Genomic DNA, 56,013 nt, shown 5'->3' on the forward strand with positions numbered 1-56,013 from the left:
CGTCCAGCACCATGTCTGCCAGTTTTGCCTTGGAATGGACCAGTTCAAACAGATCATCCAACTCCTTTTGAGCGGCATTGAGCGGCATTGTCTTAATCAGTCCAACTGCGCTTTGCTTTACAATCTTGGCTTTGTCAATGATTTTTTTAAGCTCTTCTGCAAAATTGGTATTTCCTTTCCTGGCTTCAGCGGCGGCAATTTGCATGGCTATAGTAAAGAAGCGAGTATCTTCTCCATTACCATAAGATTGAATTAATGCTTTTATTTGATCTGCAGCTGCCATAATTTCGAAATATTTCCAATTTTACTATTGGGTATTAACTCGACTGTTGAATACTTTGATTTTTCCAATTTACTCATTCAAACCGGGACAATACTAGTATATTTTATCGCAAAATTATCCTTAAATTATGAAAATAACTAATTCGGCCCCCTTGTCCTCTGCAAAGATATTCCTTTAAAACGCCATTTATCTGCGTAGAGTTAGTCCCTGAACAAATAGATTTACATTCTTATGATAAGGGCTGATTAGATGACAAATTGTTAATGATAGATGCTTGCTCATTTTTTTGAGATAGGCCGGCACATCTTGCATAAAATTTCGATGAACGTGTCAGCGAATAGTAAATAAGATCAGCAATTGTGTTCATCAAAAATAACTTCTCCAGACTGATTATCGTTAAGTTTCTTACATTAATATTGGGGGCTAATTAGCAGATGACAACTTCGTAGGGACACCTAGTGTATTTCATCGTTTGAGGACTAGAATGCTTGTTATGGCGCCAGCATTAGGCTCTCTATCAAGCATCCTTGCGTCGCACTCTTCATCTGTAGTGCTACTATCAACGGAGGACATTACCCGTATCGAAGCGGCTTTGAGATTAGCAGACCGAAGAGAAGATTAAGGCATATTCAAAGGTCTCACTGCGGCCTCAGTCGGCAAAAAGGGCGCCAGGTACTCGCTTGCCCCTTCCGCTTCGCTACAGGGGCTGCGCTCCGCCCTGTCACCCTTTTTGCGCTCCTTCAGCCTCCGTTCGGGTAGCTCCCGGTCTGGCTAAGGGCTGTTTCTAACATTGGTCGCTTTTATACCCGCCATCCCTTCGCTACCCATTTTGTCCGCCCCCGCCCACCACCCCCGGCCTTCATTTTTGATTTGCCGTCCGCTGGCGCTCCCGGCGAGACAGAGGTCGAAGGCGCGGCCTGCTGCGGCTCGCCCTCGCTGGGCCCTTCCGCTGCGCTCCAGGGCCTGCGCTCTGGCTGCCGCCGCAGCGGCCGGGGGTGGAAGGGCGGCGGGGCGGGGGCGACAGGAACGCTGTTTAGCGGGAGATTATAGCACTGAACGACAGAACGCTGATTAAGCGACTGAAGAACAAGCTGCGCGAACACCAGCGTCAGTTCCCTGATCGACATTGTACTATCGCGCGGCGTCCGGAAGAACAGAGGATGGGGGCAGCGATAGAATATAGGCTCGGCTGTATCACTTTGACCAGCGTAGGATCATAAGCCGGGCAGGAGTTACCCATCCTCTGTTCTTCCGGACGTTAACCGCGTTTGAAAAATCGATAAAAAATCCACTTTCCTTTAACACCTCTGTAGCAGTTCCCAGGCACGGAGTTTTCCGATCGCTGGCATAGTCGTTGACGTATTAGAACGGCGGGGCTATCTTATAATTAAGGCATAGCCTCGCATTCCATACGTCCACGACTATGGCAGTTTTAGGAAATAAATTGGTGATTATTCGTGCATTACCGAAGGGGTAACTAGAAGTAATGCTGTAGCTGTTAAGGTAGCTTGGCGGCTTTTATCTTGTATTTTTTTCTTATGGCTTTCAGGTCTTTCAATAATAAATCCGTATTGCCCCAATATTTCAGGCTCAGTTTTTCCCGGATCTTTCTCACCTCAGCCACTGCATCGTACTCTTTACTTTTTTTCATGGTCATTTGGTTTTAAAATTTCTCTGGGTGTTCTTATTTCAAGAAGCCGGTAACCCATCCGCAAATTAATGGAATTATACAACTTTATCCGGTCCAAGTTTACAATATGTTTAAAATTCCAGCTGGCTAATATATCAGCATTGTGAAGGGTTGCTAATGCAATATGCAGTGCATCATTATAGCATTTATTACTTAATGCGCCTTCAGCAATGTAAATTTTTGCCAGGGCAGAGGCTTTAACGGTAGTCTTGATATCTATTTTGAAGATCGCCGGAACTTCCTTTAGTATCGCCTTTACCTCTTTATGGGCACCGTCCAGCTCCATTCTAACAAGGTCCGATAAGATCAATTTTTTGGTTCCATTCTTAAACTCACTCCATAGCGCCATGCTATGATCTTTAAATTCTTTGTCAAAACATCCCCCGATTACAGAGGTGTCTGTATAAACGTTTATCATAAAAGGACAATGAATGTTATGTTAGGGAGGAGGGTTTCTTTATAGGTCAGCTGTTTGGTTTTGGAATTCCTGAGCCTTTGTGCAGATTAAGCCAGGGGAAACATCCAAATACTGTAGCAATAATTTCAGTTGATTTTTAATGATTACCCGGGCCACCGCAATTTCCTGTTTGGTCGCTTTCACATTTCTACCTCCAAGCGGTGGCATAACAAATTGTGAGAACTGAGAATCGGTCCAGCCCAATTCCCGCCGCAGGTATTCTTTAATATAAATTGGAAAGTTGCAGAGCCTTGTGTAGCTATCGTGCAATTCGTTTTCTGACAGCGGTGCTGGCGGGAAGCATTTGGATAAGGTAGCTTCAATTGCCAGTAGCTGACTTTTGTGAAATTTAGTCTTCATGAAAATATGGCTGGGTTAACGACCTGAATCCTGTGGGCGGAAAGATCATTGATGCCATCCGCCCGCAGGCGCCAGATGGTCAGGGTTAACAAAAAGAGAGGGGACGACTAAATGATACCGTGGTGCTTATTTACTTCGCTTTTTTTTACCGGTTACGACCTCCTGTACTATCTCCGGTTCGATCCTGTTAATAAGAAGGCGGTTTTGCTCTACATCTACGGCTATTTTATCTCCAATTTTAAAACCTGCATTCTCCACCCACAAGCCGATCAAATTAATCATAGGTACATTTTTATCTTCAATACAAGTTCTGGGCTGATAAATAGAACTTACCGTTAAGCGCCGCGTTTTGTTTTGGTTTTTCATGTTGTTTTGATTGTAATTATTGATACATAAATGTACGTATTATTACAATAACAAACAAGCATTATAGGCGTTTTTTTGTATGTTTTGTGATATTTTTTGCTCATTCACTCCTTAATATTTTACTTATCAGTACAAAATTAGTATTATTATTTTATTGCATATCATTGTAGTTTTATTACTTCTTCATAGATTAGATAGTTAAAGTTTTATTTCAAGCCATTAGAATTAACCCAATAAAAAAAGGAATATGACATTTGGACAGCGCGTGACTATAATGCGTAAGCAAAAAAACATTAATCAATCTGAGTTGGGGGCCATGATTGGCACCAGCGGAAATATTGTGAGTAAATACGAAAGAGATTTTATCACTCCATCGATTGAAGTGGCAGCCAAAATTGGGAAAGCGTTAAACGTGTCCATTGACTACCTGGTTAATGGAATATCTCCGGAGAGAGGGCCAATTTCCGAGGAGGAAGCAGGTAAGCTGCGAAACTTCGATGAATTGTTACCTGAAGATAAATTGCATGTCCTGGCTGTAATTGAAGCGTTTCTTACGAAATCAAAATTGCAATCCCTTTTAGGATAAAGAAAAGGCTCCCGCGAATAGCGAGAGCCTTTTTCACCAAACAATCCGTAAGGTAACCACACCTTTAAACCGGAGAACTATTTCAAGTGATACTAACCACCTTCCTCATCTACTGCAGCCTGACTTACTCCAGTCATCACGGTACCGGCTACAGCCAGGTAACCCGCTATTTTGGCGACAATCAGCGGTAATGCAGGAATACCGATCAAAGCCCCGCTAATTGCGGTAAGGATCAATCCTATATTACGCACCTTGCTAAAGAAGGGTGGTGTCGATGCGATAAAACGTTCAGCTAACTTCATAAAACGTTTTTTAAACGGTTAAGAAATACCGGGATCGGGCAGATCCCGGATGTGTCATTAAGGGGCAGGAGGAGGAGCTGCCGGCATCCCGGAAACCTCCACCAAAGCCAGGGCATTGTAGGCGCCATTTTTAAGGCTATACAAGGCACCGTTAATCTGTTGGTAGAACTCTATGCCCAATGAAAGAAACAGCGGTTTTGTGCTGTTGGCTGTAACATTGACGGACAAGTTCATAACCTCCGTTGGGGTAGCGTCGATGGCTATTTCAGCGCTTGCAGCATTCGCATTCACAAAAGTTTCAGCCTCGAAATCAATCTCAGCACCCGCAACCATGATTTTGAAATGCGTGGCGCCGGCAGGACTAGCCAGCATATTGATTGGGGTAAAGGCCGGGATATCAACTTTAAGGACTCCCGTAGCACGATCTATGCCTGCAGTGAAAGGCGCAAACAAAGTGCCTCCCAAATGCCCATTGATATTGAACTCAAACCCTTTCAACAGCTCTGCTTCTCCGTCGATAACATTGCGCTGTCCTCTTACATTGGTAGCATCCGCCTGGATTACCTTCAGCATTTTACTGGCAAGGCGTGCAGTCAGATAGCTATCTCCAATGTTCAAAAGCAGGGTGCGGAATGCTGTGCGCAGTAGTTTACCGGCTTTACCAGCCCGGCCAAATTCTGATCCGTTTTCACGAGTACGGACAAATGCAGGATCTGTTGCGATGCGGTTGGCATCAATCCCACCTTTTTCGCGTGCCAGATGACCAGCCTGCGATTTGTAAAAGGTGATATTGCCTATCGTACCTTTCAGCGGAATAATTCCTATTTGTTTTGCCATTTGAAAACATTTTTGGATTAACAATAGGGCTGTTTACATAGCCAAGCCCGTTAGGCTCACATCTGCGCAGAATGTAGTAGATTTGTGATTAACCACATCAAACCTAAGCCGGCATTTTAACCCAAAAAAATTTCCATTCCGATTATGCCGAATTCGCAGGGATTAATACCTAAACGCATGGTGATTTATGCCCGGGACATAGAAAATATCACCGGCCGCAGTGAGCGGACTGCCCGGCTAATGCTGCAACGCATCCGGGAAACCTTTGGGAAGAATCAGGGGCAGTTCATTAGTGTTTCTGAGTTTTGTCAGTACACCGGCCTGAAAGAAGAAGAGGTAAACCGGTTCTTGTTATATTAAAGGCCGGTTAAAGCTCAGTATGAAGTATGACAACATGATATTGCATCGTCTGACTTGATAGCCGGCGGCTAATTATAGAACAAGCTAATGATATTTAATACCGCCATCTGGGATATCAGCAGCTGTTTTATCACCAAGATCGGTGGACACAGTTTGAAGAAAAGTTATTTTTTCAAAGAATTGGGTAATACAATGAGAGGATTATAAATAATCTTTACGTGTGGAGATGTCAGCTGTGTCTATGGTCTAGTAGTACCGTTGTTGCACCATTGATAGCGAAGATAGATGCCTAGAAAACGGATACGAAAAACCTCAAACGTTGTGAAGAGGTCAACTCCTTTATATGGAATCTAGCTGGCCGTGTGAAAAGAGGTCAGCCAGACTCCATATTGACATCCAGATATGTTTTTAACAAATCGCCTGGGGGCTTGCATTATAGGATATCCCTTAGCCTTAAGTAGGATATTTTATGCAAGAAAACGGGCGTTGGTATCTTAGGAAGCAGAAGCCGTCAAAGTAGAATGAAAGATAGCCGTTCCTGTTGGCAGCTGCGGAAGATCCCAATAGTATTGACTACTCCATGATATATAAAAAGAGAGTTCAGAATCTCCAACATGGAAGATTCCTTGCATAGTTCCTGATACGTTACCACCTCCCGCTTGCGCATTTATAATGCTGTTTCGGGACTCAATGGCACCTAAACCCTGATATACGACTCCCAAATTAGAAACAGTACTACTAAGGGGTTGCTTTCCGTTATAAGTGCGGATTCCGTTACTTTCAGTGAAGGGATAGGCAACTGAGACAGATGCCAAATAAATCACATTTATGGTTCCAGACCCAAAACTGTTATAGACAGTAACGGTATTGTTTGCTTGTCCAGTAAAGGACATGTACTGCGTACCATTGGTGGCAAGGGTGGACACAGACAAATTTGAAGTACTTGTTGGGAGCAGAGAATCTACCCCGTAAACCTGTAAGCTCATGCTGTCTTTACTAGCTAGCAATTTATTGAAGAATTCATAGGCCTGTTTGTAAGTGTCAAACTTAAGTTCGTTATCGCCACATGAACTTCTGGTTAGGGATTTGGCAGTGTTAGAAGGGCTTAAATGGACCATTTCCGTTAGTTTTTCCTTGTAATAGGATTCATCCAATGGGCCGGCCGGTGTTGCAGTTTCTTTTTTGCAAGAGAAAATTAGGGTCAATAACAGACAGAGTAAAGCTGTTTGAGTGAGTGTTTTCATCAAAAATTGGGTTTAAAAAATATTGAGAGAATAAAGGCTAATTTCAGCTGTCAGGGTATATTCGGGTTGTACATTTCATCCATAGTTACATTTTCTTTCATAATGGCATCGGCTGGAATTGTAAACAAGGAATCTGGTAGTTTTACATCAGTAACTTCCTTAATGGTCAGCACAGAGAAACCACTGATTGGTTTACCATCTTTGTCCGTTCCTGGTGTTGGCAGCCATAGCAAGGTAATAAAGGGGGACGTGCTATCAGGGAAAAAGCAGGCGAGTGGGGACTGAACGGGATAATGTCTCATGCTATACTGGAAGAATGCAGTGTCTTTTCCTACAATCCCGTAACCGTAACCTGCACAAGTATCTCCATTTTTATTCTGATTGGTCTGCAGTATGCAATTATTGTTTCTTTTTGGTGATAAAAGAGCCCTGAAGAATATTTCAGATCGTTGGTCTTCGATTCGACTTTGAGATATCATCTGCTTTCCTTTCTTCTTATAAAAGGTGTATGCTGTATCATTTTGGAAATCCAGTAAGTATTCTGGTTGAACCAGTTTGGCAGTTAGAGCTGTATGAAAGGAAGAGTTATCTTGCTTTTTGGTTGTATGCTGTGTACTACTGAAAGAAAAGTCTTCTGTTTCTCTTTTCAACACCTTAGATCCTTTAATGTAATAGGTGTAATTTGTAAATAGACTTCTGGCGGTGTCGGGGGTTTCTACATTCCTTTTTAGTACAAAATAGTGAGCAATTTTTACTATACCCTCTCCAAAGTTATAGGCTTTTTGCGCAAAGCAGCTCAGATAGAGAAGCAAAAATGCACATGACAAAATATAGGACTTCATATTAGCGGGGTAGTTTATTATATCATCAAAAATATCTCTATAAATTTTAAACTTTTGATAGATATTAATCAATTCTTATAATATATTAACCGTTTCCATCAGTATCAGGTGGCTGCGGCTCAGTAGATTTAGGGATAGTTCCAAATCAGAGCGGAGTACAAAAATGACTCAATTGGCAAAGCCGGCCAGTTTACCGTGTGCTTCTTCCGCTGTAAGAACAAGGGGTCGTTGTTCCTGAGATTCATGTTATATTAAGGGCTGGTCAAGGGAATAAATGGCTGGAATGAAGAATTGTAGCCCATCAGGGTTAATTCATTTTGTGGTCTTTTAGCTTTTCTTTCGTACCTTCGCGTGGATAAAAAGTTCTTTCAAACCTGATCAAATGAAGCTATTCCGGGAGGTGACAAAAAAGGTTACACTAACTTTGTAACCCCTGAAAAGCCGCGATATATAAGGCATTGGTGTAGTCCCAAGGGGATCACAACAAAGAATACAAACAGTATCAAAGCCGCATAAATCGCACGATTTACGCGGCTTTTCTGTTTTTACCATTAAAAGCTAAATCATACAAAATGGATCTGAAAGGATACAAAAAAGGATACAGTAAATCTAAATTTAGATTTACTGTATCCTTTTTCTGAAATGCTTATCAGTAAAGAGGGTAATGGTTTGCAAACCGATGCAAAACAAACCAGGAAATACCAAAATAAAACATCGGAACTTATTGGAATCAGCCCTGCATCCTGTATTTAAGCGGAGTTCGAATCTATCCTTGTGTCTTGTCAAAGATTTACGATTTTATAAAAGGGTATTTTGCATATATATCTACATCCTCAATTTTTCTCAATGCTGGCCCCTTGCTTGTTAATATTTGTTTGCTTTCTACTATCATTTCATCTAAATCAAACCCTTGTATTGTCCTGCCTAATAGAAAAGAAATGGTATAGTCTGTCCAGTTATCACTTTTTGCAGTTGCTACTTCGGAAGCTTTTTTCATAACTTCCCAGGTTTCGTTTTCCGTTAAATAACCTACCCAGTAGCACCATTTTGCCAATGATACGGCCCTGCAAATATCCCAGGCATAAGCAGATTTTACTTGAGCAACTCTATCCAGGTCTAGTCCTAAACCTTTTGAAATATTTTTTTGAGTAATGCTTAATTCTTTTGTTGACTGAAGGAAAATAGATTCAAATTCATTACTTCTTTGCAATGATATTAAACCATTTAAAGTTTCTTTCGCCGCTGTTTCATCTGTTATTTCCCATTGTTGCTTTAATCCGCCGATATATTCATTCAAACTATTTTCTGGTTTGATTCCAAGAATTTTCTCTCCTCTATAATAAAACAAAATTCCGCCAAATGACAGTAGTCTTTTCTGTTCGTCGGTTAATGGTTTGTCTGAATGATTGGTATTGAAACTTTCTAGTTGTTTATTATTGTATTTCTTCATCCTCGCTTTTAACACAAGCATATATACAATAAATAACAAGGCTATTCCACCGATAATAAGATAAGTGTTCATTGTAATAGGGACTTTTAATATTGGTTGTTTGATTATTTTTTGAAGTCAGTAAGTTATAGGTCAGGAGCATAATTGCTACAGAAAACAGTGTACGTAAAGGCTTCCATCTGATCCAAAAATAATAAAATTAATTAATATTTAAACTCTTTTTAAAGATTAATGTGATTCATGTTAGTCATGAAATATCACGTGTTAGTTGTCGCAAATAACTCTTAAAATGTCGCAATAGCCTACCTGGGTTGTGAGACGACCTAGTTACTTTTGTAAAAACTAATAAAATGAGAAAGATAAAATTACAAATGAACATTTTACTTGACAACAAATGGGACAGCGGAATGTCAGACTTTAGTATTGACAATCTCACCAATGTGGACTGCATTCTGCATGGGAGAAAAACTGGGCAAGGGTTTATTCCATATTGGACTGAAGTGGCAAACAATCCCAATGATGTTGAGCACAAACTTGGAAGACGGTTTGCAGAAATTCCAAATGCAGTTTTTTCAAATACCCTCAAGGACAGCAAGTGGGACAATACAATCATTATAAATGGCGATTTAGCAGAGGCAATAAAAGCACTGAAAAATAAAGATGGGAAAGACATTATTGTATATGGTGGTGATTCATTTGTATCGTCATTAATACAACATGATTTAATCGATGAGTATTATGTGCTTGCAAACCCTGCTGCATTAGGTAACGGACAACAAACCTTCAATCCTTTAAAAAACGAATTAGAGTTAAAACTTGTAGAGTGTAAAGCGTTTGCCTGCGGTGCAGTTTTAGTATATTACTCAAGATAGCAATAACATTAAAACAAGTATGCCAGCCGCTAACAGTGTCTTGGCAATATGGCGACGTCCCCACCTACATACGACTGAGTTCAATTTCGCAAAAAAAAATGAGGTCATTTTATTTCTTTTATATACATTATGACCCGTTGTTACGCCCCTTTAGCCGGTTTTCCAGATAACCAGGATTTCCCAAGTACAAATCCTGGGCAGCCAGTATTTTCCAGTAAATATTAGTCATAAAATATTTTTATAATGTATTTATTTCTTTTAATCAGCCAATTTCTTTAACTCTTGGATAAATTGGTTCGAGATTCGTACCACAGGGATCACTGGGAATTCTCAAAGCTCGCTCTGGTCGCGGGATTTGTTGTTTTGGTCTGTTTGCCAGTCGATCAAAGTGCGATTGCGTTATTCTTTGTTTACGGGTGCTTGGAATGTTACTTTATCTGAGCATCAACCAGTTTTCTCAACTCCGCATATTGGGCTTGCCTCCCGTCAGACTTCAGATAGAAAGCCATTAAAAATGCACAATATCCCTTGTTGTTATCGACCCATGGATAACTGCCAAAGAGGCCCGGGCTGCTGACCGTACCATTACCCATGATCCACTCACCGTAACCGTAGCCTGCACCTGTGGCTTCGGCTGGTGTGTAGGCTACTCTGACATCTGGCGTTATTCTGTTTGCCTGCATTTGGTCTATACTTTTTTCCGATAGAATCCTTTTCCCATGGAAGACACCCTTGTTTAAAATCATAGTTAAGAAGTGGATGTAATCTTCTGGTGTACTAACGGCCCCGCCTGCGGGTAAGGCTACTGCGCCATTCCCGAAATTCGTGTTTTTCATTTCCAGGGGCCCGGCGATGCGCTCGGCAAACAACGTCTCAAAACGTCTTCCGCTGATCTTTTCGAGCACTGCTCCGGCGATTTGCAGACCGGTATTGCTATAACGGAAAACTGTTCCTGGAAGTCCTTCTGTGGGAAAGGCAGCAATCTGTTCTATAACCCCGTCCATATTTTTGGCTTCCCTCATCACTTTCAGGTCTTCTTTTAAATCCGGGGAAAGGATCCCAGTCATATGCGACAGGCAATCTGCAATCGTAATACTGCCTTTCCCATGTTTAGAAAGGACGGGTATGAATTTCCCGACAGTATCGGTAAGTTGTAATTTATGCTCATCGACAAAGGTCATTATAAGGGCTGCACTCAGCCATTTGCTGCAACTGGCGATCTGCTGTTGGGTTGTTTCAGTATAATCGTTAAGATCGGGCTGTTTTCCCTGTCTTTTGGCCATTAGCCTGATCAGTGTCCGCTGTTTACCATTCATTTGATTGGTAGAATGGCTATAAACGATTTTCCCATCTTTATACACAACCAACATCAGGCGCCCACCCATTTCACCGGCATGGGAGTCGATCCATTGATCTACCTGAGAAAATGACTGTTGGGCCCAGGCTCCGCCAAATGAGAACAGAACCATCAGCAGCAATACTATCTTTTTCATCATCTTTTTTTTAACAGTTATTCGCAGTGGGCTATTCTTGGATTGTATAGCACACTGCTGCACTTAAATTTGTATTTGTCCTGGCTGTATCTGGGCACAGGAGCATCAGTAACTTCAAGAGGAGCCATATATTCGCCTTTATATCCAGGCATGGTTACCTGCTGGACTGAACCATTTCCAAGCGCTACATTTTTCCCCGTTTCGCTGTTATTGAAACTGTAATCAATCAGCGCATCGAGCAAACGATAAACGCCGTAGTAGTCATATGCGTCGTAGGCGGTACGGCTACTGGGCAGGGTATGATTCGTGACATATTTATAGCCTGCCACCGTAGAAGATTTCAGGTAATAGTAGTCCTTTTCAGTATTGGAAATATTGATATTCTTAAAGATGTCGATGGCCATTCTATGATCGTTATAAACATCTTCATCATAAACCTGGGTGATCATTTTCGTATTGGCCGGAAAGCCGGAGAGCTGGGCGGGAGTGATCTGGTAACTATACCAGGGCGCCATTGTAAACAGGAAACGCCCGTCCCGGCCCCATTCTTTTTCTGTAAAAGCTTTATAGGACAGGCCGATCGAAGCGCCCCCACCGAAGGAATGCCCCATGAAGCCAACTTTTCTGGTATCGATAATACGGGGGTAATCAGCCGCTGCCTTTGTGAAGCCGGTCCATAAAGTTGTGTAGCGGTGGTCAATACTGGTATCATTGGTTGCGTAGGGAACAAATACAACTACATAGCCCTTTTTGGCAATGAACTCGAAAAGCCCCCTGTTATATTCCTTGCTCTCGCCGCCATAAGGATGCGAATAGAAGATCGTTGGCCGCGGGGAGGAGATACCCGTTGGATAGAATATGGTCACATTGGTCCCAGGGTATTCAGTGTTGGGGAAATCAATCTCTGATACGGCGTATGTACCATCGGCGCCGTATCCTGAGGATGGACGGGAAATTGGTCCTGCAAGATCATCATCGACCGGTTCGGTTGAGGGCGCATTTGTACTTTTGGAACAGCCTGAGAAGATCAAGGCCAGCAGGCATAAACTGAATAGTATCCTTTTCATTTTTCTTTTTTATTGATGCATTAAATCTGATGTCCGGAACCCCGGCTATTACTTACCGATCCTTTCTTTTTTCTTTCAGTTGCGTCTTCATCTCCAGCTGGATGGCCTGGTATTGTTTATATTGCTCCCCGGTGAAGACCTTTTTGAGCGCTGCATCCTTTTCTTTTTGCAATGACTTGATCTGTCTGAACTTAGAAAATTTACTGTCGCCGCCTCTCAGGATCGGCTCATTCCTTATGGCATATTCCAGATTGATAGCATCAATCTGACTAACTTGCGCAGAGTCTAAATCCAGCTTATTCTTCATCATTTCTGTCTGGAACTTTGCCCTTTCCTGCGGGGTTTTACCTTGCATTGGGGAAGTATTCTGTGCCACAGCCATCAGGCTGACCAGCACAAATAACAGGGTCAGTGCCGCGGCTATGCCCTTTGTGGTGTTGCTGCTTCTCATATTTGTTGAATTTATTTTTTAGATGTTTAGCTACTGCTATTATTGTCACCGACAACCGGTTTTCAGATGCTTTTTCCATCATAGTAAATTGGAGACGGTAGTTTGGATGGTCAGCGATGAACAACAACTACGCGCCCGCGTGCTACCGGCCGTACAACGGCGACTGCTGGCCGCACAACAACAACTGGTCTTACTACCACGCGTCTTACCAGGCTTACAATAACTGGCCGCGCAGGCGCCACTACTACACGACCCACAGGCTTCCCTACAATGACATGCGCCTGGGCTTTTGCATTTACGATGCCAGCGGCGGTGAGGCAAATGATTAAAATGACCTTTTTCATAATGTCTGATTTTAAGATGATGTTTATAAGTATGACGGTGTTTTTGCAGCCTGGTTTTCATTTTTCCGGTGAAATGTCTAATAATGGGGGTGAAGTCACTATCGGGCTTTTTGAACCGGCCGGCTTAAACCAATCGATAAAACCCTGTAAGACCAGCATGAATGGATTGTGGCTTAAAAAGCCGGTCGTAAGGCCGTAAACTACTTTCTCGGTTTCCGGCTGGTAGGTGCCAAACAACCTGTCCCAGATAATTAAGACACCTCCAAAATTTTTATCGATATAAATGGGATTGCTACCATGGTGTACGCGGTGTGATGAGGGCGTATCCATTACCTTTTCAACGGAACCAAGCCTGCCGACAGCTTCGGTATGCAGCAGGAACTGGTAAGCCAGATTGAGTGAGTAGGAGATTACAATAAAATCAGGCGGCATCCCCAGCAATGCTGCCGGAATAAAAAACAAGGGGCTGACAAGTGCTGAGAACCAGTTAAGCCGGTAAGCAGCCGTCAGGTTCATACGCATCGCTGAATGATGGACCATATGAAACGCCCATAAGGGTTTCCAGAGGTGTGATGCCCGGTGGAACCAGTAATAAATAAAATCAGCCGTAATAAAGGTGAGGAGGAAGACCCAACCGCTTTGCGGCAGCCTGAACGGAGCGAGACCGGCAAAAAAAACGAGCATGCTCAACTGGTAACCGGCAAACAGGTATTTAGAGAACTGAAACCCCGCAAAAACAGCCAGATTGGAAACAGTCTCCTTTACATGATAAGCGCCTTTGTCTTTTTTCCAGCTCCAGATGATCTCAGCAGAGATAAGTCCTGCTACGACCAATAATACGTAGATCCGGTAGGGTCCGATGTCGTTTTTCATTTCCTGGTCTTTTGTTTGTAATGGCCTGATGGCTTGATACAAAATTGACTCAAAAGAAGATTTCAGACCTTGGTAAACCCGGTGAAATAGAAAAATCAGGGGATGAACTGACCTAGCTGTTCATCCATTTTTTAAATTCAGCAGACCTGGCTTTACTGACAATAATATGTTCGTTCGGCTGCGGTTTTACCTTGACCAGTAAACGCCCGTTGAAATAAAACTCGGCCTCGGTGACAGCGTTACGATTGAGGATAAACTGGCGGCTTACCCTCAGAAATAATGTTGGGTCCAGTTGTTGTTCCAACTGCTCCATGGTTGACTCTACGACGTATTGTTTGTCATCGCTGGTGCGGAGATGGACCACTTCATTTGCTGTATAGAACCAGGCTATTTTAGATGTTTCCAATGGGATCAATTTATCCCGGTAGTGTACCAGGAAGGATTTTTTATAAGACCTGGTCAGGTTGCCAAGTTGCGCCAATAGTTCAGCCAGCACCGGCCCGCCTGGTTTCTCAACAGCACCGGTCAGGTTTTTATACTTGTCCAGGGCGCTTTTGATCTCATCGGGGTCAAATGGTTTGAGAATGTAGTCGATGCCGTTGTTCTTGAAGGCAGTAATCGCGTAATCGTTGAAGGCTGTCACGAAAATAACGGGACGGGATATCGTTGTCTGTTTGAAAATATCAAACGAAAGGCCGTCGGCCAGACGGATATCCATAAAGATCAGGTCATAGAAGCCGGGATGGTCATTGAACCAGGTGACCGCACCGGACACGTCACCCAATGTTTTAACAACAGTGATGTGTTCATCTGTTTCATTTAAGATTTGGATCAGGCTGCGTGCAGTCGCTGATTCATCCTCCACGACCACTATACGGATATTTGTCATTGTTTTAAAGGGAGTTTTACGATAAAATGTGTATCTGACCGGCTGATTCCAATTTCATGGTGGATCATGATCCTGAAACGTTCATTCAGGTTGGCAAGGCCCATTCCATTGCTCGCTTCCGGTGTTGGTATTTCCCAAAGGCTGTTACTGAAAATAAGCTGACCATCCTTTACTTCAATTTGTACCCGTAATGGTCTTTCAGCTGTTGCTGCATTATGCTTGACTGCATTTTCAAGCAGGGGTTGCAACGATAGATGAGGTATTTTAACCGGCAGGTACACGTCGGCTATATTGATTGTGAGCTCAAACGCATTTTCCAGCCGCATTGAAATAAGTTTTGCAAATGATCTGAGCATTGTCAGTTCATCGGTAAGGGGGACCAGATCCGTATGGGAACCTACCAGTGCATAACGAAAAACAGCAGACATATCACGGATGTATTTTTGAGCCTGTTCAGGATTTTCACGGACTATTGCCGAAAGGCTGCTCAGGGAATTGAACAGGAAATGCGGGTTCATCTGCTCTTTTAGTAATTGTAACTCCGAGGCCAGATAAGCATTTTTCAATTGCTGATTTTCGGCTGTTATGCTCCGGGAGTTACGCATCAGCAAAATGATCTTAACGATGATGGCTGTCAATATTGCGCTCAGGCCCAGTCGAAAGAAAGAACCTGAGAACATCAGGCGGGTCAATTGGAGACCCGGGAAAAACAACCGTTGTAATACCGTGCCGGTAATCAATAAAACACAAAATACGAGGACGTTGAAAACAGCGTAGAGTAGATACTTTTCCTTTTCCCGGTAGGATGACAGCCATTTTCCCCTGCGGAGATTAACGCTGAAAAGAAGAACACAAAAAAGCAGGTTAAATGCAAACTGGAATAAAAGCTCAGAAGGATTAAAATGCCAGTACCTGGCCATGAGCCCATTTTCACGCAAAGCTAAAAGTTTTGGTGAGTTTACCATCAGGGCGATCAGCAGGGAACTGTACCAGCAAATACGGTGCTCATTTTTATTCATTGTTAAACTTACGGAAAAATTGATATTCTCAGGAGACCACAACCGTCAGTTCGATAAATCAGGGGGTGAAATGGAATATTTCAATGGTCAGTTTGACTGCATCTTTAAGTTGAAACGATGGGGACAACCGGACAACGATGGTATTATACCGGTAGTCGGTCAGAAGCCTGGTTTATTTACTTCGGGCATGTCATTTGGCTGGTTTCGTCTAAAAATAGAGAAAATCCGTAAGAAACATACAAAATTGGGCGGGCATAATTTCGCCGCTATTTCTGGAAATTGTCTCCCCATTTTTATTCTTTCGAATATGACCAAATTTTGGGCGAATATCGGCTTATAACTTTCGAATATAAAACGGATGCATGAATTGAATCATGGCTCATCTATTTTTGATGTGAAAATATTAGTGTGAAAAGTGCCGCTATTATTGGCCTGTTTAGTTATTAGAGCCGTTAAAAACCAAAATTATGTTGAAGTTTAACAAAATGAGTAAAAAGCCGCTTGATATCCTGTATGCAATACTTTGGATTGGCATTTTCGGGGCATTTGCAGTTTATGTATATTCGGGCAAGGTATTCGAGCCATATAACGGGAAGATTCATATTGTTGCCATTTTGATAGGGTGGGTGGCACAATATATTGGTTTGTTTCTTACGGCGTTACTCTTGTTTGCAATAGGAGTATACAAAGCATTCATGATTTTATTTAGTGATAAATACGAGAAGTAAAATCACGACGATACAGAAGGGACGTTGCTGGTCAATCGGCTTAATCCGGATACGGGAGATGATGCTAATCCAAACTACCTTCCTTTATAATTTTACGATGGGATAAACCCCATTGTAATAATTGTTCTGCTACAGGAACGAAGGACTTGCCATATTCAGTAATAGTATATTCTACCATAACTGGTTTTGTATTGTGTACGGTACGGCTGACAAGCTTATTCATTTCCAGATCTTTCAATTCTTTAGACAACATTTTCCCGGAAAATCATCAGTTTCCATTTCCCACCCCAGATTTCAATGCTATCTCTTAATGCCAGCATTGCTTCGTTGCACTGTTCGGGCGATACATTGGTAAATTACTCAACTTCCACTCACGATAATTCCTGTCGATAGGAGACCTTATCCATGATCAGCCATTTCCCGTCTAACTTTATCAGGTTAAACCGGTCAATGAACCGAAAGGTGGCAAAACTTAATTGCACGTGTGCCGACCCGGTATCTCCATCCCAGGTATATGAAAGGAGTTCGGGTTGGCATTCCTGTAATGTTGCCTGGGCAACCAGGTCCAGGTATTGCGGCAATGTCCACTGAACTAACTTTCCTTCTATGATGGTCCTGATGTACGCATCAGGGTGAAACGCCGCCCGGAGCCTTTCAATGTCCAGTACCGGACGTCCTTGAAGATAATTATTAAGAGTAAGCAGGATGAGCTGTTTTTCTTCTTCTATACCGATTTTGTTTGCCAGGGTTTCCATGTTTTTTGCCGCAAATTTATTTGTTTTTTCTTTAATCCTCCAAATGTATGTTCGGTACTAAGTAATCACATGCCTTTATGAAAACAGGTATTATTGTCTGTTTTGAGAAAAGAAGCAGGTATTTATACCTGTTTTTGAGAAGCCCGGGTATCAGCTCCATTTTTTGTAATTACATTACAGCATCTTTGTTATGCACTATTAACCAAATCCTATAAAAAATACTTAAAATGAAGCAGCACCTCTTTCCTCTTCTCCTATTGGTGGGGCTCGCCGTGGGATGCAAAAATCAGCCGTCCGCCGGCACAGCCAAACCGGGAACCGCCACCAAAAATGATTGCAACCAGGTCACAGACAGTGTTGGCCGTGTATTGGTGAACCTTGTAACGGCCCGTCAGCGTATTCAATCATACGACAGCCTTTGCCGTCTCCACTGGAAAGGCGCCGAGCCGATAGAAGCCTATACCATCCGTGCGGTGGACCTCCTGGCAGCCATGGGCCTGCCACCGGAACTCGCCGATTCATCTATATGCAGGTTCAAACATATCCGGGTATACCTGGGTTTTCAGGACAAGGTAGGGTTCAAGCTGTACGTTGTACCGGTGGATAATGCCTGCATGAAAGGAAAGGACCCTGCCAAGTGGAACGCGGGTACTGACGTAATACTCGACAAAGACGCAAACCCCATCCTCGCAAATATCGATTCAACGGGCATCGCTGCTTACGACAAGTACGTACTGGATCTCAACGCCCCATGTCCGAATACCTGCCCGGAGCCGGGTCCCCTTAAAGAACACCGTTGATATATGAGCTTTTCAGAAACGATCATACTGCTATCACATGTACCTATTTTATTCACAGTAACGTATGCTGCTGTGTACTATAGCAAATTGCCCCGTGAGCTGAAAGTGTTCTCATGGTTTATTTTCCTGTCGGGTATCATCCAGTTTATTTCCCTGGCTTTCTGGTTCGTCAGCAAAAACAACATGCCGTTGCTGCATATATATGTGGCGGCAGGTTTCCTTTGCCTGGCATGGTTCTATAACACATTGCTCAATGGATTCATAGATGCAGGAATAATATGGTGCATCGCCATATTATTCCTGCTCTTTACAATAATCAACACCCTGTTCATTCAGCCTATTCACACTTTCAACTCTATTGCATTAACGGTGGAGGCTATTCTCATTGTGATCCTGGCATTATTCACTTACCGGTTTTTTCTGAGTGATATTGTAAAAGAAACGAGTGGCCGGAATATCAAAAGCCTTAACTGGATCAATTCAGGATTGTTCATCTATTACTCTTCCAGCATACTGATTTTTTATTCTGGTGCTGTTATTACGGCTTTAAGCAGGAGCTTGAATTTGTACGCCTGGATATTTCATTCATTCTTTTCCATTGTCATGTACACTTGTTTTTTTATTGGCTTATGGAAGCGATCAAAGACCTGAGTTTTCTAAATGCATTGCTGCCACTGGCGGTTATTGTGTTCATCATTGGTACCGGGGTAGTGTTCCTGAACCTGCATTTCCAAAAGAATTTGTCGATGCAGAAACTCAGGCAGGAGGCATTGAAGAATATCTACCAACACGACCTGCTTCGCTCGAATATTCAGGCGCAGGAAGAAGAGCGCAAGCGTATTGCGCAGGATCTGCACGATGAACTGGGCGCGGTGATGTCTATTATGCGCATGCATCTTATGGTACTTGAACAACAAAGTGCTGATGGCACGAAGCAATTGCAGGAGTCCTTGCAGTATGTTCGTCAACTGTCGGAAACGGCGCTGGGAAGTGTGAGAAGTATCAGCCACCGCCTGATGCCGCCGCAGCTGGAATCTTTCGGGCTGAAGGCCGCGCTTGAGTCGGTAACGGAGCAGGTCAACAAGGCCGGTGAAATAAAGATCGAACTTGGTTGTGAAGCCCGCATGGACGACCTCCCCTGGCTGGTAAACCTCGGCCTGTTCCGCATCATCATGGAAATGATCAACAATACGCTTAAACACGCTGGCGCCAGATCGATAAGAATAGATCTTTTACGGCATGGTCAGGAACTGGTATGTTATTATACGGACGATGGGAGAGGACTGCCAGATGGCAATGCCGGCAAGGGGCTGGGGCTTAAGAATATTGAAGGCCGGGTGAATGCACTCGGCGGAAAACTGGAAATGGGTAACCAGGAATCAGGCGGATACTACGCCATTGTCCGATTAATATTATCTGCATAATACTTACTGTATGAAAAAAGAGATCAACATAGGATTGGTGGAAGACCAGGTTCTTTTCAGAGAAGGCATGAAAGCCATTATCAACACCTGGCAGGATATGAAGGTGATATTTGAATCTGCGGATGGTTACTCCGTGCCGGATAAATTACGCCAGGCCGCTGTTCTCCCGGACGTAATGTTGGTCGACCTCTCACTGCCGCCGGATGGCGACAAGGAATACAGCGGTCAACATGTTACCCAGGCGCTCGCAGATACCTATCCTGAAATGAAGATCCTTATCCTGTCGGTCCATGATGATGAGAATTTCATTAACCAGTTGATCCAATGCGGCGCGCATGGTTACCTGGTGAAAGACAGTGCGCCACAGGAAGTACAGGAAGCCATTATCGCCGTGCATACTAAGGGATCTTATATCAATGAACGCGCGTTGAAGGCGTTGCAGCTAAGAACGGTGAGAGCTATCAGGAGCAAACCCCAGAACCTGTCCATTACTAAAAGAGAGGAAGAGATATTGCAGCTGGTATGCAGACAATATACCGCAGAGGAGATTGCGCAGGAACTTTTTATTAGTGTAAAAACAGTTAATGGACACCGGAATAACCTGCTGCAGAAAACGAGCTCACGTAATGTTACTGGCCTGGTGTTATATGCCATCCGGAATAACATTGTATCGTTGAAATGATATTTTACGTTTATGATGGGTATTCAACCTTCATATTTGTGAAACTCAGTTACTATTAAATAATACCCATCCGGGTCCCGGAGCGAAAATTCTTTTCTTAATGAGTTTGGATTTAAGTGAATATCCTCTTCGATAACACTGCCTGTTTTTTCAACCTTAGCCCGTATAGCCTCCATATTTTTTGTCCTGAAGTAAAGTATTAACCCATTTCCCGGAGGGATGGCTGGATTAGTCATTGTAGGATGATGATGTTCTCCCCATTTGTGAAGACAGAGTACAATTTCGTCATTTTCCGATACTAAAACAGCAAACTCATTTCCACCGTGTATTCTTCTAAAATCAAATACCTGCTGATACCACACTGAGCTGGCTTCAACATCTTTTACTGCTATTATCGGGTCAATTTTTGTCATTGTTTTCTGGGTATTATCTTTTGTTAACGTATGCGTATTTCCAGCCTAAAAGTAGCGATTACCTATTGATTTCTGAATAGCGTTATTTTCTCTTGCAATGATTTTAAGATATAAATTAATCTGAAGAACTATTAGAAGGCGATAATGCTTCAGCTATAGCGGCAACAGCGACTTACTTTGCTTCTCCATAAAAAAAATATTCCTGGAAAATATCAACAGGAAAGCTGCGTTACTTATAGATATATTTATTGTAATTTTGACAATTATACAATTGAAAAACCGATGAACGCTATGAGACTATGCACTGTTGGAGGAATATTTTTATTTTTCATGGCAACAGCATGTAGAAAAGAAATGACCAATGCAACAGAAAAGGTGGCATTGAACAATCACGATACTATTTTTGTGCACCCGGGATTATTACATAAACAGTCGGATTTTGACCGCATGAAAAGTAAAGTGGGTGCAGGAGCGGAGCCCTGGCTATCAGGCTGGAATAAGCTGATCACCAATTCACACAGTGCGCTCAGTTGGCAACCCAATCCGGCGGATACAGTTTACCGGGGCAGTGACGGCATCCATCGTGAAAACTACGGTCAGCTGTATAACGATATCGCTGCGGCCTATGCTACAGCATTAAGGTGGAAGATCTCGGGAGATAAGGAATATGCCGACAAGTCGATACAAATCATGAACGCATGGTCGGCGAGACTAAAGAGAATCGGTGGTAACAACGACGCGAACCTGGCCGCGGGATTGTATGGCTATCAGTTTGCCAACGCGGCGGAAATTATGAGAACGTACGAGGGTTGGGCGCCGGCAGACTTCTCCCGGTTCCAGAAAATGATGCTGAACGTTTTTTATCCTATGAATCATGCTTTCCTGACGAGAAAGGAGAGGTGTATGAGCCATTTCTATGCAAACTGGGACCTATGTGTCATGAATTCCATCCTGGCTACCGGCGTATTGTGCGACGACCGGGACATTTATAACGAAGCGATCAGCTATTTTAAATATGGTGCAGGTAACGGTGCCATTGCAAATGCCATTTACTTTATTCACCCGGATGGTCTGGGACAGTGGCAGGAAAGCGGTCGTGATCAGGGCCACACCACTCTTGGCATAGGCTTAATGGGCACCTTTTGCGAAATGGCCTGGAATCAGGGCGACGATATGTATGGTTACGACAATAACCGCTTCTTAAAAGGTGCAGAGTATGTAGCTGCGTACAATCTAGGCGACTCCGTTGCCTTTAAACCTTATACCAATTGCGTTGGCGTGGTGCAGAATGTCATCAGCAGTGGCAGCCGGGGAAATACCCGCCCTGTTTGGGAGCTGGTGTATAATCATTATGTAAACCGTAAAGGACTGGCTGCTCCAAATTGCGCGCGGTTTGCCCAAAAAGTAAGGCCAGAGGGCGGCGGCGGAAATTACGGACCTAACAGTGGTGGGTACGATCAACTTGGTTATGGAACATTAACCTGTACACTGAAATAAGAATTTATCCGGTTAAAAGCAAAAAACTGCGCATAAATTTCTAATATTGCGCTCTCATACAAAAGCCGGAATACCCATTAGTTCGATGCCTATACAAATGAAATTATATTCAAAATCAGTAGTTGCCTTGCTGCTCCTGCTGAACATTTACTTACATGCCAATGGCAGCACTTTCCCGGATACTACAGGTGTCTTAATTATCAATAAGGAAGATGTTCTGCCGGATGGCGCCAGGAAGATTGGTAAGATAAAAGTAACCGATGGTGTTTTTAAAGTCGACTGCGGATATGAGCAAACATTGGAGCAGGCGAAAGCCCAGGCCATAAAAGCAGGGGGCAACATCATTAAGATCAGGGAGATAAAGCCTCCTGATGTGTTTAATTCCTGCTACCGCTTATCGGGAGAGGTTTATTACCATCCTGATATCGCTGGCGTAATGACCGGCCGAATAAAGGCTTTCGATTCAATGATGCGCATATTGCTTCCGGAAACCGTTACCTACGCTTTATTGTACGTATATCGCCCGGATATGGGGGCGTCCATTCCATATAATGTATTTTTGGATGATTCAATAATATGCCGCATAAGAAACAGTTCCAGGTATCTTATTAAAGTTAATAAAGCCGGTCTTGCCAGAATATCGGCACGAACAGAATCACGCGATGAGGTGTCAATAAACATCCAGCCGGGAAAAGCATACTTCGTGAAATGTACAATTGCTCCCGGTGGTTTTATTGGTCGGCCCAAACTCAGTATTATTGATGCCTATGAAGGGTTCCAGGAGTTTAATTCGGTGAAGGAAAAGCCTAAAGAGGAAAAAATAGATGCAGTATATTAGCAATCAAGGTGGCAGGTATGTTTAAGTTTTTTTAAAGCCACCTGAGGCTAATTAAGGCATCTCTGCAGATCTTATTCAATTATTCCGGGAATTACGGCTGTAGTATAAGGAGAATACACCTCCCAGCCAAGTTTTTCATATAGTGCTTTGCCCTCTATTGTGGCTACGAGTATTCCTTTCTTTATTCCACGCGCTGTTCCCAGTGTTTCCAGTGTTTTCATCACTACACTTCCAAGCCCTTTTCTCCGGTGATCCGGATGGGTTTCAATCCTGTCATATATGGCGAAACCGTCAACGAAAACCACGCGGCCAACTGCCGCCTCTGCATGTTCGGGTGTGAATATTCTAACAATAGGAACTGTTGCTTCCTTATTGATATCAAGGATGTAACCCTTTGGTAATGCTGTTCCGGGTGATGTCATTGGAGCGTTACAGGTCATCATAAAAGCGGGAGCCTGAATAACCCAACGCGGAGGTAGTAATCCGGTCACAATTTCTGGCTTGGCGCAGACTTTGAGGAAAACCCAGGGATCAACAATTGTTTCTGCCAGATATTTCAATTGGTCTGTTGGGCTGGGAAAAACATAACGCATGGCTTGCTGAGGCCAACCAACGTTTACGAAGAGTACGCCATTTTCCCGGTCTGGTGCAGGTAATCCCCGTGCGGCTGACCAGCCTTTAAGCCATGTTTCTACCATATAAGGGTTGACAGGATGATTTGTCATTAAAAATGAGTGTCTGTTGAAATAAAGGTAGTGAACTTTTGCCTTTGAGATACAGGGACCACGATACGAAGCCACTAGTCACTGAAAATTTCAGTCAGTACAATCCGCATAACCAGGTAACCGCAGACGAATCCGTAACTTAAGAAAAGCACAATAATAGCACCGGAGAATACCGCAGCAAATGCCTCGTTATTTACTACTCCGGGTACCATCATTCCTTTCGCCATTTTTTTTGACACGCTTTCAATAAAGCCCGGTATTTTTGATAACTCAACCAGCCCAGCCCCCACGATTACTTTGGTTAGCCAATCCGATATTTGTGTGAGATTAGTGTTGGCCTGTACAATTTTTTCAGCCTTTTTATTGTCCTTCATAGCCTGTTGCTGCGTATCAGCAGCAGACGGGCCGCTGGTGATAATAGTAGGTACGCCAAAAATAAAACCGGTAACTATGCCTACCATTAAAAAGGCAAATGCCCAGAGAAATGCCGGTGCAAGAAAGATTTTGCCAACCAGGTTGGCATAGAACAGCGGCAAAAGCAGGATTACAAAGGCAATAAGTAACCAGAATGTAGTCCAGAAAAACCTTTGATTCGCTCCAAGAGCAGCAATGATTTTTTGCCAGAGTGGCCGGTTCGTTTTAGGCGGGAGAGCAGGGCTTTCCATATTGGGTGCTTCCATAAGTTTTTGGGGTTTATTTGTGATATGGGATTATCTTAATAAAGATAAGAAATTGGTGCGTTTGGTAATAGTAAATTATAATCTGAAACTTATAGAAGCCCAATTCTCAGCAAGGCTAAGAACTAACATTTGCTCTTTAAAAATGACAATAAAATACAATCGATAAAGTTATAAAATACGTAATTAAAAAATATCGACGTGTTTAGCAGAAATCACTTCGTATATTTGAGCGTTGCCCGCAACCCTATTGGCCCCAGGATTCAATCATGTATCGAAATATGAAAAATAGTATTATTGATATTTTGCAGCAATGGAGGAATGAAAAGATAAAACTGAATCCTGCCGCATCTCCTGGCTTATATGGAACCACTGAGTATACCTTTGTTTCAGACTCTTTCCTGGAGTCAGTTAAGTTGATAAACGCTAATTCTGATCTGATTTATTGATGAATAGCAAGATATGAGAAAACAAGTACTTTTTATACAAGGCGGGGGCGACGGTGGTTACGAAGCAGACGCAAAGTTGGTTGCATCCCTGCAACAGGCCTTAGGAGAGGATTATCAGGTAATCTATCCCCAAATGCAAACGGATGATGCTGCTCCCGATTTTGGTTGGATAAAGCAAATAGGTGAAGCAATTGGTAACCTGAGAAACGAGGTTATTTTGGTAGCACATTCATTAGGTGCATCACTGCTGCTGAAATACCTCGCTGAAAATGAAAGCCCGGAAAGGCCAGCCGGAATTTTCCTGGTATCCACGCCATTTTGGAGTGGTAAAGCGGAATGGGTACAGGGATTGAAACTTCAGGAGGATTTCCCTGAAAATCTTCCAAAAAATAGTCGTATCTTCTTTTACCATTGCCGGGACGATGAAGAGGTCCCGTTTAACCATTTTACATCATACAGGCATAAACTCCCGGGGGCAACTTTCCGAGAAATTGAAACCGGAGGGCATCAACTCGGAAACGATCTTAACCTGGTAGCAACAGACATCAAAAATCTATAAATTCACCGGTCTATTTATGAAAATCAAAGCATTTGGAATTAAAGAGAAAGGTGGAAAAGCGGAGCCATTTTACTATGAAAGAAATGTTGGCGCCAATGAGGTGAGGGTTAAAATTATTTATTGCGCTATTGCAAGAGGGGATGTTCAATTCATAAGTGATGATTGGGGCGATACAAAATTTCCACTTGTTCCGGGACATGAAATTGTGGGAATTGTGGAAGAAACCGGCGCAAATGTAGCCGGCTTAAAAGTGGGCGATCGCGTTGGAATTGGCTATCAGCAGGAGGCTTGTTTTGACTGTGAGTTTTGCAAAGCAGGTAACGAGCAATTTTGTACGCAGCAGAAAGTAATTGGTGTGCATTGCTATGGTGGTTTGGCTGAATATATTGTGGTCGATAACAGGTTTGCATTCAAACTACCACCGGCACTGCATCAGGTAGGTTCAGTTCCTTTACTGTCGTCCGGCCTTACCGTGTATTCAGGAATTATGAAAGCACAGCTGCCAGCCAATTCCGTTGTTGGCGTTCTGGGAGCTGGTGGCCTGGGTCACCTGGCGATCCAGTTTTTAAATAAGATGGGACATCAGGTTTATGCCTTTTCTCATTCCCCCGAAAAAAAGGAGATGATTAATCAGTTGGGCGCTGAATTTGTGCTTACCTCAAACCCCAATAATCTTACAGCGATTAATAAGAAATTTGATTTTATTATCTCTACATTAAATGTACCGTATGACCTGGAGGGTTTTCTGAAAATACTCAAACCACAGGGGAAATTTTGTATAGTGGCTACACCTTTGGAGAAGCAGCCCATTAACCTTGGCTTGCTATATGATTATGCTCAACGAACTATTTACGGAAATTATGTGGGTAGTCGCAGGAACATGATAGATATGCTTGATTTTGCCGCAAAGCATAATATTGAGAGCGCAGTAGATGTTATGCCATTCTCCCAGGTGAATGAAGCAATAGAAAAGGTAAGAATAGGAAAAGGTGGGATTCGGTTAGTATTGGAAAACTAAGATGAAGATGAATTCACAGGAAAAAGTATTAAGCTGTTATAACCAGGTAGCCGGCGACTATGCAGCTGAGCGTTGGGATGAACTCTCAAAAAAGCATTTTGACCGCTTGCTGTTGAAGGAATTTGCATTTGTTAATAGAGACAAAGGACCATGCGCCGACTTTGGCTGTGGCCCAGGGCAAACGACAAGATTTCTGTACGACAATGGCATAAAAGATATCACCGGCGTTGATTTGTCGCCGGAGATGGTTAGTGCTGCCAGCGGGCTTTCTCCTCAGATCAAATTTGAAACCGGCGACTTGTTGAATATCGCTTATCCTTCAGAATCTCTCGGAAGTGCACTTGCCTTCTATGCGATAGTGCATTTCACCAATGACCAGGTAAAGAAATGTTTTGAAGAAATAAACAGGGTGTTGAAAACAGGGGGAGATTTTTTATTTTCTTTTCATGTGGGAGATGAGATCGTTCATTTTGACAAAGCTCATGACAAAGAAATTGATGTTGATTTATTCTTCTTTAAAACAGATGACATAATAGCACTACTTTATGAAACTGGTTTTAGTATAGTTGATGCCATAGAAAGACGTCCGTATGAGGAAGTGGAATACCCAAGCAGGAGGGCCTATGTCTGGGCCACAAAAAATGAAGGAAAAGCGGAGCGTGTGTGAACAAAGTTAAAACGAACAGATTTCTCATAACCTGGATTACCACCAATGAAAACATTCTTTAAGGAGATATTTGAATACAATTACTACATCAACCAAAAATTGGGAGATGCTTATCATACAAATACAGACAAAATTTCCGAAAAAGCGCAAAAACTTTATAGTCACATCCTGAATGCCCATCAGATTTGGAATAACAGAATTGAGGCCAGGCGCTCTGCTTTTGGAGTTTGGGAGGATCATGCTATTCACGAATTCAGGGATATTGATAAAGCAAACCATGAACATACCTTCTTTATAATCGACACGCTTGATCTGAACAGTACCGTCAGCTACACAAAAGGAGGAAAGACTTTTAACAAAAAGATCTGTGAATTATTGTTTCACGTTATTAATCATTCCACTTATCATAGGGGCCAAATTGCAACTGAGTTTAAACAAAACGGGCTAAACCCTTTGGCAACGGATTATATTCTCTATGAAAAAAAGTAAGGCAAACAAAAGCCGCATAGATCTTACGATTTATGCGGCTTCGTCTTTTGCATTGGTATTATCTGGCGGCCATGAGGCGGATCATGCATCCGGTATTTCAGGTTCTACCAGCTTAGCCAGCTTCTCCAAAGATTCCTGCCAACCTAAATAGCACATTTCTACAGGTATGGCAGACGGAATTCCTTCCTGCGTAATTTTTATTTCTGTGCCCGCAATCGTTTTACGAAGCCATACACTGGTGATCATTTCTCCCGGCAGGTTTGGATCGTCAAATTTATCAGTGTACTTCAAAAATTCGTTTGGTTTGATTTCCAGGTAGACGCCGCCAAATGAATGGCTATTCCCGGTGGAGAAATTCTGGAATGACATCTTAAAAGTACCACCTGTCTCTGCTTTCATCTGGTGGACGGTGCACAGAAATCCATAAGGAGGCAGCCATGAAGCGATTGCCAGGGCGTCAGTAAATGCGCGGAATACTTTTTCCGGAGATGTTTTAAGCATCCTGTGTAGTGAAACAGTGTTGTTTGCCATAAGATATATTTTGTCCCTACTCATCTGGCTTTTCGGTTCCGCCCGTTTTTAGTGTGGTAGCTGCTCCACTGTGTTGATTGATTATCTTATAACAAAGATGGAAATAAAATCAGATTTGGGCAGGGGGCGTATACGACAATACCAAGGGTTGTTTGCGACCTGGCATGGCACTCAAACATCTCCCGGAAATGTGCAATCCGGGAGTGAGCTATCCAGACAAGTAAAATGAGCCATGAAGGAAAGCTGCTATCGCATGCGAAAGCTGATCTTTGTGCCGTTAATCAATAAAATAGCAACAATGACAACAATTAAAAAGATAGCCCTGGGCAAAAACGGCCCACTCGTTTCTAAACTCGGGTTAGGCTGTATGCGCATGTCGCCCGTTTGGGGAGGCCCGAAGAATGATGAAAACGAAAGTATTGCTACCATTCAGCAGGCATTGGACAGCGGTATTAACTTTCTGAATACTGGAGACTTCTACGGCAGCGGCCACAATGAACTGCTTGTAGGCAAAGCCATCAAAGGCAGGCGGGACGATGCCTTTATAAGCGTGAAATTTGGCGCCATCTTTTATGGCAATCAAATGCTTGGATTGGACCTGCGTCCTATAGCCATCAAAAACTTCATCAATTACTCCCTGGTACGTTTAGGCATAGATACAATCGATCTTTACCAGCCGTGCAGACTCGATAACAGCGTTCCCGTGGAAGATGTGATTGGTACTGTTGCCGACCTGATCAAAGAGGGTAAAGTACGCCACCTGGGCGTTTCTGAAATAACCGCAGATCAGTTACGCAAGGTGAATAGTATCCACCCGGTAACAGCATTGGAAATAGGCTATTCACTGGCAGACCGCCAGATAGAAAGTGACCTGCTTCCTACCGCCAAAGAGCTGGGTATAGGGGTGGTAGCATTTGCCAACACCGCCGAAGGGCTACTCACCGGTGAAATGAAAGCGCCTCTTCCTGCTAATGCCTATCATCATCACTTCTCACGGTTTCAGGGAGATAACCTGGTAAAGAACCTCGAAAAAGTGGAAATATTAAAACAAATGGCAAAAGAGAAAGGGTACACACCAACACAACTGGCAATCGCCTGGGTGAATGCGCAGGGGGATCACATTATGCCATTGGTAAGCATGAGCCGGAGATCACGACTGCCGGAAAACATAGCTGCAATGGAGATTGCGTTTACTCCTGATGAAATGAATACGCTTAATACGCATTTTTCAGCGGGCGCCATACTTGGAGAAACCTACCTGCAGCGATAAGGGAATGGTGCATAAGCCCCGTCTGTTTTATATCTTTACATCATGACGAACCCAACTGAAATAATTCCCGGCGTCCTTTTTTACTCTTATTTCTCGGCCATGAGAAAGGAGAAGGTAGCATTCCTGGAGGACAATATGCTGATAATGCAGGTTTCGGGCCGTTTTACCCTGGAAACTGCCAGTCAGAAGATCTCAATGGGGCGCGGCGAAATGTTGCTGATACAAAAGTATCAATTGGGGGAAATTACCAAGATGCCTTTGGAGGGTGAGGATTATCAAACCATTGTTATCTGTCTGAAAGAAGACTTGCTCAGGAAGATCGCCCTGGAGGAGCAGATAGAGACAGACCAGAAATATACCGGTCCATCCAGCATTCTTATTCCCGGAAACGATTTTTTGCATGCCTTCTTCCAGTCTGTGCTTCCGTATGTTCGCCATCCGGAAGAAAAAGTAACCAGTGCGGTAGGCATGCTTAAAGTAAAAGAGGCGGTATACCTTCTCCTGAATACCATGCCGGGGCTCAGTAAATTATTATTCGACTTTTCGGAGCCTCATAAAATAGATCTGGAAAAATTTATGCTTGGCAATTTTCATTACAACGTTCCCGTTGAAAAATTTGCACGGCTTACGGGAAGAAGTCTTGCCGGCTTCAAACGTGATTTCCAGAAAACATTCGGGATGGCGCCCCGGCAATGGTTATTAGAAAGACGGCTGGAGGAAGCCCGGCATCTTATTGAAAAGAAGAACAAAAAGCCATCTGCCATTTACCTGGACTTAGGCTTTGAAAGCCTCTCTCATTTCTCGCATTCTTTTAAGAAGAAATTCGGTAAGACGCCCACTGAATGGGTAATTTAGAGAGGACGGATGGTGGAAGCTTTTTAGAACCTGCACAGCGTGCAGGTTTTTTTATTGCTACTGCTTTGCCAGTTTGGTTCTGAGCTGCTGGTATCGTGGGGTAAATATTTCCGGTGGCAGCTTCATCTCCAGTAACAATAATATTTCATGGTACTGCCGGGGTAAAAACACGCTGCGGGCTATCACCAACCGCCGGTCGGCGTAATAGACGGTGATTTGTAGGTCCTGTCTTCTGCCTACTTCCGCCATATCTGTTTTGGTAATGGTTTGCCAGTTTACTTCATGCGGCTTCCATCCACCTTTTAACACCAGCGCAGCATCTGAAATGATCAGTTGTAACCGGGTATAGGCAAACATTGACCAGGCGAGGAATAAAAATATAAAAGTGAGAAAGATGAACATCGGGGATGTATTGATCTGGGAAATGGAAAAACCCGCCAGTACCAGCATAAGCACACTCATAACATAACACATGATCCTGAAAAATTGAGGTACACGGAAAGTCTCCGTGGTATATATCATCCGCATAGCGATTCGTTATTAAGACCCGCGTGTAATATAATATTTTGCGCCCATTTGTTGTTTGCCGGATACAATAAGGGAGAATCGGGAACCGGCCACAATAAATAGAAACCACCGCCCCCCTGGTGGTTTACCCGCTGCAATTATTCCTCAAAATACTACGAATATGGATCGTAACCAGCCAAATATGCCTTCGGCCCCTGTGGAATTGGCCTTGCCGGCTAATTTTAAGGCAGATTTAAAAACCATAACATGAAACAGTTAGAAAAATTGGTTACCAAAAAGGTAGCATTACCGGAAACTGTAAAAGGCGGCAGAGCAATGGCTCTTGAATACTTTCTTGACGACCAGGAAAGAACCACGGAAAACTACGCTTCGTGGAACGGCCAGCATTATGTAACCGACACCCGGAATGATCCAAACAAGTAGCCCCCAAAACGTAAACCTCTAAAAATTAAAAACAATGGACAAGTTAACAAAACTGAATGCAAAGAAAGTAGAATCTCTGGAAACAATTAAAGGAGGCAGACTCGCCCTTGACGCGATAACCGATCTGTCTGATTCCGGCGAAAGCGCAGGTACCACTATTCACACGCCCACCCATTATTCAGGTCCGGATGTTTACCTGTGCGATCACAAACGTGACTAGTAATCAACCTCTCCTTCCGCCATTATTATGACCGGAAACTACAGGACTGCCGGTATTACCGGTAGTCCTTACTACCAGTAATCAACTGTACGCCATGTCCAAACAGATCCTCATATTAAGTCAATCGCACCTGGAAGGCACCACTGATCATGTTTGCCAGTGGATGAACCATTTGCGGATACCCTACCTTCGGGTGAATGGGGAGGACTTCTTCCATTTTCAAAACCTGGATGATCTGCCAGGCAACAACGAAGTAGCTGCTGTCTGGTACCGGAGAAAGATCAGCAGCTTCCCTGTAAAATACAGTCTTAAACAAACGGACTTTAATACCCAGTACACGTTGAAACGTTTCCTGGTAGATGAATTTAACGGCCTTCATTCCCTCTTGTTTTATACTATTGACCGCCATAAGTGGCTCAATGACCCCATCTCAGAAGATAACCTGAACAAATTGCACGTATTGAGCCTTGCCCGCCAATGCGGAATTAGCACCCCTTTCACAGAAGTGGTGACTACCAAAGCGGCAATTATGCATTTGCTGGATAAGGGCAAAGAACTAATCGTAAAGCCTGTCAGCGAATGCATTTTCCTTGAAGATGCGGAGGGTGGACAGTACAAGATGCTCACCAAAACCATTAACAACGCCAATCTGCATCTGGTACCTGAAAAATTCTTTCCCTCGCTGGTACAGGAAAAAATTATAAAAAAGTTTGAGATACGCACATTTTACCTGGATGGTGCGTGCTACTCTATGGCTATCTTTTCCCAGAATAACCGGAAAACAAAAGATGACTTCCGGAACTATGACAACCAGCGGCCCAACAGAACAGTTCCCTACAAACTACCGGCTGACCTGGAACGGAAGCTGGATCAGCTGATGAAATCACTGCGTTTCCGGACAGGTTCTATTGACCTGATGGTAGACATGCAGGGGAACTATCACTTCCTCGAAATTAACCCGGAAGGTCAGTTCGGCATGGTATCTTATCCCTGCAACTATTACCTGGAAAAGAAATTAGCCGAATTGCTGCATAAAAATAGCTCCCATGAAAAAGAAATTCACCAGTAAACTGAAAGAGAAGAAGGGATTACCGCTGTCGCTGTATTTCCTGGAGAAAAACAACCAGCAGCACACCAGCTCCATTCTCAAATTTGAAAAAGCCCCGAAAATAAACTCCGACGGGTTCGAGCTTTTCAATTTTTATAAAGTGATCTCCAAATTCTGATAATGGAATATTTAAATCTATACGCAAACTGCCGGCTCGTAAAAGGAGCCAGTATGTCGCTGCTCTGCGATCTGCAGATGCGCAGGTTTTATCATATCCCAAACGATACCGCCGATGTGCTCATCTTCCTGCAACAGCACTCCATCTCCGAATGCATGACCCACTACGGGGAAGATAACCGTAAAACCATTAAGGGCTACATTGATTTCATACTCAATAAAGAACTGGGTTTTACAGACAACCAGCTGTTGCCGGAACTAACTCCACTGGACCTCAGCTGGGACAGGTATTCAGATATCACCAATGTGATTATTGAGTACAATGAAGAGATCAACTACACCGGCTCCTTTTTCCGCGAACTCTTCGACCTGCATGTGCAGGGGCTGGAGATCAGGTGTTACCGTAAAACAACGCTGGATAAGATCCGTGAATTACTGGAGGTGTTCAACGGCACCACGCTGAAGTTTATTAAACTGGTGCTGGCATATGATGATACGCTGGAGCTGCAGATACTGGATAAACTGGTGAAGCAATACCCGCGGGTAAAGGCGCTGCTGATACATTCCTCACCGGCTGATAACCCGGAGAAAATATTTGAAGGTTCTGTGCCGGTGATATTTGTAAGCAGTAATATCAATTCCTGCCTGGCTTGTGGCGAAATCCGATCAAGCTATTTCATTTCCAATATGGAGCTGTTCACGGAGAGCCAGCATTATAATACCTGCCTGAACAGAAAACTGAGCATAGACCTGAACGGGTATATCAGGAATTGCCCTTCCCTGCCGGACAATTTCGGGCATGTAATGGACACATCGGTACAGGAAGTGTTAGATAATAAGGCATTTCATAAGTATGCGAAAATCCGTAAAGACGAAATCGCAGGTTGTAAAGATTGTGAATTCAGACATGTATGTACTGATTGCAGGGCATACCTGGAAAACCCGCAGGATATTTATTCCAAACCGCTTAAATGCGGGTACGATCCATATAACGGTACCTGGGAAGACTGGACTAAGAATCCACTGAAGCATGCTGCCATAGCCGGGTACGGGTTGGGAGAGATAATAAATTAATATGAAACTGAAAACATTCCCTTTTTATATGCAGCCGGACGGGAAGGATTGCGGTCCTACCTGTATCAAGATCATCAGCAAACATTACGGCAGGTTAACGGATATTCAAACCATCCGGTCGCTGGCGGAAACCACGCGGGAGGGAAGTTCTTTGCTTGGATTGTCTGCTGCTGCCGAGGGGATGGGTTTTAAGTCGCTGGCGGTAAAAATAGATTTCATTACCCTGATGGAAGAGGCGCCGTTGCCCTGTATTTGTCATTGGGGACAACAGCATTTCATTGTTGTTTACAAAATAAAAAAATCAGGACCGGATACAATCGTGTATGTTTCCGATCCTGCTTACGGGCTGATAAAATATACCAAACAGGAATTTATTGATGGCTGGGTAGGAAAAGGAAAGCAGGAACGGGATGAAGAAGGGATTGCCCTGCTGCTGGAAACCAGTCCCGCATTTTATGAAGCAGATGCAGCAACCCCGCGCAGCAGGAAGGATTTCTCCTTCCTGTTCAGCTATTTCTTCCGGTACAAAAAACTCATCGCTCAGCTGGCAATCGGTCTGCTTGCCGGGAGCCTGCTTTCCCTGATTTTTCCCTTTCTTACGCAAAGCATCGTAGACATAGGCATCCAGAACCATGATCTCAACTTTATTTACCTGGTGCTACTGGCGCAGGTGATGCTGTTTACCGGCAGAATGGGAATAGAGATCGTACGCAGCTGGATCCTGTTGCATCTCTCCAGCCGGATCAATATTTCTATTGTGTCCGACTTCTTCATAAAACTCATGAAATTGCCGATCAGCTATTTTGATACGCGTATGACCGGCGACATTATGCAGCGTATCAATGACCATCAGCGGATAGAACAATTGCTTACCAATTCCTCCCTGAGTACCCTGTTTTCCCTGGTGAACCTGGTTATTTTCAGCGTGGTACTGCTGCTGTACGACTACCGGTTATTCCTGATCTACCTGTTGGGCGCTTGTTTGTCGGTAGGATGGATTTCTTTTTTTCTTAAGAAGAGAAAGGAACTTGACTATAAACGTTTTTCGCAGGTATCGCAGGAGCAGAGCAAGGTGATTGAACTGGTGAATGGTATGCAGGAAATAAAGATGCATAATGCAGAGAAGCAAATGCGCTGGGGATGGGAGTTCATGCAGGTGAAACTGTTTAAGATCCAGATCAGGTCCCTGTCGCTGGAACAGTGGCAAACCGTAGGCTCGAATTTTATTAACCAGATGAAAGACATCTTTGTCAGTTTTCTTGCAGCAAAACTGGTACTCGATGGCAACCTTACGCTGGGAATGATGCTGGCGGTACAGTATATCATTGGCCAGCTGAATGGCCCGCTGATACAGCTGATGGACTTTGTAAAACAAACGCAGGATGCAAAAATATCGCTGGAAAGGCTGGGAGAGATCCATGATAAGGACGATGAAGAGCGCGCAGATGTACAAACAGTAGTGGATATACCAGAACAGGATATCGCGCTGGATAATGTTTCATTCCGCTATGTGGGTGCGGGCGCGCCGGTGTTTGAACACCTCAGCCTGCGTATTCCTCACCGCAAAACCACTGCTATCGTGGGAGCCAGCGGCAGCGGTAAAACAACCCTGCTGAAGCTGCTGATGAAATTCTATGAGCCCGGTGAAGGTGAAATTAAAATCGGGAACGTACAGCTGCAGCATATTTCAGCGCGGTACTGGCGAGATCAATGTGGGGTGGTGATGCAGGAAGGATATGTATTCAATGATACCATCGCAAAAAATATCGCCATAGGCATAGACGATATTAACCGGCAGCAGCTCAGGAAGGCCGTGGATGTGGCGTGTATCAGGGATTTTGTTGAAAGCCTGCCATTAAGCTACAACTCTAAGATCGGCAATGAAGGAATTGGTATCAGCGGCGGGCAGAAACAGCGGCTCTTTATTGCCAGGGCAGTATACAAATCGCCGGAGTATATATTTTTTGATGAGGCCACCAGTGCGCTGGATGCAAACACAGAAAAGGCGATCATGGGCAACCTGGAACAATTCCTGAAAGGGAAAACGGCTGTGATAATCGCCCACCGGTTGTCGACCGTGAAAAATGCAGATAAAATCATTGTACTGGATAAAGGAAAAGTAGTGGAAGAAGGAAGTCATGATGAACTGGTATCGCTCCGGAAAGAGTATTACAGGCTTGTAAAAAATCAATTGGAACTTGGAAACTAAGAAAGATATATTAGACACTATTCACCTGCATTCAGAGGGGGTGCAGGACATTCTTACGCAGCCGCCGCATTGGATGGTACGCTGGGGGAATACCACCATATTTCTCATACTCCTCCTCATTTTACTGATGAGTTGCCTGATAAAATATCCGGAGTTTGTTCCTTCCACTGTTATCATTTCATCCCGGAATCCGCCGGAGAAGCTGGAAGCCAGGATCAATACCAAAGTAGAGGAAATATTTGTGACCGATCATCAGGCTGTTTCCCGGGGCCAGATCCTTATGGTACTGCAATCCACGGCCGATTACCGGGATGTGATCCGGTTGAGGGGCATTATTGATTCGCTGGGAAATAAGGCCGTGGAGTATTTCCCCCTCGGTGAAACAGCAGGGTTCAAACTCGGAGAGATCCAGGCAGATTATAATGCCTTTGCCAGGGCATTGACAGAAGAACAGCTTTATGCCAGGCTGCAGCCTTATTCGCCGGACTATGCTGCGGCCGACAAAAGCCTCACGGAATCACGCAGCCGGATACGTACGCTGCTGCAACAAAAAAGCCTGGAGCAAACAAAGTATGAACTATCCAAAAGGGAGTTCGACAGGTACCAGGAACTTTTTAAAGAAAGGGTCGTTTCCGCGTCGGAACTGAACCAGGAAAAAATGAAATTTTTGCAGGCAGAGCAAAACCTGGAGAATATCAATATTACTATATCCCAGCTGCAGGAAGGTATACTTGGTATTGAAAAAACCAGGAGCGGGGTTACGATCAATGCGCAAAAAGACAAGATCAATTTAACCTCGCAGACGGGGCAGCTTTTCGAGCAATTGAGAAAATCACTCAACGCCTGGGAACAGAACTACCTGCTCACCTCCTCTGTGGCCGGTGTAGTGGGCTTCCAGCAGTTTCTGGGAAAGAACCAGTTTGTAAAAACGGGGGATATCCTGTTGTCCGTTATGCCGGATGATAAAGATGTGCTGATCGGTGGGTTACGGGTACCTGCCACTAATTCCGGCAAGGTGAAGGTGGGACAAAAAGTGCTGTTTAAGCTGGATAACTATCCGTACCAGGAGTTTGGTATGGTGGAAGGCCGGGTGAAGAATATTGCCAATGCACCGGATAAAGATGGTAATTATTATGTGAATGTCATTCTCCCAAACGGGCTTCAAACATCTTTTCACAAAATACTTCCCTTTGATAAAGAACTCAAAGGAAATGCGGAAATAGTTACGCAGGACCTGCGGCTGATAGAAAGATTCTTTTACCAGATGAGAAAGCTGCTGCGGTTTGAATAAACACCGGGTTATTATTCCTGGTAAAAGGTTTTAAATTTTTGCAGCTGCTTATCATATACAACCGCTAGTTTTACGTCTTCCCCGGTTGCTATAATGCCGTCAACAGCCGATGCTTCAGGCGAATCATTGTTCATGATAATCTTAGCCCCCTTTCTGAAAGCGCTTATTTTTATTTTGTCTGAATAGTTTTCAGAGAAAACCACGTACTTCTCCCCACTCATTATATTAGTGCTGATGATTAACAGGCGGCTGCTCTGCTTTTCACTGTTATCTATCACAATGGCCATATCTTCCTGGCCATCTGCATCAAAATCTCCGTAACAGGTGTCTTGTTCAGGGTGATCGGCGTCCGGCTGGTAAATGGCTGTTGTTACCTGCAGGCTGTCGTTTACCGGTATGCTGTCAGATACCAGGTAACAGGCTAAGCCTCCTGTTATTACTATAACCGCAATGAGGGGCAGGTATTTTTGCCCGGATTTACTTTTGTTTAGCGAAGTTGGGTGATTATATTCCATCATACAACAAGTATAGGCAGCATACCGGGAGATACAATCCGGTGATTGGTATTCGTTGCGTGCGGGCCTATATCTGCAATATTTTATTCCTTATCTGAAATGGAAATGGATGCAAATATCGGGTGATACGTTACGGATATGGGATGAAAGCCACAGGATCTCTACCCGGCCGGGTGGAGAAGAATTTTAATTATATATTTAGGAGATAATCATTATAAAACCAGGGAATAAAAAGAGAACAGTTTTTATCTTTATGATTTTTTGCGTCGCTAAATCTATTTCATTGATGAATGTAAGAACCGCATTGGCGGTTTTCCCGCTTCTGCCCCTGCTTTTTATGGCCTCGTGCAAGGATCGGGAAAAGCCCCGGAAAGATCAGGAAAAGACCTTTAGTGCAACACCCCGGCAAGATTATTTGTCCCTGGTTATTTCCATGGATACCTTATCGTATGACGGAATAAGAAAAGCTGTTTACAGGGAAGATAGTCTGCTCCGGCATACTCCTGACAGCAATGCTAACCCGTTCTTTCACTATTTCAGGGGAAGGCGCTACAGCATGGAAAGGCAACAGGACAGCGCAATAGCCGAGTACAAAAAAATGGTTGGCACAAAGGATGATGTGGAAGTGGAATTGCTGAAAACTTACGCCATCCTGGATAATACCACCAATAACGGCACAATGGTGGAAGGAGCATTAATGAACAGCATCCTTGCCGGCCTGCAAAAGGCGGAAAGCTCTCATAGCAGGCTAACCTACCGTTTTTACGATCTGATGGCCAAAGCCTATTACCAGAACTACAATAGAAAAGAATCGTTGGAGTATGCGGAGCGCTATTATAAGAATCATCCTTACAAATCGCACCCGGTAATCCGGCAGCGGTATTACGATATTTCTTTTATGCTGGCCTCCAGTGCGAATGATTACGACAAGATGATGTTGTACAATGTAAAGGCGCGTAACCTTGCGAAAAGCATCGGCGATAGCATGGCAATTGCGCGGTCTTACGATAACTTATCGCAGGTGTATGAGCGGCAGGGACAATATGAGAAAACCCTTGAATGTAGCAGGATCTTTATTGATTACCTGAGGAGAACCAATAACCTGCAGCCAACTGCGTATAATAATTTAGCTGTCAGCTTTCTCCGTAATAACCAGTTGGATTCAGCTATCTACTATTATAAGGAGGCTATTGCGCTTGCCAAAAAGGACAAAAATAGGAAAGAAGGCCCCAGTTACTACAAGGGACTTATTGAAGCCTATAAAAAGAAAGGCGCATACGAAGAGGCCATGAAGGCCGCGGATTACGCCTTTTCCATAGAAATAGATAATATTAAGCAGATAGAAGCAGTTAAAGTTGCCGAGATACAGGCAAAGTATGAAACAGAGAAAAAAGACCGGAACATTGCGGAGCTGAGCAGCCGGAATGCGTTGAATGAAAAGGTGATCCGCCAGCAAAGATGGACGCTGGGATTGGCATCACTGGTATTCATCGGCATACTTTTATTCTTCTATATTATACACCGGCAGTACCGGTTGAAGGAAAGAAACAAATTGCTGCAACTGGAGAACAGCCGCCTGAACATCGAACAAAAATTACTACAGGCCCAGCTGAACCCGCATTTTATATTTAACTCCATTGCCAACCTGCAAAGTCTTGTTGCGTCCGGCGATACAAAAGAATCTGTCCGTTACCTGTCGGCATTTTCGGGGCTGTTACGCAGTGTGCTGGAACAGAGCAGGAAGGATTTTATCAGCCTGGAAGAAGAAGTTACCTCTTTAAAGAATTATCTTCAGTTGCAACAGATGCGCTTTGCGGGGATTTTCGATTACGAGGTAACAGTAGCGGAGGATCTTTATCCTGAAGATATACTGATCCCTCCGATGTTGGTGCAGCCTTTTGTTGAAAATGCCATAGAGCATGGATTCAGAAATATCCAATACAAAGGCATATTAAAAGTATCATTCAGGACCGAAAACAACCAGCTGTTTATCCTGGTAGATGATAATGGTACCGGCATTACCCGTAAGGAGGAGGGGCAGCAAAAGAAAAGGTCGCTTGCCGGAATTATCCTCAAAGAAAGACTGGAGGCCCTTTTCAAGTCCGGCGGGCAGGAAGCGGATTTTGAAATTGAAAATAAAGTGAATAACGGAACGCATGGCGTTACCGTACGTATTGTAATACCGGAAATCAGAGATTAAACCAGAAAACAACCATACATGAAGCTTTATATACTTGAAGATGAAGCGCTCATATTGAAACACCTCTTACAGGTTGTTCAAAGCATTCCTTTTGTACAGGTGGTAGGAAATTCACCTGAGGTAGCCCAGGCAGCCAGGGAAATACCCGCATTGAAACCAGACATTATTTTAGCGGACATCCGGCTGAAAGACGGTGACAGCTTCCGGCTATTTCATGAAATAGGGAATGAAGGTTTCCAGGTTATATTCCTTACCGCTTATGATCAGTATGCTATACAGGCGCTCAATATGGGCGCTTTCGGATACCTGCTGAAACCAATAGACGAAGCCGCTTTAACGGACATGCTGAACAAATGTTTTCACCAGCGGAAACGGGAGCATTTTGATCAGCAACAGCTGGAAATAGCCCGGCAACATTATATGGCCCAGGGTGGAACAATCGCCAGACGCATTGCATTGAAAAGCCTTGAATATATAGAAATCGTTTCTATAGAAGATATTATGTATTGCAGAAGCGATAAGGGTTACACAACCTTTTACCTGAAGAATAAACGTGAAATACTGGTGTCAAAAGGACTGAAAGACTATGAGAGTTTACTGTTGCCCTCCGGCTTTTTGAGATGCCATCAGTCTTACCTGGTTAATTTCCACTACGTGGAAAAGTATTACCGGGAAGGTTATCTGAAAATGCAGAACAACGAGCAGGTACCCGTTTCCAGCCGGAAAAAGGAAGAAGTGCTTAATTACCTGGAGAATATCTCCTGACCGCCTGGGCAGTTATAGTGTTTTTTTTCTTAAAACCACGTTCTCATTGTCGTCATCATCTTCTTCCAGTATTAATTCCCAGTTTATTTTCTCAGCAATCTCAGTTAGCAAATTGACATACAAAACTTCATTTTCCGGGTTGGATTTCGATCCAACCACCGCAATTAAATTAACCCGTTCACTGTTAAAGTTTTCATGTCTGCCATAGCTGCCATCGTCTGAATTGACGGCAAGAACGCTGATCCATGGAAAGCCTTCTATGTTACTGAATTGCTGGTTACCGGTGCGTTTTAATTTTCCCGTATTATCCAGAATGTTAAGTACATTACTGGTTAATACGCGCTGGCTATAAGTTTCGTTACCCCGTATTTCGTAGTACCAATAAAGGTGCGACCACATGATTTGTTTATTTATAAGTTAGTTTACTTACCATTACGGCTTTGCAAAAAAACGGAATGATATTTACGAATTTATGATATAGCCCCCTAATTTATTCTTTTAGTATATTTATATCAATAGGCTTGTGTTTACAAAGATAGAAAGTACTGTACAACTAATAATGAGTGCAGGAATTCAGGGAAACTGGTTCCATTATAAATAATTATAGTTATGAAGATAAAAACTACCCTATTCATATTATCAATTGCATCTGGTGTATTATTTCAATCTTGTCATAAAAAAAGTAACCAGGGGCCGGACGATCCACCCGCAGGAAAGCCTGCAGTTACCAGGATAGAAGATGTGCTAAACGGTAAGGACCAAAGCCTGATCAATATCCTGAATAAAGTAAGAGGCAGTGTGGGTAAAAGAGGACCTGCCTCCAAAACGATATGGAGTAGAAAAAATGATTATGGTGTAGGATTGTATATCAGTGCTAATCATATCTATAATATATCTGGCTGGAGTTCCCGGAATGCGCAGTTTTTCAATTTATTCTCTGAGAACCCGGGCATTTTTGAAACCTCGCAAATTCCACCAGCGAATGGAAATATAGCATTGGGAAATACATTGATAGCCGATTTTCCCTTAATGCACTTTGATATTTCTCCCAATGCTACCAATACAACTATATTACCGTCAGAAGATTTTTATTTAGGCGTTATCGACAATCAGCGAATTGAACAGGGACCATTACCCCAATATCCCACCCTTGTTCAAACTGCCGCGCCATTGCAAATGTATGACGCTGATAACCGTACAAAAGCAATTCAAACCTGGGCTACTCCCGTTGCAGGTGAAAAGGCCATTGCAGTTGGATATCCCCAGGATAACGGTAATTATCCCAACGGAGCAGTTGCCTATGGAAAAATATTATCCGATACTGAAGCGGCGGATATTATTCAGAAATTGAAGGCTGCCGGAGATGCCGAAGGAGAGGTGCCGTATAACCCGGCTGTCGAATTTTTTGTAGAAGCGCAGGGGATAGCCGGTATGAGTGGCGGCGGAGCGTTCAATTCAGAAGGACAGTTATTGGGTATTATGGTAAGAGCGAGTGACAAGGAAAAAGCGCCTAAAATCATCCGGGTGGTAAAAGTAGTTTACATCAAATCCAGGATGGTGGAGTTTTATAATGGATTGCCGGAAACAAGCAAGAGCAAAGTAAAACCATTTATTAGTGGTGAGTTATAAGTAATATTCATATCCCTCCATTCTGAAAATGTTATCCCGGAACATGGATACTGTTGCTGTATTACCGCATCAAAGCTCAACCAGACATTTGGCTACAAAATAAGGGAATTAAGCTACAGCTGAATGCTTAACCTGCTTAGGTTTGCAGTGTATTTCGCTCCGCTGTGAATTTGCTTTGGCAATCCGGGATAAGCGAAATGGTTATCTTTTTAATTTTAATAATGGACTTTTATGAGAACCGTTTTAATAACCGGTGCTAACTTGAATGCAGCTCCGCCGCCGTTTTAGGGATTCAGGCATAACTTTTAAGATCATCTTACAAAGGTCACAAAGCGTGATACAATCCAGAAGAATGTATCACGCTTTTTGTTTCACGGATTATTGTAGTACATGACTTATAGAGAATAATACATTACTAATGCGACGCCGCTTTCAACCCAACAATAGAACCTATCAATGTTATTATAAAGAACATTCTCCAGAAATGAGCAGGTTCATTAAAAATAAGGATTCCCATCAGGGCGGTGCCTACTGCCCCGATACCTGTCCATACCGCATAGGCGGTTCCCAGGGGCAGGCTTTGGGTAGCTTTCATCAGTAAAAGCATACTGGCCACTAATGAAAACACGAAAGCGCTATACCACAAATACATGGCGGTGCCGGTTGATTCCTTTGCTTTTCCGAGGCTGGAAGTAAATGCTACTTCAAACAAGCCTGCGATAATTAAAATAATCCAGTTCATAGTGATTGATTTTAGAATAGCAAGTTCGCACGTATCAGGCACTAAAAATTTTACAAATGATAAAAATTAAGTAATCTATTTCAATCCGGACCTGATCCTGCTTAAGCTAACCTGCGTCATGCCGAGGTAAGAAGCAATGTGGCCAAGCTGTACCCGTTGCAGTATTTCAGGGTCGGTTAACATTAGTTCTTTGTAGCGTTCCAAAGCCGTTCTGCATTGTCTGAAAATAAGCCGTTCTTCAATTTTGATCAATTCCTGCTCGGCAAATTTACGTCCCCAGTTAGCGATATGGATATCTTCATTGAACAGCTTACGCAGATGCTCCGTATTTAGTTCGTACAAATCACAGGGTTCCAGCAGTTCTATGGTTTCATAGCCTTTTTCGTTCTGAACATAGTTCTTCATGGATATAACCGCGTCGCCTTCTTTTCCAAACCAGAAGGTTATATCTTCATCACCCGGATTAGCAAATGCCCGCACCATACCTTTCCGTATGAAATATATTTTGGAAGATATCCTGTTCACTTTAAATAATACGTGCGCTTTGGGGAAAGTTGTTTCGTAAATGTTTCCCTTCAGCAAAGCTTTTGATTTCTCCGGTAGCGGATATATATTGTCAATTATATTGTCGATGTTCATAATTCATTTACTTGCTTATCAAAAAAGTACTAATAAGATGTAACACCTCGTCAAAATTTGTTTCCAGTACCATATGGCTGCCATCGATAATATGCGTCTGGGCGCGGGGTAAGTCCTTCTGATAACAATAAGCTTCCTCCACGCCAAAAAATACATCATATTTTCCCCATATAATTAAAGCAGGAGGTTGGTGAACACGGAAATATTCCTGGAAGACCGGGAACATGCTGATGTTATTCCCGAAATCACAATTCAGCTCAAACTGCATATCAATATTACCGGGGCGCTTCATAAGCTCCCAATCGAGTCTCCATAATTCAGGGCTGACACTGGATAGTAGCGCTTCGGGCACCCCCGCAGTATATTGCATTTTTACGCCTTCCTCACTCAGGAAGGCAGCAACTTTTTCTTTCTTTTCAGGGGTGGGGTTTTGCCAGTAGTCTATGGTTTCATCCCATTGCGGGCCAATACCCTCATCATATGTATTGCCGTTTTGTACAATTATCCGTTCTATCTTTTCAGGGTGGTTTACGCATAGTCGCAAGCCAATAGGGCAGCCATAATCGTGAAGATAGATGGTGAACGACTTCAGGCCGATCACGTCTGTAAACTTATTAATATATGCAGATATATTACCAAATGAATATTCAAAAAGATCTTTATCCGGGAATGCGCTGAATCCAAATCCGGGGTAGTCAGGAGCCACCAGGTGAAACCTGTCTGACAGGGCTGTCATCAGATTTTTAAACATTACAGATGAGGTCGGGAACCCGTGCAAAAGCAACAGGGAAGGGTGTTTCCTGTCGCCGGCCTCCCGGTAGAAAATATCGATACCGTCAACTTTAATGGATCTGTTAAGAATCTGCCTGCTCATATTTGGAATATTTGTAGATCAGAAATGGAGCTTACTACCAAAGATAACCGATAATAGCCTCTTTAAGAATTGGCATCTGCCGCGGTATCTTTTCTCCTAAATATTATCTTTTCATGTACAGATACAAAAACTCGATTTATTTTTATATTCTTGTGTACCATACCAATCACATGACTCAGTACCGGCAACAAACTGATGCAGATTTGATAATGTTCCTGCGCGAGGACAAGGGCGATGCTTTTACTGAAATTTACGACCGCTACTGGAAGAAATTGCTGGCCATTGCATATCATCATTGCAGGGATAAAGTAATTGCAGAAGAAATAGTGCAGGAAGTTTTTATCGGCCTTTGGAACAGGCGGAAGGAGCTTTATATCGATAACGTAAATGCCTATCTCGCTACCGCAGTGAGATTATCTGTGTTTAAACAATATGTGCGGCAGAAGCGGAGGGATGAGATAAAAGAACAGGCCGCCGATCCCATCATTACCACCTGGGATGAAGAAAAGATCTACACCAGGTTCCTGCAGCAACATATTAATGGAATAGTAGAAGTTTTACCGGAGAAATGCCGCCTGGTGTTTAAACTAAGCCGGGAAGAAGGACTAAGTATACCGGAAGTAGCCCAAAGAATGGGCATTGCCGAGAAAACGGCCGAAGCGCATCTTACCAAAGCATTGAAAGTACTGAAGGTTAAGTTGAATCGCCCCTATTTATGGGTGATCATAATCGTTAAAATGTTACTTTCTTAATTTCTTCAAAAAAATTCCTCCGCTCACTAAGGGTAAAGATCAACCTCATGGTACATCTCTGTGTAACTGTAATATCCATATTATGCCGGGCAAGGTAGCGCATAAAAAATATTTCCCCCGCTAAGGGTAAAGCTGAAGTTATGGTACATATCTGCATAAGGATAAAATTTATACGTTGAAGGACAATATATATCACCTGATCGAAAAATACCTTGCCGGCACCATTACACCGGCAGAAGAGGCGCAGTTAATGGCCTGGTACCAGGATCATAATCAAACCGATGTTGAATGGCCGTCAGAAAATGCGGATGAAGAAGAACAGGTACGTTTGCGTATGCTCCTGCGTATGAATCAGCAAATCAATACCCCTGTAACCAGATCCGGCACTACCAGGCGCCTTTGGTACCTGTCTGCTGCTGCATCTGTACTGCTTATCGTGGGATTTGCCACCTATTTTTACTACACTCAGATTCACCGTTCAACCCGCCCGGCTGTTATAGCCCGGGATGTTAAAGACATTGGTCCCGGAGGAAACAAAGCGATACTGACCTTGGCTAACGGTGATAAGGTAGTGCTGGAAGAGGCCAAAAACGGGCTCATATCCCAGCAGGGCAACACCTCGGTGAATAAGACCGGCAGCGGCAGCCTGCTTTATAATAAGGAGGCCGGTAGCACCGCTGCCTCCATCGTTTACAATACCCTGAGCACGCCCTATGGCGGCCAGTACCAGATGACTTTGCAGGATGGCACCAAAGTGTGGCTCAACGCAGGTTCCTCACTGCGTTTCCCTGCATCCTTTCCCGGAAATGAAAGGAATGTAATACTTACCGGTGAGGCATATTTCGAAGTGGCTAAAGACAACGCCCGGCCATTTTTTGTAACGGTAAATGCCGGATCAGGAGCGCCTATGACCGTAAGGGTATTGGGAACGCATTTTAATATTAATGCCTATCCTGATGAACAACACAATATTGTTACGCTGCTTGAAGGCGCTGTAAAAGTAGGTTGCGGCCAGGCAAATGCCTTGCTGGCGCCTGGTAAGGAGGCAATATTAAACAGGACTTCCGGCAAAATCAATATAAAAGACGGAGATACAGAAGGTGCTGTTGCATGGAAAAACGGCTACTTCTTATTTGAAAATGAAAAAATAGAAAGCATCATGCGGCAGATCAGCCGCTGGTATGATGTAGAAGTCAGCTATCAGGGCGATGTTTCAGGAAAAGCTATTGGCGGTAGTTTATCGCGGTCAAAGAATGTTTCCGAAGTATTAAATATGCTGGAATTAACAGGTACCGTACACTTTAAAATAAACGGAAGGAGGATCACAGTTATGCCATAAAAATCATCTGCAAAAGCAGGGGCAGTAAAAAACCGGGAGCGTTCCAGCGCCCCCGGATAGTTTGAGCTTACCCTGCGAAAAACAAATTTCGAAAGCTATTGTAGTCACAGTTTCTGATTATTAAACCCAAACAATCAAATGTAATGAAATTTTACATACCTGACGTGTGCCCAAAAAAAGCCGGCGCCACGTATAAAAAATTCCTGTTGATTATGAAACTTACCTTTGTTTTAATGATCGCAGCGTTAATGGAAGTCAGCGCCTCCGGTTATGCCCAAAAGGTTACGTTATCAGCCAAACAGATCACTCTCCGGGAAGTATTCCGTCAGATCCGCAAGCAAACGGGTTATAATGTTGTGTGGAATGTTGAAATTTTAAAAGATGCACAGCCGGTAGCCTTACAGGTAACCAATGCCACTGTGGAAGAAGTACTGCGGAAAAGTTTCGCCAGTCAGCCCTATACCTATTCAATTCATGAAAACACAATCGTGGTAACGCGTAAACCCGAACTAACAGTGGTTAACATGACCATCAAAGGACGCGTTACCGATACCGAGAATCACCCGATACCCGGCGTTGCCGTAAGGCTGAAAGACTCCCAGATCGGAACTGCCACGCAAGCTGATGGTACCTATACGCTCAGTGTGCCTGATGGAGGCGGCGTGTTGTCATTCAAATACCTGGGTTACACCCCCAAAGAAGTACCGATCAATGGGCAGACTGTTATCAATGTGCAGCTCGAACAATCCACCTCACAGCTTACCGAGGTAGTAGTTGCTTATGGCAAACAAAGTTCGCGCGAAATTATAGGCTCGGTAGCAAAGCTATCTGCCACTGATATTAAAGATCAGCCAACGGGTACTTTCGCGGAAAGGTTGCAAGGCAAGCTGCCGGGCGCCCAGGTAGCGCAAACTACCGGCCGGCCAGGGCAGGGGATGGACCTGCGCGTACGCGGTGCCGCATCATTTACCTCCAGCGTGCGCCCATTGGTAGTGGTAGACGGACAGCCTATGCCGGCTAACCCCGATAACATCAACAACATTAACCCCGACGAAATCGAGTCGTTTACTATTCTGAAAGATGCCGCCTCCACCGCTTTATACGGTTCACGCGCCGCCAACGGTGTGATAATCATTACTACCAAAAGAGGGAAATCCGGCGCTACGCAAATAAATTTCAATTCCTATTACGGCACCGCCTCAATGATGCGTGAACTGATCCCGCCGGTTATGAACGCCACGCAACTGGCTACTTACATGAAAGGTTTTTATGAAGATAAGATCAAATACGAAGGCTACACCGGCGGTATACCTGCGGTATATCAGAACCCTGAACAATACGGAGAAGGTACGGACTGGTTCAGCGTGCTGACCAGGAATGCGCCTGTGCAGAACTATAGCCTGTCTATCAATGCAGGTAACGATAAGGCTGCCTACAGTATCGTGGCTGGCTATTTTGACCAGCAGGGTATCCTTGTAAATACCGGCTATAAGCGTTTTTCATTGCGCGTGAATGGTGATTTCAACCCTGGCAAGCGGGTGAAGGTGGGCTTTGGTGTTGCACCTTCTCTGCAACTGGAGCATAACAACAGGCAGGGGGACGGCTTTAACGTGGATGGCCAGCGTGCTATTTTTGCATCTGCCTCCATGATGCCTACAATGGGCTCTCCTTACAACCCGGATGGTTCGCTGGCCCTGGGTATTTCAGGGTTTACCAACCAGTTTGTATGGGCCAACCCGCTGAGGCAACTGCTCGAAGTGAAAGATGACGCTAACCGGTTACGTGTATTGGCCAATTTGTTTGCAGAAGTAAAAATTACCGATCATCTCACCTTCCGCACATCTGGTAGCGCCGACCTTGGAAACATGACCCGCAACAGGTTTATTCCATCTACTTCAATAGGCGGCTTTAACGCAATACCTATGGAAAATCCGCCGCCAGGCAATAACACTGCTTTGGGGGAATCAATAGTTAATAATGATTACTCCTGGCTGAATGAAAATACATTGAACTACCGGCGGCAATTTGGTAAAGATCATTCACTGGATTTACTGGGTGGTTTTACCGTACAGCGGTCTACAGGTTTTGCAAGCGATATGGTTGGCCGCGATTTTCCGGATAACAGCGTTTCTTATTTAAGTGCTGCTACCCGTTTTACTACCAATACTTCCAGCTTTAATGCCTGGACAATGGCATCGCTTCTGGGTCGTTTAAACTACAGCTATAAAGAACGCTACCTTTTGCAGGCTACCATCCGGAGAGACGGGTCGTCACGTTTCGGGGACAATAACAAATGGGGTACCTTCCCTTCTATTGGTGCAGGCTGGATAGTGAGTGATGAGTCCTTCCTCAAAAATGTGCCGAACCTGAGTTTACTGAAACTAAGAGCCACCTTCGGTTTAACCGGTATGAATGAGATAGGTAACTATACCACCGTACCAGGTATTAGTAATGCCAATTATACTTTTTCAGGCGGCCTGGCTCCTGGAAAAGTACAAACCAGTTTGGGTAACCCGAACCTGGCCTGGGAACGTAACCAGCAATTTGATGTAGGTTTTGATCTGGGTCTGTTTGACAACCGGATTAACTTCTCTTATGATTATTATAATAAGCTGACGACTGGATTGTTATTCGTACTACCTGTTCCGCAATCTTCGGGTTTTTCAACCGTGCAGGATAACCTGGGAGATATCAGCCAATGGGGACATGAGTTTATTGTAAGCACTAAAAACCTGGTTGGAAAACTTAAATGGAACACAGATTTTAATATCTCTTTTAACAGAAATCTTGTTAAAAGAATTGGGTTAAATAATATTTCCTTTGCCGACAACCCGACAAGGACATTATCTGAATTCACCGACTACCGGACACTTGTTGGTAAGCCTATCGGCCAGTTTTATGGATATATATTTGACGGCATCTTCAAAAATCAGGCGGAAGCCGACGCCGGACCTAAATATTATGGAACCGGCACCACTACGCTCTCCCAGGCAGGAACAGTGAGGTTTAAAGATTTAAACGGCGATGGCAAGATCACTTTCCCGGATGATCAGACTGTGATCGGAGATCCTAATCCCAAATTTATATTTGGTTTAAGCAACACCTTTCAGTACCAAAACTTCGATCTGAATATCGCTATATCAGGTACTTACGGCAACAAGCTGAAAAATGGTATGCAGGAAAGTACGTACAACCTGGACGGCGTGTTTAATGGTCCGCCGGAATTACTCGATCGCTGGCGCTCCGAGGCCAATCCGGGTAATGGAAAAGTGGCGCGTACTTTAGCTAACACCACCGGGGCTTACCGTACCGATAATACGCTGTTTGTTTATGATGCTTCCCATCTCACAATCAACAATATCACACTCGGGTATATGCTGAGAAAATTCAGGACACCTGTTATCAAAAGCTTAAGAGTGTATGCATCAGCACAAAATGTATACATCTTCACCAGTTACCCGGGCAACCCCGAAGTAAGCGCAGGTGGGCTGGCATTTGTAACGCAGCAGGGGCAGGATCTTGGTGCTTATCCACTGCAAAGAACATTTACGTTTGGCTTGAATCTCGGTCTTTAAAAATCAGTAAAAATGAAAAAGATTTCCTGTTTAATATTAGTGATACTGAGTTTGGTGGAGATATCCTGTAAGAAATTTCTCTCCGAAGTCAATCCCAACAATGTAACATTGGGCAACTACTTCAAAACCCAGAACGATTATGATCTGGCCGTGAATGGCGCCTATAGCCAGTTGCGTGGGCTTTATAATAACAGAAGCGCCTGGGTAATGGGCGAAATGCGTTCAGATAACACGCACTACGATTATAAATCATCTGACCAGGCAGTAGCCACCGTAAACCGTTATGCCGTAGCAGATTTTCTGGATGATAAATATAATAACCAGACACCTCCAAAGTGGAATTTAGGTTTTAATGCCATATCAGCAGCAAATGTGATCATAGATCATATTGATGATATTAAGTTGTCTGATGCCAATCGCAATGCAATCCTGGGCCAGGCTAAGTTTATCCGTGCCCTGGTGTATTTCGACCTGGTGCGTTTTTATGGCGGAGTACCTATCTATAAGCGTGCGCCGCTTAGCCGTGAAGAGACTTACATCCCGCGCTCTTCCGTGCAGGAAGTGTATGACCTGATCGTTGCTGATGCTACCGATGCAGCCGCCAAACTGAGCGCCACCACTTTTCCGCAAACCGGGCGCGCTACAAAGGGTGCGGCACTCACCCTGCTGGGCGACGTATATCTTACCCTGAAAAAATATGACCTCGCTGAAGGTGCTTTAAAACAGGTAACTGCAATGGGCTATGCGTTGTTTTCAAGTTATGGCGATGCATTTCAGCTGAATAATAAAAACGGTAAGGAATCTATATTTGAGATCCAGTTCAACACCGGGCTGGCCGTGCCACAGGCTAACGTAGAGGCATCTGTTTACAATTTTTTACCGCGTATGGTTAACACTACCGTGGTCACTGGCGTAAACTTTAACAGCGTTACCACGGTAGGTGGCTTTAACACGCCTACACAGGACCTGATCAGTGCATATGAATCGGGCGATCAGCGCCTCGATGCCTCCATCGCTATAGCAGAAGGCACATTCAATGCCACCGATGATTTTACAGCTACTGCGGTTAAATCAGCCGTTGATTATGTTGCGCCGGCAGGCAAAGTAGGACGGCCGTTTCCAAAAAAATACCTGCATACGCATACGATCGGTAATCAAACCAATGATAACTGGCCGGTTTACCGCTATTCAGAAGTTCTATTGCTGCTGGCGGAAAGCCTGAATCAACAGGGCAAATCAGGTGAAGCATTGCCTTATCTGAACGCAGTAAGAGAACGCGCCTTTGGGGATGCGTTGCACAATATCACCAGCACCAACCAGGCAGCATTGCAAACAGCTATTTTAAAAGAAAGAAGAGTGGAACTGGCCTTTGAAAATAAACGCTGGCTCGACCTGGTGCGGACAGGCAACGCTATCACCGTGATGAATGCCTTTGGTGTTCAACAAAAGGCGAAGTATAGTTATCTGCAGGCAGGAAGTTATAATGTTACCCAGAACCGGCTGCTGTTTCCGATACCTAATGCAGAAGTATTACTGAACGATAAACTTACTCAGAACCCAGGTTACTAACTAAAACTCACAGTCATGAAAAACATTATGATGAAGGCGGGTAAATCCTGCCTGCGATCTACCTGTGTGAATTGGAAAGCAATTGTATTCGCTTTACTCGTAGTTTCCTGTTCCCGGCGGACAGATCAGATACAAGTCGAAGATCAATCGCCGGAAAAGGTGCAACCCAAAACAGAACTGGCCACCTGTTGCTGGGTGGCGATTACCAATGAAGTTCCAAACACCATTGAGGTGTATGATCCGGCGGATGCTGCCTGGACTACGCCTAAATGGACCTGGAAACCCACCACTGCACTGTCGTACAATGCCACCAGTGAAATACCTCTCTGGACGGCGCCTACAGACATCAAGGTGAGGAACAATACAACATTTGCAGGTACCGCGCAGGTGATTACCGCCACTTCCTACAGGTTGGCCACCATAGCCCGTTACACAGGTACGGGTACTAAAGGGCAGAAGCTGTGGGTAATGGGTTTTAACGACACCACCAGCCTGCATGCAATGGAAATACTGCCTGATGGCAACTGTGTGGTTGCCAGCGCCGGGAAAACATGGCCGCAGGGATGGATCCGTATCTATTCATCATCACAGCCATCACCCAATCATGGCGTATACACACAATACTTTTACACCTCCGTTCATGCAGTACTTTGGGATGCCACGCACCAGGTGCTCTGGGCGCTGGGAAATTCGCTGAGAAAATACTCCTATAATCCTCCCGGTTCCGGCGGCACCATCACAAACCCTAAGTTGCGTTTGGATACTTCTTATGACACTTTGCCAAGCCCCTGGGGGCACGACCTTGCGGCCGATGTGAATAACCCGGACCAGTTGCTGGTTACCACCAATGGAGGTGTTCATATTTTTCATATATCCAGCGAAACCTTCAGTGACATGCCTGGAGCGGCATATGGAACCTTTACGAAAGCTATCAGCAGTCAACCCGGACAAAATACGCTTATAGAAACGCGACCCAGCACTGGCTGCCCGTTGTATCCCGCCAGGGATTGGTGTACCTCCGTGGTTAATTTTTATAATGCCAGCACCGGAGCAGCCACAGGCTCCCGTACTGTAAGCGGAGCCGCTATTTATAAAGCGAAAGCATTTGATCCAAACTATTATTGATACGATGAGAAGAATAATATGGATAGGTGCTGCTATTGCTTTGGCTATTTTTCAAGTGGCCTGTAAAAAATCAGGAACCAATACAGATCCCGGTCCCACAAATAATCCGCCAGTCGTGCAGTCCTATCCTGGACTGCAGCTGGCATTAACCAATGATGCCTCTAAGCAGATAGAGATTTATGATCCGATGATCACAGACTGGAATTCCGCGGACGCAAAAAAGTGGAGATGGTCGCCTACCACGGCACTGGGTTTCAGCGCAAATGAAATTAAGAGCTTTGGCGGCGGCACCGATTTCAAAGTGCGGAAAATGAAAATCTGGCAGGATGCCAGCTATGCAGTGATCAGCGACAACAGCATGGCGGCGTTGATTGGCTATCCATCCGGACAGCGGGTATGGTCAAAAGTGATCGGTGGCAACCTGCATTCGGCAGAACTGTTGCCCAATGGTAACATCGCCCTCGCGGCGTCTGATGCTAACTGGATCAGGGTGTATGCTTCTTCACAGGGAGCTGATAACAACACCTACGCGGAGTTTACGCTGGGCGCGGCACACGCCGTATTATGGGACCCGTTGATTAATGGATTATGGGTTACCGGCCAGGACTTATCCGGCAATACACACATCCTCACTGCACTGGCTGTTGGCGGCACTGCTGCCAACCCCGAATTAACGGAACTAAAACAGTACCGCGTTACATTGCCTTCTGCCTGGGGCCATGAAGTAAGCGCATACTATGGCAATACCAACCTGTTATGGGTCACTACCAACGGAGGGGAATATGTCTTTAATAAAACTACAAAAACCTTTTCCATGTCACCCACAAACAACCTGACCTTTGTAAAAGGCATGGGGAACCAACCCAGCGGGCAGATTGTACTGGTGCGGCCCGACGCAAATAAAAATCCGCGTCCTGCCATCAGTTGCCCGCTCAATAACTGGTCTTCCAGCACAGTTGATTTCTATACATCAGGCGGGGATTGGCAGGGATCGAGAATAGTGAACGGCGCCTGTTTCTATAAAATAAAAATAGTTTACGACAATTATCAGTAATGTACTTTAGCAAAAAGATATATACCTGTTGCCTGGTGTTACTGGGCTTTGGTGCCGGCAGAAGTGTTGCGCAGCAGGCCACACCGGCGCTGATTCCTATGCCGCGTTCTGTAAAAATGGATACGGGCAGCTTTCTCTTCAACGCCAATACACTGATCCGGACAGATGTTCCCGAAAAGCGCGTGGTTGAATATTTCACAGATCGTTTGTTCAGCACCTGGAAGTTCAGCAACAAGGTAGTAACAGGTACCACGGGCTCGCAGCCGGAACTGTTCATCACTACCACTGGTGCGGAACAACTCCCCGCAGAAGGATACCGGCTGTCGGTAACACCAAGCCGCATTACTCTCACCGGCAGAAACGCGGGCTTGTTTTATGGCATGCAAACCTTGTTGCAGTTGTTGCCCGCATCAACAAACGGAACGGCAGCCATTCCTTGTCTTACCATAGAAGACGCTCCCCGCTTCGGTTACCGCGGACTCATGCTGGATGTTTCCCGGCATTTCTTTACGGTAGAACAGATCAAAGACCTGCTGGACCTGATGGCTTACTATAAACTGAACCGTTTTCACTGGCATCTTACCGACGACCAGGGATGGCGGCTGGAAATCAAAAGTTGTCCTGAGCTAACGAAAGTGGGCGCCTGGCGTGTGCCACGCATCGAGTTCGGCGGCAATACCCTGCCACCACAACCCGGCGAAGCCGCCACCGATGGCGGATTTTACACCCAGGAGCAGGTGAAGGAAATTATCCGTTACGCTGCTGAAAGACACATCGATATACTGCCTGAAATAGACGTGCCGGGTCATTCTATGGCCGCCATAGCAACCTATCCTGAGCTGTGCGTTACGCAGAATCGTGATATCAAAGTGAACCCTGGCAGCAGCTTCGCCAAATGGTTTCCCTCGGGAGGTTTTGAAATGTATGTAGATAATTCCCTTAACCCCACGGATGAACGGGTTTACAAATTTCTTGATAAAGTGTTCGGTGAGGTAGCGGCATTATTCCCTTACCCCTACATTCATGTTGGCGGAGATGAATGTTACAAAGGCTTTTGGGAGAAAAGCCCTGTTGTGCAGCGTTTCATGAAGGAACACCACATCAATGATACCCATGAGCTGCAAACTTATTTTATTTCAAGAGTGAATAAGATTATTCAGTCGAAACACAAAAAACTGATTGCCTGGGATGAAGTAGCAGCAGGCAATGCAAAAGATAGCATCACGGTGATGAACCGGTTTGGTGAGAAGGGCGCCATTGAGCAAATAAGAAAAGGGCTGGACATCGTACTGGCGCCCAGTCGTAACGGGCTTTATTTTGATTATGCGCAGAGTGCTTCGGATCAGGAACCATCCAGCCACGGAGGCAATGAGCCGGTATGGAAAGCCTATCAGTATAACCCGGAATACCCTGCATTGTCCGGAGATGAACGTAAACACATTATGGGCGTGGAAGCCTGCATATGGACGGAAAACATCCCTGATGTTTCGAAACTCCAATATATGATGCTGCCACGTATGCTGGCGCTGGCGGAAACAGGATGGTCAGATGAAACGGCCAAAGACTATCCACATTTCGCCGGCACAGCATTACCATTACACCTGGAGCGCTTCGATAAAGCCGGTATCAACTACCGCGTGCCCACAGTTTTTAATTACACGGATTCAACAATAATAACCGGTACTTTCAGGTTTGAAGTGCAACCACCTGTACCGGGAGCCAGGATATTTTATACACTGAATAACCGTCCGCCGGGCGACTATGATCACGAATACCAGGAACCCGTAACCATTACGGTTCCCAGGGGGAAAACAATCACGCTAAAAACCATTGTTATCACTCCCGCAGGCCGCAGAAGTGTTATCACACGTACCGTACTGGATAATAACGATAAACTGAAAAAATAACCTATGCTAACAAATATCCGCCTATTCTTGTACAGTGCTTTGCTCCCCGCTGCTATATTTATTTCTTCCAATGCCAATGCACAACAGCCATTGGAACGTTTTGAAGAGGTTGCAGCGGGGTTTAAAAGCCCTGGCAGGGATTATGGCACAGTACCATTCTGGGTATGGAATACGAAAATCACCAAAAGAAATATCG

General features: G+C 44.1%; 64 protein-coding genes (2 of these 64 running past the window's edge). 35 read left to right on the forward strand and 29 right to left on the reverse strand.

Annotation, left to right across the window (positions count from 1 at the left end; all coding sequences use genetic code 11):
* The 5 genes from B5Z18_RS26560 to B5Z18_RS26575 form a co-directional block, all read right to left on the reverse strand.
* Positions 1–283: the 5' end (the start) of an AAA family ATPase gene (locus B5Z18_RS26560; RefSeq protein ID WP_079472586.1), read on the reverse strand. 698 nt of this gene lie to the left of the window's left edge; only the first 283 of its 981 coding nucleotides appear in the window; its start codon is at positions 281–283; the stop codon falls past the left edge of the window.
* 1,498 nt (positions 284–1,781) lie between these two features.
* A complete protein-coding gene (locus tag B5Z18_RS32610; RefSeq protein ID WP_159454441.1) occupies positions 1,782–1,934 on the reverse strand; it encodes a hypothetical protein in 153 nt (50 codons plus the stop codon).
* Positions 1,921–2,391, reverse strand: coding sequence for a PIN domain-containing protein (locus tag B5Z18_RS26565; protein ID WP_079472587.1), 471 nt, complete (start codon positions 2,389–2,391; stop codon positions 1,921–1,923). Before B5Z18_RS26565 ends, B5Z18_RS32610 begins: the two co-directional genes overlap by 14 nt.
* Positions 2,392–2,430: 39 nt before the next feature.
* Positions 2,431–2,790, reverse strand: a complete 360-nt coding sequence (locus B5Z18_RS26570; RefSeq protein WP_079472588.1) for a hypothetical protein — start codon at positions 2,788–2,790, stop codon at positions 2,431–2,433.
* Between the two features lie 126 nt (positions 2,791–2,916).
* Entirely contained in the window at positions 2,917–3,156 is a 240-nt protein-coding gene (locus B5Z18_RS26575) for a SymE family type I addiction module toxin (RefSeq protein WP_079472589.1), read from the reverse strand.
* A gap of 247 nt (positions 3,157–3,403) precedes the next feature.
* Here B5Z18_RS26575 and B5Z18_RS26580 point away from each other — a divergent pair, with 247 nt between their 5' ends.
* Entirely contained in the window at positions 3,404–3,742 is a 339-nt protein-coding gene (locus B5Z18_RS26580) for a helix-turn-helix domain-containing protein (RefSeq protein ID WP_079472590.1), read from the forward strand.
* A 92-nt stretch (positions 3,743–3,834) separates the two neighbouring features.
* On the opposite strand, the gene B5Z18_RS26585 is transcribed toward B5Z18_RS26580, so the two are convergent.
* Entirely contained in the window at positions 3,835–4,044 is a 210-nt protein-coding gene (locus B5Z18_RS26585) for a hypothetical protein (protein ID WP_079472591.1), read from the reverse strand.
* Between the two features lie 57 nt (positions 4,045–4,101).
* Positions 4,102–4,881, reverse strand: a complete 780-nt coding sequence (locus B5Z18_RS26590) for a hypothetical protein (protein WP_079472592.1) — start codon at positions 4,879–4,881, stop codon at positions 4,102–4,104.
* Positions 4,882–5,025: 144 nt separating this feature from the next.
* On the opposite strand from B5Z18_RS26590, the gene B5Z18_RS26595 reads away from it, so the two are divergent.
* Positions 5,026–5,241 (forward strand): hypothetical protein, encoded by a 216-nt coding sequence (locus B5Z18_RS26595; RefSeq protein ID WP_079472593.1) that lies wholly within the window; start codon positions 5,026–5,028, stop codon positions 5,239–5,241.
* Between the two features lie 494 nt (positions 5,242–5,735).
* Here B5Z18_RS26595 and B5Z18_RS26600 read toward each other — a convergent pair whose 3' ends face one another.
* The 3 genes from B5Z18_RS26600 to B5Z18_RS26610 all read right to left on the reverse strand — a co-directional run bounded on the left by B5Z18_RS26600 (position 5,736) and on the right by B5Z18_RS26610 (position 8,849).
* Entirely contained in the window at positions 5,736–6,485 is a 750-nt protein-coding gene (locus B5Z18_RS26600) for a hypothetical protein (protein WP_079472594.1), read from the reverse strand.
* A gap of 50 nt (positions 6,486–6,535) precedes the next feature.
* Entirely contained in the window at positions 6,536–7,327 is a 792-nt protein-coding gene (locus B5Z18_RS26605; protein WP_143313716.1) for a hypothetical protein, read from the reverse strand.
* Between the two features lie 790 nt (positions 7,328–8,117).
* Positions 8,118–8,849, reverse strand: a complete 732-nt coding sequence (locus B5Z18_RS26610) for a DUF1266 domain-containing protein (RefSeq protein WP_200817368.1) — start codon at positions 8,847–8,849, stop codon at positions 8,118–8,120.
* Positions 8,850–9,127: 278 nt separating this feature from the next.
* On the opposite strand from B5Z18_RS26610, the gene B5Z18_RS26615 reads away from it, so the two are divergent.
* Positions 9,128–9,649: a dihydrofolate reductase family protein gene (locus B5Z18_RS26615; RefSeq protein WP_079472597.1), complete on the forward strand. Its 522-nt coding sequence runs from the start codon at positions 9,128–9,130 to the stop codon at positions 9,647–9,649.
* Positions 9,650–10,077: 428 nt separating this feature from the next.
* Here the strand turns inward: B5Z18_RS26615 and B5Z18_RS26620 are convergent, their stop codons facing one another.
* From B5Z18_RS26620 to B5Z18_RS26650, 7 genes are all read right to left on the reverse strand, one after another.
* The gene (locus tag B5Z18_RS26620) at positions 10,078–11,142 is read right to left on the reverse strand and encodes a serine hydrolase domain-containing protein (RefSeq protein WP_200817369.1); all 1,065 of its coding nucleotides are present in this window, start codon (positions 11,140–11,142) and stop codon (positions 10,078–10,080) included.
* Between the two features lie 17 nt (positions 11,143–11,159).
* Complete coding sequence (locus B5Z18_RS26625) at positions 11,160–12,209, reverse strand: alpha/beta hydrolase family protein (RefSeq protein WP_079472599.1); 1,050 nt, start codon at positions 12,207–12,209, stop codon at positions 11,160–11,162.
* 52 nt (positions 12,210–12,261) lie between these two features.
* The gene (locus B5Z18_RS26630) at positions 12,262–12,660 is read right to left on the reverse strand and encodes a hypothetical protein (protein ID WP_079472600.1); all 399 of its coding nucleotides are present in this window, start codon (positions 12,658–12,660) and stop codon (positions 12,262–12,264) included.
* A gap of 110 nt (positions 12,661–12,770) precedes the next feature.
* Entirely contained in the window at positions 12,771–13,004 is a 234-nt protein-coding gene (locus B5Z18_RS32385) for a hypothetical protein (protein WP_143313717.1), read from the reverse strand.
* Between the two features lie 57 nt (positions 13,005–13,061).
* Positions 13,062–13,877: a sterol desaturase family protein gene (locus B5Z18_RS26640; RefSeq protein ID WP_079472602.1), complete on the reverse strand. Its 816-nt coding sequence runs from the start codon at positions 13,875–13,877 to the stop codon at positions 13,062–13,064.
* 112 nt (positions 13,878–13,989) lie between these two features.
* Positions 13,990–14,766 (reverse strand): LytR/AlgR family response regulator transcription factor, encoded by a 777-nt coding sequence (locus B5Z18_RS26645; protein ID WP_079472603.1) that lies wholly within the window; start codon positions 14,764–14,766, stop codon positions 13,990–13,992.
* A complete protein-coding gene (locus B5Z18_RS26650) occupies positions 14,763–15,686 on the reverse strand; it encodes a sensor histidine kinase (RefSeq protein ID WP_235016031.1) in 924 nt (307 codons plus the stop codon). Before B5Z18_RS26650 ends, B5Z18_RS26645 begins: the two co-directional genes overlap by 4 nt.
* Here B5Z18_RS26650 and B5Z18_RS32755 point away from each other — a divergent pair.
* Positions 15,685–16,125, forward strand: a complete 441-nt coding sequence (locus tag B5Z18_RS32755; RefSeq protein ID WP_200817371.1) for a hypothetical protein — start codon at positions 15,685–15,687, stop codon at positions 16,123–16,125. The two genes, B5Z18_RS26650 and B5Z18_RS32755, sit on opposite strands and share 2 nt — an antisense overlap.
* Positions 16,126–16,252: 127 nt before the next feature.
* Positions 16,253–16,513, forward strand: coding sequence for a hypothetical protein (locus tag B5Z18_RS26660; protein ID WP_079472606.1), 261 nt, complete (start codon positions 16,253–16,255; stop codon positions 16,511–16,513).
* A 64-nt stretch (positions 16,514–16,577) separates the two neighbouring features.
* Here the strand turns inward: B5Z18_RS26660 and B5Z18_RS32860 are convergent, their stop codons facing one another.
* Positions 16,578–16,766, reverse strand: coding sequence for a winged helix-turn-helix transcriptional regulator (locus B5Z18_RS32860; protein WP_079472607.1), 189 nt, complete (start codon positions 16,764–16,766; stop codon positions 16,578–16,580).
* 118 nt (positions 16,767–16,884) lie between these two features.
* A complete protein-coding gene (locus B5Z18_RS26670) occupies positions 16,885–17,268 on the reverse strand; it encodes a nuclear transport factor 2 family protein (protein WP_079472608.1) in 384 nt (127 codons plus the stop codon).
* Positions 17,269–17,495: 227 nt separating this feature from the next.
* Here B5Z18_RS26670 and B5Z18_RS26675 point away from each other — a divergent pair, with 227 nt between their 5' ends.
* The 4 genes from B5Z18_RS26675 to B5Z18_RS26690 are packed head-to-tail and all read left to right on the forward strand — an operon-like array spanning position 17,496 to position 20,174.
* Positions 17,496–18,068: a hypothetical protein gene (locus B5Z18_RS26675; protein WP_079472609.1), complete on the forward strand. Its 573-nt coding sequence runs from the start codon at positions 17,496–17,498 to the stop codon at positions 18,066–18,068.
* Positions 18,069–18,071: 3 nt separating this feature from the next.
* Positions 18,072–18,719, forward strand: a complete 648-nt coding sequence (locus B5Z18_RS26680) for a hypothetical protein (RefSeq protein ID WP_079472610.1) — start codon at positions 18,072–18,074, stop codon at positions 18,717–18,719.
* On the forward strand, positions 18,698–19,492 hold the full coding sequence (locus B5Z18_RS26685) for a sensor histidine kinase (RefSeq protein WP_079472611.1): 795 nt from the start codon (positions 18,698–18,700) through the stop codon (positions 19,490–19,492). The genes B5Z18_RS26680 and B5Z18_RS26685 overlap by 22 nt, the downstream gene beginning before the upstream one ends.
* Positions 19,493–19,502: 10 nt before the next feature.
* Positions 19,503–20,174: a response regulator transcription factor gene (locus tag B5Z18_RS26690; RefSeq protein ID WP_079472612.1), complete on the forward strand. Its 672-nt coding sequence runs from the start codon at positions 19,503–19,505 to the stop codon at positions 20,172–20,174.
* A 23-nt stretch (positions 20,175–20,197) separates the two neighbouring features.
* On the opposite strand, the gene B5Z18_RS26695 is transcribed toward B5Z18_RS26690, so the two are convergent.
* A complete protein-coding gene (locus tag B5Z18_RS26695; RefSeq protein ID WP_079472613.1) occupies positions 20,198–20,587 on the reverse strand; it encodes a VOC family protein in 390 nt (129 codons plus the stop codon).
* A gap of 330 nt (positions 20,588–20,917) precedes the next feature.
* On the opposite strand from B5Z18_RS26695, the gene B5Z18_RS26700 reads away from it, so the two are divergent.
* Positions 20,918–22,084: an alginate lyase family protein gene (locus B5Z18_RS26700; RefSeq protein ID WP_200817372.1), complete on the forward strand. Its 1,167-nt coding sequence runs from the start codon at positions 20,918–20,920 to the stop codon at positions 22,082–22,084.
* Positions 22,085–22,181: 97 nt separating this feature from the next.
* A complete protein-coding gene (locus tag B5Z18_RS26705; RefSeq protein ID WP_079472615.1) occupies positions 22,182–22,922 on the forward strand; it encodes a hypothetical protein in 741 nt (246 codons plus the stop codon).
* A gap of 71 nt (positions 22,923–22,993) precedes the next feature.
* Here the strand turns inward: B5Z18_RS26705 and B5Z18_RS26710 are convergent, their stop codons facing one another.
* A complete protein-coding gene (locus B5Z18_RS26710) occupies positions 22,994–23,647 on the reverse strand; it encodes a GNAT family N-acetyltransferase (protein ID WP_079472616.1) in 654 nt (217 codons plus the stop codon).
* A 74-nt stretch (positions 23,648–23,721) separates the two neighbouring features.
* Positions 23,722–24,327 carry a hypothetical protein gene (locus B5Z18_RS26715; RefSeq protein WP_079472617.1) on the reverse strand — a complete coding sequence of 202 codons (606 nt, stop codon included), beginning with the start codon at positions 24,325–24,327 and terminating at the stop codon, positions 23,722–23,724.
* Positions 24,328–24,786: 459 nt separating this feature from the next.
* Between B5Z18_RS26715 and B5Z18_RS26720 the strand changes: the two genes are divergently transcribed.
* The 4 genes from B5Z18_RS26720 to B5Z18_RS26735 are packed head-to-tail and all read left to right on the forward strand — an operon-like array spanning position 24,787 to position 27,506.
* Complete coding sequence (locus tag B5Z18_RS26720; protein ID WP_079472618.1) at positions 24,787–25,332, forward strand: alpha/beta hydrolase; 546 nt, start codon at positions 24,787–24,789, stop codon at positions 25,330–25,332.
* Positions 25,333–25,348: 16 nt separating this feature from the next.
* Positions 25,349–26,350: an NAD(P)-dependent alcohol dehydrogenase gene (locus tag B5Z18_RS26725; protein ID WP_079472619.1), complete on the forward strand. Its 1,002-nt coding sequence runs from the start codon at positions 25,349–25,351 to the stop codon at positions 26,348–26,350.
* A gap of 7 nt (positions 26,351–26,357) precedes the next feature.
* On the forward strand, positions 26,358–27,017 hold the full coding sequence (locus B5Z18_RS26730) for a class I SAM-dependent methyltransferase (protein ID WP_159454442.1): 660 nt from the start codon (positions 26,358–26,360) through the stop codon (positions 27,015–27,017).
* Positions 27,018–27,062: 45 nt separating this feature from the next.
* On the forward strand, positions 27,063–27,506 hold the full coding sequence (locus B5Z18_RS26735; protein WP_079472621.1) for a DinB family protein: 444 nt from the start codon (positions 27,063–27,065) through the stop codon (positions 27,504–27,506).
* A gap of 81 nt (positions 27,507–27,587) precedes the next feature.
* Here the strand turns inward: B5Z18_RS26735 and B5Z18_RS26740 are convergent, their stop codons facing one another.
* Positions 27,588–28,037, reverse strand: a complete 450-nt coding sequence (locus tag B5Z18_RS26740; protein ID WP_079472622.1) for an SRPBCC family protein — start codon at positions 28,035–28,037, stop codon at positions 27,588–27,590.
* Between the two features lie 298 nt (positions 28,038–28,335).
* Here B5Z18_RS26740 and B5Z18_RS26745 point away from each other — a divergent pair, with 298 nt between their 5' ends.
* Together B5Z18_RS26745 and B5Z18_RS26750 are read left to right on the forward strand one after the other, a co-directional pair.
* Positions 28,336–29,307 carry an aldo/keto reductase gene (locus tag B5Z18_RS26745; protein ID WP_079472623.1) on the forward strand — a complete coding sequence of 324 codons (972 nt, stop codon included), beginning with the start codon at positions 28,336–28,338 and terminating at the stop codon, positions 29,305–29,307.
* A 42-nt stretch (positions 29,308–29,349) separates the two neighbouring features.
* Positions 29,350–30,162: a helix-turn-helix domain-containing protein gene (locus tag B5Z18_RS26750; protein ID WP_079472624.1), complete on the forward strand. Its 813-nt coding sequence runs from the start codon at positions 29,350–29,352 to the stop codon at positions 30,160–30,162.
* A 57-nt stretch (positions 30,163–30,219) separates the two neighbouring features.
* Here the strand turns inward: B5Z18_RS26750 and B5Z18_RS26755 are convergent, their stop codons facing one another.
* Positions 30,220–30,624 (reverse strand): hypothetical protein, encoded by a 405-nt coding sequence (locus B5Z18_RS26755; RefSeq protein WP_143313719.1) that lies wholly within the window; start codon positions 30,622–30,624, stop codon positions 30,220–30,222.
* A gap of 312 nt (positions 30,625–30,936) precedes the next feature.
* Here B5Z18_RS26755 and B5Z18_RS32615 point away from each other — a divergent pair, with 312 nt between their 5' ends.
* From B5Z18_RS32615 to B5Z18_RS26785, 7 genes are all read left to right on the forward strand, one after another.
* Positions 30,937–31,113 (forward strand): hypothetical protein, encoded by a 177-nt coding sequence (locus B5Z18_RS32615; protein WP_159454443.1) that lies wholly within the window; start codon positions 30,937–30,939, stop codon positions 31,111–31,113.
* A gap of 34 nt (positions 31,114–31,147) precedes the next feature.
* The gene (locus B5Z18_RS26760) at positions 31,148–31,333 is read left to right on the forward strand and encodes a hypothetical protein (RefSeq protein WP_079472626.1); all 186 of its coding nucleotides are present in this window, start codon (positions 31,148–31,150) and stop codon (positions 31,331–31,333) included.
* A gap of 94 nt (positions 31,334–31,427) precedes the next feature.
* A complete protein-coding gene (gwsG, locus tag B5Z18_RS26765; protein ID WP_079472627.1) occupies positions 31,428–32,402 on the forward strand; it encodes a grasp-with-spasm system ATP-grasp peptide maturase in 975 nt (324 codons plus the stop codon).
* Positions 32,380–32,559, forward strand: coding sequence for a hypothetical protein (locus B5Z18_RS26770; protein WP_079472628.1), 180 nt, complete (start codon positions 32,380–32,382; stop codon positions 32,557–32,559). The genes gwsG and B5Z18_RS26770 overlap by 23 nt, the downstream gene beginning before the upstream one ends.
* A gap of 2 nt (positions 32,560–32,561) precedes the next feature.
* Positions 32,562–33,632 carry a grasp-with-spasm system SPASM domain peptide maturase gene (gene gwsS, locus B5Z18_RS26775; protein WP_079472629.1) on the forward strand — a complete coding sequence of 357 codons (1,071 nt, stop codon included), beginning with the start codon at positions 32,562–32,564 and terminating at the stop codon, positions 33,630–33,632.
* Between the two features lies 1 nt (position 33,633).
* Positions 33,634–35,841, forward strand: coding sequence for a peptidase domain-containing ABC transporter (locus B5Z18_RS26780; protein ID WP_235016033.1), 2,208 nt, complete (start codon positions 33,634–33,636; stop codon positions 35,839–35,841).
* Positions 35,831–37,132, forward strand: coding sequence for an HlyD family secretion protein (locus B5Z18_RS26785; protein WP_079472630.1), 1,302 nt, complete (start codon positions 35,831–35,833; stop codon positions 37,130–37,132). The genes B5Z18_RS26780 and B5Z18_RS26785 overlap by 11 nt, the downstream gene beginning before the upstream one ends.
* 11 nt (positions 37,133–37,143) lie before the next feature.
* On the opposite strand, the gene B5Z18_RS26790 is transcribed toward B5Z18_RS26785, so the two are convergent.
* Complete coding sequence (locus B5Z18_RS26790; protein WP_079472631.1) at positions 37,144–37,650, reverse strand: hypothetical protein; 507 nt, start codon at positions 37,648–37,650, stop codon at positions 37,144–37,146.
* 283 nt (positions 37,651–37,933) lie between these two features.
* Here B5Z18_RS26790 and B5Z18_RS26795 point away from each other — a divergent pair, with 283 nt between their 5' ends.
* Both B5Z18_RS26795 and B5Z18_RS26800 read left to right on the forward strand, forming a co-directional pair.
* On the forward strand, positions 37,934–39,847 hold the full coding sequence (locus B5Z18_RS26795) for a histidine kinase (RefSeq protein ID WP_079472632.1): 1,914 nt from the start codon (positions 37,934–37,936) through the stop codon (positions 39,845–39,847).
* A gap of 18 nt (positions 39,848–39,865) precedes the next feature.
* Positions 39,866–40,612, forward strand: a complete 747-nt coding sequence (locus B5Z18_RS26800; RefSeq protein ID WP_079472633.1) for a LytR/AlgR family response regulator transcription factor — start codon at positions 39,866–39,868, stop codon at positions 40,610–40,612.
* Between the two features lie 12 nt (positions 40,613–40,624).
* Here B5Z18_RS26800 and B5Z18_RS26805 read toward each other — a convergent pair whose 3' ends face one another.
* Positions 40,625–41,011 carry a hypothetical protein gene (locus B5Z18_RS26805; RefSeq protein ID WP_079472634.1) on the reverse strand — a complete coding sequence of 129 codons (387 nt, stop codon included), beginning with the start codon at positions 41,009–41,011 and terminating at the stop codon, positions 40,625–40,627.
* A gap of 210 nt (positions 41,012–41,221) precedes the next feature.
* On the opposite strand from B5Z18_RS26805, the gene B5Z18_RS26810 reads away from it, so the two are divergent.
* Complete coding sequence (locus tag B5Z18_RS26810; RefSeq protein ID WP_079472635.1) at positions 41,222–42,241, forward strand: serine protease family protein; 1,020 nt, start codon at positions 41,222–41,224, stop codon at positions 42,239–42,241.
* Positions 42,242–42,656: 415 nt separating this feature from the next.
* On the opposite strand, the gene B5Z18_RS26815 is transcribed toward B5Z18_RS26810, so the two are convergent.
* From B5Z18_RS26815 to B5Z18_RS26825, 3 genes are all read right to left on the reverse strand, one after another.
* A complete protein-coding gene (locus B5Z18_RS26815) occupies positions 42,657–42,983 on the reverse strand; it encodes a DMT family transporter (RefSeq protein WP_079472636.1) in 327 nt (108 codons plus the stop codon).
* Between the two features lie 75 nt (positions 42,984–43,058).
* A complete protein-coding gene (locus B5Z18_RS26820; RefSeq protein ID WP_079472637.1) occupies positions 43,059–43,622 on the reverse strand; it encodes a Crp/Fnr family transcriptional regulator in 564 nt (187 codons plus the stop codon).
* Between the two features lie 7 nt (positions 43,623–43,629).
* Positions 43,630–44,496: an alpha/beta fold hydrolase gene (locus B5Z18_RS26825; protein WP_079472638.1), complete on the reverse strand. Its 867-nt coding sequence runs from the start codon at positions 44,494–44,496 to the stop codon at positions 43,630–43,632.
* 170 nt (positions 44,497–44,666) lie between these two features.
* Between B5Z18_RS26825 and B5Z18_RS26830 the strand changes: the two genes are divergently transcribed.
* The 8 genes from B5Z18_RS26830 to B5Z18_RS26865 form a co-directional block, all read left to right on the forward strand.
* Positions 44,667–45,248: an RNA polymerase sigma-70 factor gene (locus B5Z18_RS26830; protein WP_159454444.1), complete on the forward strand. Its 582-nt coding sequence runs from the start codon at positions 44,667–44,669 to the stop codon at positions 45,246–45,248.
* Positions 45,249–45,423: 175 nt separating this feature from the next.
* Complete coding sequence (locus tag B5Z18_RS26835) at positions 45,424–46,587, forward strand: FecR family protein (protein ID WP_079472640.1); 1,164 nt, start codon at positions 45,424–45,426, stop codon at positions 46,585–46,587.
* Between the two features lie 212 nt (positions 46,588–46,799).
* The gene (locus B5Z18_RS26840; protein ID WP_159454445.1) at positions 46,800–50,162 is read left to right on the forward strand and encodes a TonB-dependent receptor; all 3,363 of its coding nucleotides are present in this window, start codon (positions 46,800–46,802) and stop codon (positions 50,160–50,162) included.
* Positions 50,163–50,174: 12 nt separating this feature from the next.
* Entirely contained in the window at positions 50,175–51,731 is a 1,557-nt protein-coding gene (locus tag B5Z18_RS26845) for a RagB/SusD family nutrient uptake outer membrane protein (protein ID WP_079472642.1), read from the forward strand.
* Positions 51,732–51,746: 15 nt separating this feature from the next.
* Entirely contained in the window at positions 51,747–52,856 is a 1,110-nt protein-coding gene (locus tag B5Z18_RS26850) for a hypothetical protein (RefSeq protein ID WP_079472643.1), read from the forward strand.
* 115 nt (positions 52,857–52,971) lie between these two features.
* Positions 52,972–53,910 (forward strand): DUF6528 family protein, encoded by a 939-nt coding sequence (locus B5Z18_RS26855; protein WP_159454446.1) that lies wholly within the window; start codon positions 52,972–52,974, stop codon positions 53,908–53,910.
* The gene (locus tag B5Z18_RS26860; RefSeq protein ID WP_079472645.1) at positions 53,910–55,817 is read left to right on the forward strand and encodes a beta-N-acetylhexosaminidase; all 1,908 of its coding nucleotides are present in this window, start codon (positions 53,910–53,912) and stop codon (positions 55,815–55,817) included. The genes B5Z18_RS26855 and B5Z18_RS26860 overlap by 1 nt, the downstream gene beginning before the upstream one ends.
* Before the next feature lie 3 nt (positions 55,818–55,820).
* Positions 55,821–56,013, forward strand: partial view of a glycosyl hydrolase gene (locus tag B5Z18_RS26865; RefSeq protein ID WP_079472646.1) — the 5' portion only. 2,930 nt of this gene lie beyond the right edge of the window; only the first 193 of its 3,123 coding nucleotides appear in the window; it begins with the start codon at positions 55,821–55,823; its stop codon lies beyond the right edge, outside the window.

Origin of the sequence: Chitinophaga ginsengisegetis, assembly GCF_900168065.1 — a bacterium.
Taxonomy (GTDB): Bacteria; Bacteroidota; Bacteroidia; order Chitinophagales; family Chitinophagaceae; genus Chitinophaga; species Chitinophaga ginsengisegetis.

Excerpts from the sequence above, each read along its gene's own strand:
- B5Z18_RS32610 (WP_159454441.1), bottom strand. The coding sequence starts at position 1,934 with ATGAAAAAAAGTAAAGAGTACGATGCAGTGGCTGAGGTGAGAAAGATC.
- B5Z18_RS26565 (WP_079472587.1), bottom strand. The coding sequence starts at position 2,391 with ATGATAAACGTTTATACAGACACCTCTGTAATCGGGGGATGTTTTGAC.
- B5Z18_RS26570 (WP_079472588.1), bottom strand. The coding sequence starts at position 2,790 with ATGAAGACTAAATTTCACAAAAGTCAGCTACTGGCAATTGAAGCTACC.
- B5Z18_RS26575 (WP_079472589.1), bottom strand. The coding sequence starts at position 3,156 with ATGAAAAACCAAAACAAAACGCGGCGCTTAACGGTAAGTTCTATTTAT.
- B5Z18_RS26580 (WP_079472590.1), top strand. The coding sequence starts at position 3,404 with ATGACATTTGGACAGCGCGTGACTATAATGCGTAAGCAAAAAAACATT.
- B5Z18_RS26585 (WP_079472591.1), bottom strand. The coding sequence starts at position 4,044 with ATGAAGTTAGCTGAACGTTTTATCGCATCGACACCACCCTTCTTTAGC.
- B5Z18_RS26590 (WP_079472592.1), bottom strand. The coding sequence starts at position 4,881 with ATGGCAAAACAAATAGGAATTATTCCGCTGAAAGGTACGATAGGCAAT.
- B5Z18_RS26595 (WP_079472593.1), top strand. The coding sequence starts at position 5,026 with ATGCCGAATTCGCAGGGATTAATACCTAAACGCATGGTGATTTATGCC.
- B5Z18_RS26600 (WP_079472594.1), bottom strand. The coding sequence starts at position 6,485 with ATGAAAACACTCACTCAAACAGCTTTACTCTGTCTGTTATTGACCCTA.
- B5Z18_RS26605 (WP_143313716.1), bottom strand. The coding sequence starts at position 7,327 with ATGAAGTCCTATATTTTGTCATGTGCATTTTTGCTTCTCTATCTGAGC.
- B5Z18_RS26610 (WP_200817368.1), bottom strand. The coding sequence starts at position 8,849 with ATGAACACTTATCTTATTATCGGTGGAATAGCCTTGTTATTTATTGTA.
- B5Z18_RS26615 (WP_079472597.1), top strand. The coding sequence starts at position 9,128 with ATGAGAAAGATAAAATTACAAATGAACATTTTACTTGACAACAAATGG.
- B5Z18_RS26620 (WP_200817369.1), bottom strand. The coding sequence starts at position 11,142 with ATGAAAAAGATAGTATTGCTGCTGATGGTTCTGTTCTCATTTGGCGGA.
- B5Z18_RS26625 (WP_079472599.1), bottom strand. The coding sequence starts at position 12,209 with ATGAAAAGGATACTATTCAGTTTATGCCTGCTGGCCTTGATCTTCTCA.
- B5Z18_RS26630 (WP_079472600.1), bottom strand. The coding sequence starts at position 12,660 with ATGAGAAGCAGCAACACCACAAAGGGCATAGCCGCGGCACTGACCCTG.
- B5Z18_RS32385 (WP_143313717.1), bottom strand. The coding sequence starts at position 13,004 with ATGAAAAAGGTCATTTTAATCATTTGCCTCACCGCCGCTGGCATCGTA.
- B5Z18_RS26640 (WP_079472602.1), bottom strand. The coding sequence starts at position 13,877 with ATGAAAAACGACATCGGACCCTACCGGATCTACGTATTATTGGTCGTA.
- B5Z18_RS26645 (WP_079472603.1), bottom strand. The coding sequence starts at position 14,766 with ATGACAAATATCCGTATAGTGGTCGTGGAGGATGAATCAGCGACTGCA.
- B5Z18_RS32755 (WP_200817371.1), top strand. The coding sequence starts at position 15,685 with ATGAGCCCATTTTCACGCAAAGCTAAAAGTTTTGGTGAGTTTACCATC.
- B5Z18_RS26650 (WP_235016031.1), bottom strand. The coding sequence starts at position 15,686 with ATGGCCAGGTACTGGCATTTTAATCCTTCTGAGCTTTTATTCCAGTTT.
- B5Z18_RS26660 (WP_079472606.1), top strand. The coding sequence starts at position 16,253 with ATGTTGAAGTTTAACAAAATGAGTAAAAAGCCGCTTGATATCCTGTAT.
- B5Z18_RS32860 (WP_079472607.1), bottom strand. The coding sequence starts at position 16,766 with ATGTTGTCTAAAGAATTGAAAGATCTGGAAATGAATAAGCTTGTCAGC.
- B5Z18_RS26670 (WP_079472608.1), bottom strand. The coding sequence starts at position 17,268 with ATGGAAACCCTGGCAAACAAAATCGGTATAGAAGAAGAAAAACAGCTC.
- B5Z18_RS26675 (WP_079472609.1), top strand. The coding sequence starts at position 17,496 with ATGAAGCAGCACCTCTTTCCTCTTCTCCTATTGGTGGGGCTCGCCGTG.
- B5Z18_RS26680 (WP_079472610.1), top strand. The coding sequence starts at position 18,072 with ATGAGCTTTTCAGAAACGATCATACTGCTATCACATGTACCTATTTTA.
- B5Z18_RS26685 (WP_079472611.1), top strand. The coding sequence starts at position 18,698 with ATGGAAGCGATCAAAGACCTGAGTTTTCTAAATGCATTGCTGCCACTG.
- B5Z18_RS26690 (WP_079472612.1), top strand. The coding sequence starts at position 19,503 with ATGAAAAAAGAGATCAACATAGGATTGGTGGAAGACCAGGTTCTTTTC.
- B5Z18_RS26695 (WP_079472613.1), bottom strand. The coding sequence starts at position 20,587 with ATGACAAAAATTGACCCGATAATAGCAGTAAAAGATGTTGAAGCCAGC.
- B5Z18_RS26700 (WP_200817372.1), top strand. The coding sequence starts at position 20,918 with ATGGCAACAGCATGTAGAAAAGAAATGACCAATGCAACAGAAAAGGTG.
- B5Z18_RS26705 (WP_079472615.1), top strand. The coding sequence starts at position 22,182 with ATGAAATTATATTCAAAATCAGTAGTTGCCTTGCTGCTCCTGCTGAAC.
- B5Z18_RS26710 (WP_079472616.1), bottom strand. The coding sequence starts at position 23,647 with ATGACAAATCATCCTGTCAACCCTTATATGGTAGAAACATGGCTTAAA.
- B5Z18_RS26715 (WP_079472617.1), bottom strand. The coding sequence starts at position 24,327 with ATGGAAGCACCCAATATGGAAAGCCCTGCTCTCCCGCCTAAAACGAAC.
- B5Z18_RS26720 (WP_079472618.1), top strand. The coding sequence starts at position 24,787 with ATGAGAAAACAAGTACTTTTTATACAAGGCGGGGGCGACGGTGGTTAC.
- B5Z18_RS26725 (WP_079472619.1), top strand. The coding sequence starts at position 25,349 with ATGAAAATCAAAGCATTTGGAATTAAAGAGAAAGGTGGAAAAGCGGAG.
- B5Z18_RS26730 (WP_159454442.1), top strand. The coding sequence starts at position 26,358 with ATGAATTCACAGGAAAAAGTATTAAGCTGTTATAACCAGGTAGCCGGC.
- B5Z18_RS26735 (WP_079472621.1), top strand. The coding sequence starts at position 27,063 with ATGAAAACATTCTTTAAGGAGATATTTGAATACAATTACTACATCAAC.
- B5Z18_RS26740 (WP_079472622.1), bottom strand. The coding sequence starts at position 28,037 with ATGGCAAACAACACTGTTTCACTACACAGGATGCTTAAAACATCTCCG.
- B5Z18_RS26745 (WP_079472623.1), top strand. The coding sequence starts at position 28,336 with ATGACAACAATTAAAAAGATAGCCCTGGGCAAAAACGGCCCACTCGTT.
- B5Z18_RS26750 (WP_079472624.1), top strand. The coding sequence starts at position 29,350 with ATGACGAACCCAACTGAAATAATTCCCGGCGTCCTTTTTTACTCTTAT.
- B5Z18_RS26755 (WP_143313719.1), bottom strand. The coding sequence starts at position 30,624 with ATGAGTGTGCTTATGCTGGTACTGGCGGGTTTTTCCATTTCCCAGATC.
- B5Z18_RS32615 (WP_159454443.1), top strand. The coding sequence starts at position 30,937 with ATGAAACAGTTAGAAAAATTGGTTACCAAAAAGGTAGCATTACCGGAA.
- B5Z18_RS26760 (WP_079472626.1), top strand. The coding sequence starts at position 31,148 with ATGGACAAGTTAACAAAACTGAATGCAAAGAAAGTAGAATCTCTGGAA.
- gwsG (WP_079472627.1), top strand. The coding sequence starts at position 31,428 with ATGTCCAAACAGATCCTCATATTAAGTCAATCGCACCTGGAAGGCACC.
- B5Z18_RS26770 (WP_079472628.1), top strand. The coding sequence starts at position 32,380 with ATGAAAAAGAAATTCACCAGTAAACTGAAAGAGAAGAAGGGATTACCG.
- gwsS (WP_079472629.1), top strand. The coding sequence starts at position 32,562 with ATGGAATATTTAAATCTATACGCAAACTGCCGGCTCGTAAAAGGAGCC.
- B5Z18_RS26780 (WP_235016033.1), top strand. The coding sequence starts at position 33,634 with ATGAAACTGAAAACATTCCCTTTTTATATGCAGCCGGACGGGAAGGAT.
- B5Z18_RS26790 (WP_079472631.1), bottom strand. The coding sequence starts at position 37,650 with ATGATGGAATATAATCACCCAACTTCGCTAAACAAAAGTAAATCCGGG.
- B5Z18_RS26795 (WP_079472632.1), top strand. The coding sequence starts at position 37,934 with ATGAATGTAAGAACCGCATTGGCGGTTTTCCCGCTTCTGCCCCTGCTT.
- B5Z18_RS26800 (WP_079472633.1), top strand. The coding sequence starts at position 39,866 with ATGAAGCTTTATATACTTGAAGATGAAGCGCTCATATTGAAACACCTC.
- B5Z18_RS26805 (WP_079472634.1), bottom strand. The coding sequence starts at position 41,011 with ATGTGGTCGCACCTTTATTGGTACTACGAAATACGGGGTAACGAAACT.
- B5Z18_RS26810 (WP_079472635.1), top strand. The coding sequence starts at position 41,222 with ATGAAGATAAAAACTACCCTATTCATATTATCAATTGCATCTGGTGTA.
- B5Z18_RS26815 (WP_079472636.1), bottom strand. The coding sequence starts at position 42,983 with ATGAACTGGATTATTTTAATTATCGCAGGCTTGTTTGAAGTAGCATTT.
- B5Z18_RS26820 (WP_079472637.1), bottom strand. The coding sequence starts at position 43,622 with ATGAACATCGACAATATAATTGACAATATATATCCGCTACCGGAGAAA.
- B5Z18_RS26825 (WP_079472638.1), bottom strand. The coding sequence starts at position 44,496 with ATGAGCAGGCAGATTCTTAACAGATCCATTAAAGTTGACGGTATCGAT.
- B5Z18_RS26830 (WP_159454444.1), top strand. The coding sequence starts at position 44,667 with ATGACTCAGTACCGGCAACAAACTGATGCAGATTTGATAATGTTCCTG.
- B5Z18_RS26840 (WP_159454445.1), top strand. The coding sequence starts at position 46,800 with ATGAAACTTACCTTTGTTTTAATGATCGCAGCGTTAATGGAAGTCAGC.
- B5Z18_RS26845 (WP_079472642.1), top strand. The coding sequence starts at position 50,175 with ATGAAAAAGATTTCCTGTTTAATATTAGTGATACTGAGTTTGGTGGAG.
- B5Z18_RS26850 (WP_079472643.1), top strand. The coding sequence starts at position 51,747 with ATGAAAAACATTATGATGAAGGCGGGTAAATCCTGCCTGCGATCTACC.
- B5Z18_RS26860 (WP_079472645.1), top strand. The coding sequence starts at position 53,910 with ATGTACTTTAGCAAAAAGATATATACCTGTTGCCTGGTGTTACTGGGC.